Origin of the sequence: Candidatus Symbiopectobacterium sp. 'North America' (genome assembly GCF_015762685.1) — a bacterium.
GTDB lineage: Bacteria > Pseudomonadota > Gammaproteobacteria > Enterobacterales > Enterobacteriaceae > Symbiopectobacterium.
On record NZ_PEHF01000041.1, the window covers coordinates 1 to 57,671 of the forward strand.

Consider the following 57,671-nt stretch of genomic DNA (forward strand, 5'->3'; position numbering starts at 1 on the left):
AGGCACAGGGTATTACTGGCGAAAGTTTGCAGATGGGAGGGCTGAGATTTTTGCCCGTGTTAGTCTCTTAATCGGTGAACGTAAAGATGTTGTTTTCCCTGTTAAGTTAGCAAATATTATTTATTTTTCTCATTCGCTGAGTGGTGATTATCTTGGTGCAAATGCATATGTGTGTAGAGCGGGGGCAATTACCAATGCCGGTTTTTCTATCACTTGGGATGTCTGGCAGGCCAATACGGGGGTGAACAATAAAATGAGTGTCAATTATCATGCCATATTAGTTTAATCTATGGCTCGTAAGGGCCATAGGCTTATCCCATTTCGTGATAACACACATCAATCGATGCTCCTGAGCCACCTCCCCCAAAGTTATTCCAGAAAAGACTAAACCCTGTTTTTGATAGATTCTGCATTCGGATTACAAACGCTGATTCTGTTGAGCCATTCTCTTTTATGACGATGAATGGGGTAGAGGTAAACGCTACAGGGAAGACAATATCAGGTCTGGCCCCGTATGTTATCGCAAAACGGGCAAAGAGTTCTATTTTGCCATCAGCAAATTTACGCCAGTAGTACCCAGTCCCAGACCCCGTCTCTACGATTTCTACTAAACCGAGGTTTTCGGTAGTGCCATGCTGTGGCTCATTTGTAAGAATCACCCTCTTTGTGACGAAGGAGAGCGTGATACAAATGACAAAATTGGGTTATATGAGGGTGTCAACAAATGACCAAAACAGCGATTTGCAGCGGAATGCATTGATTGGCGCAGAATGTGAACAAATTTTTGAAGATAAGATGAGTGGGCGAATCGCTAACCGACCAGGGCTTAGACGCACCTTAAAATGTATGGTAAAGTGAGATACTCTTGTTGTTTGGAAATTGGATCGGCTTGTCAGAAGCGTTAAAAATCTGGTTACGCTGATATCTGAATTGCATGAGCGTGGTGTACATTTTCGTTCTCTAACAGACAGCATTGATACAGGAACTGCAATGGGGCGGTTTTTTTTTCACGTAATGTCTGCCCTTGCAGAAATGGAGCGAGAACTCATTGTTGAGAGGACGTTAGCTGGACTGGCTGCTGCAAGGGAAAAAGGACGAATCAGTGGTAGACCGCAGGTGTTTACATCTGAGGATAAAGAGATGATTAAACGGTTACTGAATGCAGGCCACAGCAGACAGCAGCTAGCGCTAATTTATGATGTCGGCGTTTCTACTATCTATAAGCATTTTTCGGTCTGTGGCACGTAATTTTGTAATTTGTTTTCAGAATTCGTAACAGTATGGGGATTTCATTTATCGCGCAGGATGTGCCGCAATTATCGCGCGGCGCATCACATGGCGCTAAGCGAAGAAGCCAACACCACTAACAGCAATACCACGCCGAAGCCTAAATAGAGCTTGTGCGAAATTTTAATGTTTTTCACTGCGTTATTGAATAACCCCATGGAGATGTCCCTTGCGTGACGGTGTTGATTGACCGGTGTGGCAGGTCTTTTATTGTCATTTGTTAAGTTATCGGTGGCGGCAGGGTGCGAATTTAGCGTGTAGCCTGAGCAGGTGATGAATCTGTGATAAGGATTGATATTTCCAGCGGGTGCCCATATTTTGCTGTGCAAATGCATAAACTAACGCACAGAGAGAGGTTAGCCGCACGTTATCATCGACACTATCCCTGCTGACTGGGGCGATGCGTTCACCATGACTGCGTTAATCGGCCGATGAAAATAATCGCAGCGCGCTGCTGCGGTAGTTAATAAAAAAGCATTGTTCGGTATTTATATCTGCGTTTTTTGAAAGAAAATCATCAGAATTAATATAGTGTTTACCTGTCGCGAAGAGCCAATACGCCAAATGCCATGATCAAAAGGCAGCGTTATTGACTGCAGTGCTACTATTTTTATTTCCCTCTCATCGTGCCCAAGAAGATCAGGAAACCCATAGCGGTGATTGTTTGATCGTCGACAGGTTATTATCCGTCACGTTCCACTGCATTCTACAGGCGATGTCACCGCATTCTATTTTTGTAGATAGCAATAATTCAATGGCGGTGAACATGAAAGATGATATTCATTCTGTCAGGCGGGCTGATAAGGATAATCGACCCGATTTACTGAAAAATAAATGGCAGCTTATCTGGCACGATTATAAAGTTGGTGTGATCCCGCTACCGCTTTTTATTCTGGCTGGTGGATTGGTAGTCCTGAATTGCGTCAACGATACCTTATCAAGTGATATTGTCGTGATGGTTGTGACCTTGGCATTTTTCGGGTTCGCCTGTGGCGAATTTGGTCGTCGTTTACCGCTGGTAGGCTGCTGCCATTTGCGCCACTTTTATTCCCTCTGCTCTTGTTTATTACGGGCTGTTACCACAGGCGGTGGTGGCATCGGTCAGTACCTTTTATCACGACAGCAATATTCTATATCTCTACATATGCTGCATCATTGTGGGCAGTACGCTCAGCATGAACCGCAATACCTTGGTTCAAGGATTCTTACGCATCTTTATTCCCATGTTATGCGGTGAAGTGGTTGGCATGCTAACGGGGATGGCGGTGGGCATCGCTCTGGGGATGGATCCGTTTCATCTGTTTTTCTTTTTAGTGTTACCCATTATGGTGGGGGGGATTGGCGAAGGGGCGATTCAGCTTTCAATTGGCTACGCGCTGCTGCTGAATCAGGATCAGGCCGAAGCACTGGGTCATCTGTTGCCCATCGTGATGCTGGGGAGTCTCACCGCCATTATCCTGGCGGGAATATTGAATCAACTCGGCAAGCGCTTTCCACATCTGACCGGAGAGGGGGCGTTGATGTCTGACAACATGAACCTCAGCAACAGTACGCCCGCCTTGTCTGTGCAGCTCGGTGCGGGCAGCGCGAAGCCCGAGTTAGCGTCTATCGCTGCGGGAGCGCTACTCGCCATGCTGCTCTAGATGGTGGGGGTGGAAATATACCGCGTCTGCGGGTTGCCCGCTCCGGTTGGTATGCTGTTTCTGGCGATCGCGCTGAAACTGATAAACGGGATTTCACCCTCACTGCTGGCAGGCTCGCAGGTGGTGTATAAATTCTTTCAGACGGCGGTGACCTACCCGATTCTGTTTGCGGTAGGGGTTGCGATGACATCCTGGCAAGCGTTGGAAGAGGCCCTGACATTAGCGAATCTGCTGGTGATTGTTTCCACCGTGCTGTCATTGGTGATGACTGGCTTCTGGTGGGCAAAAAGATCGGCATGCATCCTATCGATGTTGCCATTATTTCTTGTTGTCAGAGTGGGCAGGGAGGAACGGGGGATGTCGCCATTTTGAGTGCGGGAGAGCGGATGGCATTAATGCCTTTCGCACAAGTTGCTACCCGCGTTGGCGGTGCTTTGAGTGTGTCATTGGCGCTTGTGTTGCTGAATACCATGTTGGTCTGAGTGCCTGATGCGTATTGGCTTGACGCCAGGCCTCTCCACACCGTAACGTTAAGAGGTTCAGCATCATGTCCCGCACGCTATGCAATGATAGGGTCGCTACGGCTGAGCTAAAGTTTAATAATCCGTTGCCGATACTGATGTGATGTTTTTTTCATGCGATTGGCTGCCGATGTGCATAGACCATTCATCTCATGATGGGGATAGGTGTGGTGGAACAGAATTCCAAAGAACAGTTTGTTAAGCGCAATAAACTGGCTATCTGCGCGACGTTACGCGACTTGCAAAAAAATGATATTACTGTGATGGTCAATCATGCTCGCGGGCAATTTATCAGCAAGATTCTGGATGTATTGCCAGACGATAACCTCTTTGTTTTCGACCTCGGTGGTGTGGAAACTGAAAACAGTCTCGCGTTGTACGCGGGCGATCTTGCTTTCGTGGCTGAGCCGGCGGGCGCAAAAGTAGAATTCAAATCCAGTATTGCCCGCACTGTTAATTTTCAAGGTTTACAGGCGTTCACGGTCCAGGTACCGCCGTAACTCTTCTACATACAGCGCAGAAACTATTTTCGTATTACTACGTCAGTGTGGCCACCGCTGCTGTGTCGCGGTAAGCTGGTGGATAAGACGGAGTTTCAGTTTGAAATCAAAGATATTTCCCTCGGTGGTTTAGGGCTGTTTACCGAACGTGACATGAGCGATGTGATGTCTCCGGGCGACATTCTGGAAAATGTCGAGATGGATCTGGATGAATACGGCTTCTTTTGCGTCGATATGCAACTGGTGGGGCAGGCTGACAGTAAGGTCGTTGACAGCAAAGGCGAAGTGAAAGTAATGAAGCGACTGAACTTTAAATTCCCGGCGCTTTCGGCCTCCCAGGAGCGCGATTTGCAGCAGGTGATTTATGAATTGGAACGCTTGCAAATCCAAAAAAGAAATCGTTTTGAGGATTGATTCCGGACGGTGCTCGGTAGAATAATATTTTTTTACATTTAGGTCGGCGAGAATACCACCTAATGTCATTAAGAATAACACTATAGCTTGTCAGAATACCCCGATTAGGGAATTATACGCGCCCTGTAAATAACCGACGCTTTACTAGCGTCGGTTATTTTTTGCATCAATACATGACGCAACATTTGTATTTTCAACCAAGAGGCCGGACATCGATCCGGATAGATAATCAGTATTCTGTGTGCCAAACGGCCACGATGAGGAAAGGAAAATGGGGCAATTTCTCAATAGGGCACCGGCGTTTGTCGGTCCAGCGTTGTCTGTTGTGGGAATAGGAGAGGCTTATCATGTCTGTTAACAGTGCCGCTCCGGCTTCGCAACGTGCTCAGTTAAGAAAAACCCTGACGCTGTGGCAGGTGGTCATGATGGGGCTGGCGTACATGCAGCCAATGACCATTTATGATACTTTCGGCATCGTGACCAATTTGACGGATGGTCATGTCGCCACCGCCTATGGCTTTGCACTGATTGGTATCCTGTTTACTGCTGTCAGCTACGGCAAACTGGTGCGCCGTTTTCCTTCCGCAGGCTCAGCCTACACTTACGCGCAAAAGGCGATCAGCCCGCACGTCGGCTTTATGGTTGGCTGGTCTTCGTTGCTCGATTATCTGTTTATGCCGATGATCAACATTCTGCTGGCGAGAACCTATCTGGAAGCGATTTTCCCCAGGGTACCGGCCTGGATTTTCGTGGCAGGGTTGGTCGCATTGATGACGATGTTCAACCTGCGCGGTATCAACATTGTTGCCAACCTGAACTCGATTATCGTTGTGGTGCAGGTGGCGATCATGGCGGTGTTCCTGGGCCTGCTGATTCACGGTGTCTCTCAAGGTGAAGGAGCAGGTACGCTGGTGAGCACGCGACCGTTCTGGCCCGAGAATGCGCACGTTGTGCCGATGATTACTGGCGCGACCATACTGTGCTTCTCTTTCCTGGACTTTGACGGTATTAGCTCATTGTCGGAATAGACCCCGGATGCCGGACGCGTGATCCCGAAAGCGATATTTCTGACCGCACTGATTGGCGGTGTGATCTTTATCGTGGTGTCATATTTCCTGCAACTCTATTTCCCAGACGTTGCCCGATTTGATTCGCCAGAGTCTTCGCAGCCAGAAATCATGCTGTATGTGGCAGGGAAATTCTTCCAGTCAATTATCCTGAAGTTCTCCTGTGTTACTGTTCTGGCTTCCGGTATGGCCGCGCATGCGGGAGTGTCTCGCCTGATGTATGTCATGGGACGTGATGGCGTGTTCCCAGAACGTTTCTTCGGCTATATCCACCCGCAATGGCGCACGCCGTCGCTGAACGTATTGCTGGTCGGTGTGGTGGCGCTCTCTGCGGTCTCATTCGATCTGGAAGTGGCAACGGCGTTGATTAACTTTGGTGCGCTGGTGGCATTTACCTTTGTTAACCTGCCGGTGATTTCGCAGTTCTATCTGCGTGAAGGCTGTAACCGCACGCTGAAAGACACCTTTCACTATCTGGTGTTGCCGCTGTTAGGCGCATTGGCGGTGGGTGCGCTGTGGCTCAATCTGGAGAAAAGCTCCATGACGTTGGGGCTGATCTGAGCATCTATTAGCCTGATCTACCTGGCGTTTGTGACTCGTACTTTCCGTGAGCCGGTACCGCAGTGCAGCGAAGAACTGCTGTGAGGATATAGCGGGTAACAGCACTGTTCGACCTTGAGCCGGTTCACGATGTGAACCGGCTTTTTTGTCTTTAACACCGTAAAAAAATCAGCCGACCAAGGTCTGTGTATAGACAAACAGGGCTTTTAGTAACTCGGCTTTACGCTTGTCGTCTTCGTGCTGAGCATAAAGCTCTTGCAAATGTGAGACATAGTCTTGAATTCGCTCGGGCGTGAATACCGCTTTGCGGTGCTGTAACCAACGCTGTTGCTCACTGTCATCCAATGTGCCGGGAAAGTTTCTGGCGCGATAACGGAATAATAAGTGCGCGATGCGATTGTCATTAAATGACAGATCCAATGCAGGCAGGTTCTTTGCTGCCGTTTGCTGAATAATGTTCATGGCAGCCAGGTCGGCATCGCCAAAAAAGCCATCATATAACCGCATATCCACGTCACTGTCCGGCGTGAAGGGCGGCGCATCGGCATAGAGCGCAACCACTTTTTCGCGAAGATCGCTGCGTTGACGTAACACCGACAGGTTATCGAGACAACGTTGGCGATCGATCCCCAATCGAGCAGCATCTTCTGGGCGCAGCGTGTTGGCGGGAGCCAGCACCGGGCATTTATTGATATGCACCAGTTTGACGGGGGCCGGGCTTTGCTCAGGTGCCAGACGCTCACGCGGGGTATAGAGCCGTTCACGGAGCGCATCAGCATCCAACTCAAGCAGCGGGGTGATATCTCCGGCCAGATCGCACAGGATGACCGCATTGCGATTTTCCGGGTGCCAGGCCAGCGGTACCACCCAACTGGTATTGCCGCGCGCCGCGCCAAACATCCCGCTGACATGCACTAGCGGCTTCATTTGAGGAATATCGATAAGCTGGCTGACCTTGTTTTTATTGCGCAGCGCAAACAGATACTGAAACAGTTTCGGCTGAGTTTGCTTAAACAACTTCGCCATGGCAATGGTGGCATACACATCCGACATGGCATCGTGGGCGTGTTCATGTGCTACGCTATTGGCCTGTGTCAGGTGCTCCAGACGAAAACTGGGCAAACCATCATCATTCAACGGCCACTCGATACCGTCCGGGCGCAAGGCGTAGCAGGCGCGCAGCGCATCCAGCAAATCCCAGCGAGAATTTCCGTGCTGCCAACTGTACGCATAGGGATCGTAGAAATTGCGGTAGAAAATGTTGCGGCTCACCTCATCGTCGAAGCGAATATTGTTGTAACCCATGATGCAGGTGTTCGGCACGCTGAAAGCAGCATGAATCTGGCGCGCAAATTCCGCTTCGCAAACCCCTTTGGCTTGCGCGATTTGCGGCGTAATGCCAGTGATGAGCACCGCTTCCGGTTCAGGCAGGTAGTCATCCGTAGGCTGGCAGTAGATCACCAGAGGCTCACCAATGATATTGAAGTCCATATCGGTACGCACACCAGCAAACTGCGCAGGGCGATCGCGGGCAGGGTGTTTACCGAAGGTCTCATAATCATGGATGAAAAACGTGGGTTGTGTGGTATCGACCATATTCACTGTCGCTCGACTGTCCTTGGGTGTGCCGTTCGTCCGGATAAGGCTCAAGAATACCATTGAAATGAGATTCTGTGCGAGTTTCCTGATGTGCATCAATTCCTAAGGGGCAGGAATCCCTATGCATTCACACCATCATTCGTTACAATTTCGCACTTTAATGCGAATGATAATTAAATTCCTTCTGACACGCAGTGCAGTGTAGGAAGGCAATTAACAAGGAGACGATGATGCGGTTTTCCAGTGCGATTAAAACGACGCTGTTAGCTTCTCTGTTGGTAGTAGCAGGGTGCGATCAGTCAGAGACGTCCTCTACCGCCAGTTCAACCATTAGCGTTGAACATGCCCAAGGGGTAACAACGGCGCCGCTGCATCCGAAAAAAGTTGTCGTGTTTGATCCCGCCATTCTGGATACGCTGGATGCATTGCAGATCTCGGTAGCTGGTGTACCGCAAAGCAGCGCGCATCTTCCTCCTTTTCTGGCCATGTACTCCGGTAGTGAATACTTGAATGCAGGCACCCTGTTTGAACCTAATTATGAAGCGCTGAGCAGCGCCAAACCAGACTTGATTATTGCCGGCGGTCGCGCCCGTGATGCCTATGACAAACTGAGCGGCATTGCGCCGACCATTTCTCTGGATGTTGATGAGCAGCAATTTATGCCGAGCTTTATCCATCGCATTGAGCAACTGGGCGAGATTTTCGGCAAGCAGGAAGAAGTCAAAGCCAAGATCGACGATTTCAAACAACGCGTCGCGCAAAGCTGTGAAAAAGCGGGGCAGGCAGGTACGGCCATGGTGCTGATGGTCAATGGCGGCAAGATTTCTGCCTATGGTCGGAAATCACGCTTTGGTTTTGTGTTTGACGAACTGGGGTTCGCCACGGCCACTGAATTTCCCGATCCGGGTCGCCATGGCAACGTGGTTACTGCTGAATTGTTGCTGAGCATCAATCCTGAATGGCTGTTTGTGTTAGACCGTGACAGTGCTATCGGCACCACCGGTGGTTTGCCTGCTCAGCAAGTGTTGGATAACCCGCTGGTGACGAAAACCAAAGCGTGGCAGAACCAGCATGTGATGTATCTTGATTCCGCGTCACTCTACATCGCGGGTGGCTTGCAGAGCTATTCGCGTCTGATTGATGACGTCAATAAAGCGTTAGACAAGAAGTGATTTGACAGCACGATGTTTGCCACGAAACCTGTCTATTTGTCGGCTGTATTTATCCTGTTGGCGGGGATGATCGTTGCCAGTCTGTTCGTCGGTGCCGGTCAGGTGACTCTGGATGCCGTGTGGCGCGATCCGATTATGCGCGATATCTTCTTGATCAGCCGTGTTCCGCGCACGCTGGCGCTGCTGCTGGCGGGCAGTGCCATGAGCGTGGCGGGTTTGATCATGCAGTTGTTGACGCAGAATCGCTTTGTCGAGCCATCGCTGGCGGGGACCACACAGTCCGTCAGCCTGGGGTTGTTGGTGGTGATGGTGTTAATGCCCTCCGCCTCGCTGCTGGTGAAAATGACTGTTGCCAGTCTGTTTGCCATGGCTGGCACTGTGCTGTTTATGCTGCTGTTGCGGCGCATCGTGCTGAAATCGGCGCTGGTGGTGCCGCTGGTAGGTATTATGCTGGGCGCGGTGATCGGCGCGATAACCACCTTCGCTGCGATGCATTTTGACCTGTTGCAGTCGCTGAGCGGCTGGGAGTCAGGCGATTTCTCCGGCGTGCTGCGCGGACGTTACGAACTGCTGTGGCTGGTGGGTATTCTTACGCTGATTGCATGCTGGACGGCAGATCGCTTCACTGTTGCGGGCATGGGGCGCTAGTTTTCCGTCAACGTCGCTCTCAACTATCGACAAGTGATGCTGCTCGGGCTGGCAATTATTGCCATCATCAGCGGGGTGGTGATGGTGGTGGTCGGTACGCTGCCTTTTCTCGGTCTGATCGTGCCTAACCTGATCAGTATGCTGCTTGGTGACAATGTGCGTAAAACCATTCCCTGGGTGTGCCTGCTCGGCGGGGGATTGGTGTTGCTGTGCGACGTGATTGGGCGGGTGATTCGTTATCCGTTTGAGATCCCAGTGAGTGTCATTCTGGGCGTCATTGGTGCGGCGGTGTTCCTTATCCTGTTGTTGAGTCAAAAACGCCATGTCAGTTAACGAGGTAAAACTATCCCGCAGCGATAGCGGATTGATGGCCTTTATCGCTACGCCCGCGAAACGCTTGTGGTTACTCGGCGCGTTGGCGCTGACGACGATCGTTATTTTTAGACCATCAAGCTCGGCAGCAATTTGCAGTACATTCTGGTGCATCGTGGCCTGACGTTAGCCACCATGCTGCTGGTGGCATTTTCCGCCAGCAGCTCCACGCTGCTGTTTCAAACGGTGACTAACAACCGCATCTTCACGCCCTCCATTATGGGTTTCGAAAACCTGTTTGTGCTGATTCAAACGCTGATCATCTTTTTGTTTGGGGCAAAGGGCATTCCCTGAGTGTGTGTCAGCGGCAAATTTTTGTGTGAAGCGCTACTGCTGGTGATGTTTTCTGCGGTGCTTTATCGCTGGCTGTTTCTGGGGCGGCGCGACAACCTGCATCTGGTGCTGCTGGTCGGCATTATCTGCGGCACGCTGTTTCGTAGCGTTTCGAGCCTGATGCAGCGTCTACTGACGCCCACGGAGTTTGCCGTATTGCAAGGACGCATGTTTGCCACCTTTACCCGTGCAGTGCCGGAGCTGATCGCGTTGACCGCGCTGATCGTAGTGATGGTTGCCATCGTTATCTGGCAGCGGCGTTTCGAGCTGGATGTGCTGGCGTTGGGACGTAACAGCGCGGTGAATCTGGGCATCAACTTCAACCGCAGCGTCACCCTGATTCTGCAGCTGGTGTCGGTACTGGTGGCGGTTTCTACTGCGCTGGTCGGCCCGCTCACTTTTCTGGGCTTTATGCTGGCCAATCTGGCTTATCTGGTGGCTGGCTCCAGCCAGCATCGCATTTTGTTTCCCACGGTATTTCTGCTTGGGGTGATATCCCTGGTCGGCGGGCAACTGATCCTGGAGCACCTGCTGAACATGGCGGGAGCGTTGTCCGTGGTGATTGAATTCATCGGTGGGACACTGTTTATCTTGTTGCTATTGAAAAAGGTTGCCGTGTGATTGAGATCGAGCATCTAACCAAGGCCTATTACGATCAAGTGGTGCTGAATGACATTACCGCCACCATATCTCGGGGTGGCGTAACGTCAATCATTGGGCCTAACGGGGCAGGGAAATCTACCCTATTATCGGTCATAAGCCGCTTACTGGTGGCGGACAGCGGTCGCGTTACCGTCAATGGGATGGATATTGCCACCACGCCCGGTGAGCAGATGGCGACCTGCCTCTCGGTGTTGCGTCAGGAAAACCGTTTTACCAGTCGCCTCACCGTTGAAGAATTGGTTGGTTTTGGGCGCTATCCCTATACCAAAGGGAGGTTAAATGCGGACGATCGCATTTGCATTGCCGATGCACTGGCTTTCCTCAATCTCACCGAGTTTAAAGATCGTTTCCTGGACGAACTGTCCGGCGGTCAGCGCCAGCGCGCTTATGTGGCGATGGTATTGTGCCAGGATACCGAATACGTGCTGCTGGATGAGCCGTTGAACAATCTTGATATGAAACACGCGGTAGCGATGATGAAACAGATTCGTCGCGCAGCGGATGAGCTGGGAAAAACCATCGTATTGGTCATTCATGATATCAATTTTGCGTCTGCCTACTCGGATTACATTATTGCGATGCGCAAAGGGCAAATTGTTTACAACGGCAATCCGGAAGAAGTGATGGTTTCCTCGGTGCTGGAATCCATTTTTGATACCCGGGTGGAGATTGAACAGGTACGCAATCAACGTATTGCCGTCTATTATCGTTGATATTGTCACCGATTTACCTCTTTGAAGGGGCGGCAGGCGGCGTAACTGAAAAACCGACTTGTCGAGCATAGTCACTCCCCTGTATCGTGAGCGGAGTGACGGTCAACACACCGTTGATCTCAAAGTTAACTGATCCACGTGGGGGATAACAATGGATAAGGCGACCAAGCCCTGTTTCCAGGATGTGCTCGAGTTTGTGCGAATTTTCCGTCGCAAGAACAAATTGCAACGTGAAATTGTCGATAACGAGAAGAAAATCCGTGATAACCAGAAGCGCGTGCTGCTGCTGGATAACCTGAGCGAATACCTGAAACCGGGCATGAGTATTGAAGATGTACAGGGCATTATTGCCACCATGCGCGGTGACTATGAAGATCGCGTGGATGAATACATCATCAAGAATGCCGATCTGTCGAAAGAGCGTCGCAATCTCTCGAAAAAACTGAAAGAGATGGGCGAAATGAAGTGCGCGGTGCCGGGCAAAGAGGCGTAAGCGTACACCCTTTTTCATCAGGCCGCCTGTACGGCCTTTTTTATTGCTGCGTTTTGGGTTCCCGCATGATGCTTCGCGCATTACCATTGGCCCGCTGACAATTGCGATCGCGCTTCACACCTTCCACTTCGCTATGAAACGTTACGTCATCCTGTGCGAATCCCGCTGCAACGCTGTGGTATAGGGCTGTTCCCTTTCACCGTAACCGGTCACTCTGCGGGCTGCTGAATACTAAAGGGGGCATCGATGGCGAGAATGTCGTTTAGCCTGGCGTCATGTGCTGTTATTGCGGGAACACTGCCTCTGCTGTGGTTGTCGCAGATACCACCGCGCTGGGCCTCAGTCACTGTGCTGATGATATCGACGCTACTGCTGGCAACCAGCCTCCCCAAAATAGTACGTGTGTTGAGTCTCTTCTTTCTCTGTTTGGCGCTCGCGCTGCTTGATGCCCGTTCCATGCTAATGACAATGGCCGACATTGATGGCAAAACACTGAGCGCTGAGGTGAAGATTGTTGAGATGCGCATCTCCGGTCATCAGGATCAACAGATTCTGGTTCAGGTTGAAAAGCTGCAAGGCCGATGGATTTTCCCGGCGTTTTACGCCACGCTCACGTTGCCTAATGCGATGGAGGCATGGTGCGGTGGGCAGCGTTGGTCGATTCGCGCCCGCTTTCGTCCGTTGCATAGTCGGTTAAATCAGGGGGGATTTGACCGGCAACGCTGGGGGATTGCCAAGCGATAGTTGGCGTCGGCGCGCGTGCTGCGCGCAACGCCGATTACGCTAGCATGCGGTGCGCGTCAGCGTCTGTTAACACAGGTTGAACAGCACGCCAGTTCGCTACGTTGGCATGCCATTTTGCTGGCGTTGGTGTTTGGCGTAATGAAAACGTTAACGCCTGAAGCCAGTGCGGTATTACAGCAGACGGGCACCATGCATCTGATGGTGATTTCTGGATTGCATATCGTTTTGGCTGCCCTGTTCGGTTGGGGACTGATGCGCGCGGTGCAACGCTTGTTACCGTTGCGTTGGATCGTACCGTCGTTACCGCTGTTGGTCGGAGTGCTTCTGGCTTGGAGCTATGCATGGTTAGCGGGCGAGAACCCTCCGGCGATCCGGGCCGCACTGGCTTTTAGCGTCTGGACGCTGATTCGCTGGTGGGGTGTCACCTGCACATCCTGGCAAGTGTGGTTGTGGTGTGTCGCCTTAGTGTTTCTTAGTGAGCCAATGATGGTACTGTCCAACAGCTTTTGGCTCTCTTGTGTCGCCGTTGCCGGACTGATTTTTTGGTTTCAATGGGCTCCGTTGCCTTATGGTTTACGACAAGGGGGGCAATGGGCTCTACTGCGTGTGGTACATTTGCAATGTGGCATAACCTTACTGCTGCTGTCGTTGCAATGGGGCATATTTAAGGGCATCAGCCTGACATCATTACCGGCTAATATCTGGGCCGTGCCGCTGGTTTCTTTTGTTACGACACCCTTGGTGTTGTTGGCACTGCCGCTGGCGTCGTTCCCCCCGTTAAGTTACAGAACCTGGTGGCTGGCGGATCGATCGTTGGATGTGGTGTTCATGGTGCTCAAGCCGCTGCAACGCGGTTGGATAACGATTGACGAACATTACCTTGCCTGGAGCCTGCTGGGGTGGTGCGGTGTCATTATCTGGCGCTTTGGCTGGTGGCGCGTTTATCCTGCCAGCGTAGCGGCGTTAGTGCTGTATCTGGTGCTGCAACGGGAGGCAGTTCCGCAACCGAAGTGGCGAGTAGATATGCTGGATGTGGGGCACGGATTAGCCATTGTTATCGAGCAGGAGGGGCATGCTGTCCTGTTTGATACCGGCAGCCAGTGGCTGGGCGGAGACATGGCGCAGTACGATATTTTGCCCTATTTACGCTGGCGCGGCACCACGCCCGAGGCGGTGATTATCAGTCACAGCCATCAGGATCACATTGGTGGACTGGGTTTTTTGTTGCAGACGTACCCGGCGCTCACTGTCTACAGCCCGTTTACCGAGCCGGGTCATCGCGCTTGCATCCAGGGGGAAAACTGGCAGTGGCGAGGGTTGAGGTTTACGGTATTGTGGCCGCCGAAGCTGGTGGCGCATGCAGGCAACGATGATTCCTGCGTGGTGCGTATCGATGATGGTAAATACCGCGTGTTATTGACCGGAGATATTGAAATAAAAGCAGAAAGACGCCTTGAGAGCGCACTGCGAGACGAACTGGCTGCTGATTTGTTACAAATTCCCCACCACGGCAGTAAGACCTCATCCAGTGCGCCGTTTTTACGCGCGGTGAATCCCCGGTATGCGCTTGCCTCTACCGGACGCTATAATCCGTGGCGTCTGCCGTCTGCTGCGGTAATCGCACGTTATCGCCAAGTGGGGCATCATTGGGTCGATACGGCGCAGTCAGGACAAATCAGTGTACGTTTTTTCAACGAACGCTGGCAGGTTTTACCCTATCGTGAGCGGCTATTGCCGTTTTGGTATCATCAGTGGTTTGGCGTAAAGCGCGATAGTGAGTAGAATAAGCGGCTATTTATAAATAATTCAGGTTTATTGCATGCTGAATGATAAAGACCTCTCCACCTGGCAGACCTTCCGTCGCTTGTGGCCGATGATTTCTCCCTTTAAGGCGGGCTTAGCCGCGGCGGCAATTGCGCTTATCATCAATGCGGCGGGTGACACGCTGATGCTCTCGCTGTTGAAGCCTTTGCTGGATGAAGGGTTTGGGAAAACCGATCGCAGCATTCTGCTGTGGATGCCACTGGTGGTGATGGGCCTGATGCTGGTACGCGGGGTAACCGGTTATGTGTCCGCCTACTGCGTCTCTTGGGTATCGGGCAAGGTGGTCATGAATATGCGCCGTCGCTTGTTCAGCCACATTATGGGCATGCCCGTAGGCTTCTTCGATCAGCAATCAACGGGAACGCTGCTCTCTCGCATTACCTATGATTCTGAACAGGTGGCTTCGTCATCATCCGGCGCGTTGATTACGTTGGTGCGTGAAGGTGCATCGATTATCGGTCTGTTTGTGCTGATGTTTTACTACAGTTGGCAACTGTCTATTATCCTGATTGTTATCTCTCCCATCGTGGCTATTGCGATCCGCGTGGTATCTAAACGCTTTCGTAATATCAGCAAAAATATTCAGAACACCATGGGGCAGGTGACGGCCAGCGCCGAGCAGATGCTGAAAGGCCATAAAGAAGTGCTGATTTTCGGCGGTCAGGACGTTGAAGTGGCGCGTTTCGATAAAGTCAGTAACCGAATCCGTACCCAAGGCATGAAAATGGTGTCGGCGTCAGCGATTTCTGATCCGATTATCCAGTTGATTGCGTCTGTGGCGCTGGCATTTGTGCTTTATGCTGCCAGCTTCCCGAGTGTGATGGATACGCTAACGGCTGGCACCATTACCGTGGTGTTCTCCTCAATGATCGCCCTGATGCGTCCGCTTAAATCGTTAACTAACGTCAATGTCCAGTTTCAACGCGGCATGGCAGCCTGCCAAACGCTGTTTGCCATTCTGGATATGGAGCAGGAGAAAGACGAAGGTACACGAGTGCTGGAAAGGGCCGAAGGTGATTTGGAATTCCGCAACGTCAGTTTTGCCTATCCGACCAAAGAGACATTGGCACTGGGGAATGTCAGCCTGCACATTCCTCCGGGTAAAACGGTGGCGTTGGTTGGGCGTTCGGGTTCCGGCAAGTCCACCATCGCCAACCTGATCACGCGTTTTTACGACATTCAATCCGGCGAGATTCTGTTGGATGGGCATGACCTGCGCGACTATACACTCTCATCACTGCGTCGTCAGGTCGCGTTAGTGTCGCAACACGTGCACCTGTTTAACGACACCATTGCTAATAATATCTCGTATGCCTGCGGCGATCGCTACTCGCGAGAAGGCATCGAGCGCGCAGCCAAAATGGCCCATGCGATGGACTTTATTAGCAAAATGGATAACGGACTGGATACGATTATCGGTGAAAATGGCGCATTGCTCTCTGGCGGGCAACGTCAGCGTATCGCCATTGCACGCGCATTACTGCGTGATTGTCCGATTCTGGTGCTGGATGAAGCCACGTCAGCACTGGATACCGAATCAGAACGAGCGATTCAGGCTGCGCTGGATGAGCTGCAAAAAGATCGTACTGCGTTGGTGATTGCGCACCGTTTGTCTACCATCGAGAGTGCTGATGAGATTCTGGTCGTTGAGGATGGGCAGATTATTGAACGTGGGCCGCACGCGGAGCTGCTGGCGAAAAATGGCGCTTACGCACAGTTGCATAAAATGCAGTTTGGCGAATGATAGCGCTCATCTGGTCTGGTACATCGCGGCTCTACTGGCTGCTAATCCCTTTGGCGATGTTGTACGGACTGATAACGGTAGTTATCCGCTATAGCTACCGTGCTGGCTGGCGTCGTGTCTGGCGCGCACCTATCCCGGTAGCGGTTGTGGGTAACCTGACCGCCGGTGGAAATGGTAAAACGCCGCTGGTGGTCTGGCTGGTGGAACAACTGCAACGTCAAGGGTGTCGCGTTGGCGTGGTATCGCGTGGCTACGGTGGCAAGGCGGAGCGCTATCCGCTGGTGGTGGATGCCTCGGTGTCTACGGTGCAAGCGGGAGATGAGCCAGTACTGATTTACCAGCGCACGGGCGCTGCGGTGGCGGTATCCCCTGTGCGGCGCGATGCCATTGAAGTGCTACTGGCGCGTCAGCCGCTTGATGTGATTGTCACCGATGACGGTTTGCAGCACTATGCGCTGGCGCGGGATATCGAGATTGTGGTGGTGGACGGTGAGCATCGTTTTGGTAACGGCTGGTGGCTGCCCGCCGGGCCAATGCGCGAACGGGCTGATCGTTTGCGTAGCGTGGATGCCATTGTGGTTAACGGTGGCGCATCCCAGTCCGGCGAAATTGCTATGCATTTGCAACCGGGTGACGCGATTAATGTACTCACAGGTGAAACCTGCCCGGTGGCGACCTTGACAGGAAGTGTCGCCATGGCAGGCATTGGTCATCCACCCCGATTTTTTGCCACGCTACGGGCTCAAGGCGTGAACGTTGTGCGCGAAGTCACGTTTGCCGATCACCAAACATATTTGCAAGAAGCCATTCAAGCGCTGACCGAGGATAATCAGCAGCCATTGCTGATGACGGAAAAAGATGCGGTGAAATGCCGCGCCTTCGCCCAGGCTAACTGGTGGTACCTGCCGGTAGATGCGCAACTTGCCGAGCCTGGAGCATCGCTATTGCTGGATAAGATAACGTCACTGTTGCCTTCACCGCGCGCGTAACGTGGCTACCCATTTTGTTTGTAAGCACCTTTAATGGAGGATGCATGGATCAACGTTTACTCGAGATCGTTGCCTGTCCGGTATGCAACGGACGGTTGTACTACAATAAAGAGAAGCTGGAACTGATTTGTAAAGCGGATGCTTTGGCCTATCCGGTGCGTGATGGTATTCCGGTCCTGCTGGAAAACGAAGCGCGCAAAATTCCCGCCGATGAGATAACACAATGAGTTTTACTGCGATCATACCTGCGCGCTATGCCTCAACGCGCTTACCGGGAAAGCCTCTGGCGGATATCAACGGTAAGCCGATGGTGGTGCATGTGATGGAACGCGCCCTGGAATCCGGTGCCAGCCGTGTTATTGTCGCGACGGATCATCCTGACGTTCAACGTGCGGTGGAACTGGCTGGCGGGGAAGTGTGTCTGACCAGCCCCGATCACCATTCTGGTACGGAACGTTTGGCAGTGGTTATCGAACGTTACCAATTCCCGGATGATGAAATCATCGTTAACGTCCAAGGGGATGAACCTTTGATTCCTTCGGTGATTATTCGTCAGGTGGCGGATAATCTGGCCGTGTGTCAGGCCGGGATGGCGACTTTAGCCGTACCTATCACCACTGCAGAAGAGGCGTTTAACCCCAATGCGGTAAAAGTGGTGATGGATGCGCAGGGCTATTCGCTCTATTTTTCCCGCGCCACCATTCCCTGGGATCGCGAGCGTTTTGCTCAAAACAAGGAGACGATTGGCGACCATTTCTTACGCCATATTGGCATCTACGCTTATCGCGCAGGTTTTATCCGTCGTTATGTGACCTGGCAGCCCAGTAGCCTGGAGCAGATCGAACTGCTCGAACAGTTGCGCGTGCTGTGGTACGGCGAGAAAATCCATGTCGCGGTAGCGCAGGCTGTGCCCAGCGTCGGCGTAGATACGCCAGAAGATTTACAGCGCGTGCGTGCGGCGATGCTGTAACGTTCGCTACTACGCTCCCACCGTCATTCCCGCCTACACTCCGTCATTCCCGCGTAAGCGGGAATCTCCTACAGGCTAGACGCGTATCTTCTGTCAGAGATCCCAGGCTTTCGCCGAGGATGACGAGGGGTAAAGTGACTTTTTTATCTCATCTCCCACTTGCTTGTTACATCACCTCTCGCCTTGCGCCAAAACTGGTATACCGCCTGCCGATGGCACTTTATTTGATCTATATTGAAAAAATTGACGGCGGTCCACCGCATGATGACACGCGGGATCCTGAAGCAGGAGCGAGGTTTAGCAACGTATGGAACATTTGAAGGCTGAATTAAGCACGGTGTTGGGGGAAAAATTAAGCCGGCTCGAACGCATCAGTGAGCAACCCTACGCACACTTATACGCCCTGTATGACAATAACGGCAACGCCATGCCGCTGTTGGCGAAAAGCTATGTTTGTCAGGGCATTGCGCAGCAAGAAGCGTACAAGCTTTCCATGCTGGCGCGCGAGGGGGATGTACGCTTGCCGACGGTATACGGTGTGGTGATCACTCAGGAAGCCCCCTACAAAGAACTGCTGTTGATTGAGCGCCTGTGCGGTGTATCAGTCGAAGCGCCAACGCGCACCCCCGAGCGTTGGACATCGCTGATGGATCATGTGGTTGAAAGCGTGCTGCTCTGGCACCGCATCGACAGGCAAGGCTGTGTGGGTAGCGTGGATAGCACGCAGGATAACGATTGGCTCAGTTGGTATGAACAGCGGCTGGAGGTGCTTTGGTCAACGTTATTGAATGTAGGTGCACCGTTACTTACGCAGGAAGATCGCAGCGTGTTGTACCGCTCGCGCCAGTGTTTTGATGCCTTGTTTGATGATTTTGATGACGATTGTGTATTGGTGCACGGTAATTTATCGCTGCGTAGTATGCTCAAAGACCCGCGCAGCGATCAATTGCTGGCGATGATCAACCTCGGCATGATGTTGTGGGCTCCCAGAGAATATGACATGTTTCGCCTGTGCGAGCCGGGCATGTCGGAAGCGTTACTCTATCGCTACCTGCAAAAAGCACCGTTGGCGGAAAATTTTGTCTATCGTCGCTGGCTTTACGTCATTTGGGAAGCGGTTTCCCGCTACCTTCACACCGGACAATTGGATCGCGCGCTGTTCGAACGTGCCACGCGCGAATTGGGAATAGACCTCTCAGTGCGATGCCGCTTCTGGCGGCGTTTCGCTGCCTTTTAACCTTTGCCACAGTAAGCCCAGGGTCTCATACCAGGCGCGTTCACTATGAGACAGATAAAACGCTGAAGGGAATATTTTTTCCCACGGATTGAGCGCGCTGGTTATGGCCAACTGATTGGCGGGGGCCGGTATAGGATGCAGCCCTTGCGCCTGGAAGAACACCATGGCTCGCGGCAGATGACTGGCTGACGTCACTAACAGAAAAGGCTGTTGCCCGATAAGGGCTGCCGTGCCCGCGGCTTCTTCTTCTGTGTCGCGCGGCGTATCCAGCGTGATGATATCCTCGCGCGGAATCCCCAGACTCTCCGCGACCAACTCAGCGGTTTGTGCGCTGGTCATCGGATTTCCCTGCGCGGCTGCGCCAGTGAAAATCAGTTTTGCGCCGGAATTGGCATGATAAAGACGCACGCCTTCGGTCACCCGTGACAGGCTGTTGCCGATTAAATTGGCGCTCGGTGCCCACGCCGGATTGTAGGTATAGCCGCCGCCCAGCACCACGATATACGGAACTGGTGCTGCACTTGCCTGCCAGGTCGCGTAGTGGTTTTCCAACGGCAGCAGCAGCTTATCGGCGATGGGTTGCACACTCAGCAGCAATAACGCCAGCCAGGCGCAGGAAATAACGGCTTTTCCCCCTCGTTGCCAGCGCGAGAACCACAGCAGCGTCAGACCAACGCCCATCAACACCAGCAGTAACGGGAGCGGTTGCAGCAATCCGCCAACGACTTTTTTTAGGGTAAACAGCATGAAATCAGGTTCCCTTTGGGTGAAAAAACGGCATCCGGCAAAATATCGTGCGGTCAGGCGGTTTATTCTCGTGCCGCCTGTGCCAGAATAACAGGTTGAAGGAAATATGGCGTTATACCCGAATACCGGGTATATGAGGGCACTCCGTGCCTCACGATCGCCCTAACGATGACGTGGAACGCAGCGCAATGCAAGATCGCAATTTTAACAATATCGCCGAAAAATTTGCCCGTAATATCTATGGCACCACCAAAGGCCAGGTGCGTCAGGCGATGCTGTGGCAGGATCTGGATGCGTTGCTGAAAACATTGCCTGACCGGCTTTTGCGGATTCTTGATGCGGGCGGTGGTGAAGGGCACATGGCCTGCCGGTTGGCGGCTTTAGGACATCAGGTCTTGTTGTGCGATGTTTCAGATGAGATGATTCACCGCGCCAGCAGCATCGCTCAGGAACAGGGCGTAGCCGATAATATGCGTTTCGTTCACTGTGCCGCGCAGGATATTGCGGATCATGTGGCGCATCCGGCCGATTTAATCTTGTTCCATGCGGTGCTGGAATGGGTAGCCGATCCGCAGGCGATATTGCGGACGTTAACGGATTGTCTGGCACCTGACGGTGCTTTTTCGCTGATGTTTTATAATCATCATGCACTTTTGCTGCGTAATGTGGTGCTGGGTAATTTTGCCTATGTGCAAGCCGGTATGCCAAAGCGCAAACGACGTTCGCTGTCGCCGGATCATCCCCTCGATCCCCAGCAGGTTTATGGCTGGCTCGATGCGTTGGGGATGACGATTGAAGAAAAGACCGGTGTACGGGTGTTTCATGACTACTTGCAGAACAAGCAGCAACAAATCGATAATTTCGAGGAATTGTTAGCGTTGGAACAGCGCTATTGTCGCCAGGAGCCTTTTGTTAGCCTGGGACGCTATATTCATGTCATGGCGCGTAAACGCCCTATAAAGGATGCACTATGAGTGATTTTTCCCAGACAGTGCCGGAACTGGTTGCCTGGGCGCGAAAAAATGATTTTTCCCTGTCACTCCCCACCGAACGCTTGGCGTTTCTGCTGGCGATCGCCACGCTGAACGGCGAGCGGATGGATGGCGAAATGAGCGAAGGGGAACTGGTGGATGCCTTTCGTCACGTCAGCAAGGGATTTGAACAAACCCATGAAACCGTGGCAATGCGTGCCAATAACGCCATCAACGATTTGGTGCGCCAGCGTTTGGTGAATCGCTTTGTCAGTGAAATGGCGGATGGCAATGCCATCTACCGGCTGACGCCGCTTGGTATTGGCATCACCGACTATTACATCCGCCAGCGCGAATTTTCGACGCTGCGCCTGTCTATGCAACTCTCTATTGTGGCGCAGGAACTGTTGCGCGCAGCTGAGGCCGCAGAAGAGGGAGGCGATGAGTTCCACTGGCACCGTAATGTATTCGCGCCGCTTAAATATTCGGTGGCGGAAATTTTTGACAGTATCGATCTTTCTCAGAGCGTGATGGACGAGCAGCAGCAGGGGGTGAAAGATGATATCGCCGCGCTGCTGACGCAAGATTGGCGCGCCGCCATCTCCAGCTGTGAGCATTTGCTGACAGAAACGTCCGGCATCCTGCGTGAATTGCAGGACACGTTGGAAGCGGCGGGCGATAAGTTGCAAACCAGCTTGTTGCAGATCCAGGAAGCGACGATGCAGCATCCTGAGCTCGAGTTTGTCGATAAACTGGTGTTCGATTTGCAAGCCAAGCTTGACCGCATCATCAGTTGGGGACAGCAAACTATCGATCTGTGGATTGGCTATGACAGGCACGTCCACAAGTTTATCCGTACCGCCATTGATATGGATAAAAACCGGGTATTCGCTCAGCGCCTGCGCCAGTCGGTGCAAAATTATTTTGACCAGCCCTGGGCGTTGACCTTTGCCAATGCCGATCGTCTGCTGGACATGCGCGATGAAGAGCTGGCGCTGCGCAGTGATGAAGTGACGGGCGAATTACCGCCGGAGCTGGAGTATGAAGAATTCAGCGAAATGCGCGAACAGATCGCCGCGCTGATAGAAGCGGCGCTGCAAAAATATAAAACCAAGCGCATCCCACTCAACCTGGCGGATGTGGTACGCGATTACCTAAGTCACTATCCCCGGGCGCAGCATTTTGATGTGGCACGAATCGTGGTCGACCAGGCGGTGCGTCTGGGTGTGGCCGAAGCGGATTTCATCGGATTGCCTGCGCTATGGCAGTCAATCAATGATTACGGAGCCAAGGTACAGGCCCATGTCATCGACAACTATTGATAAAATCATGCCAGCTAAACTGGCAACGGCGTTAGCCAATACCCTGTTTCCCGCGCTCGACAGCCAACTGCGTGCGGGGCGACATATCGGCGTGGAAGAGCTGGAGAACCATGCTTACCTGATGGATTTTCAGGACGTGTTGGAGGAGTTCTACGCACGCTATAACGTGGAACTGATCCGCGCGCCGGAAGGTTTCTTCTATCTGCGACCGCGATCGACCACCCTGATCCCGCGTTCGGTGCTGTCCGAGTTGGACATGATGGTGGGAAAAATTCTCTGCTATCTCTACCTCAGTCCCGAACGACTGGCGCAAGAGGGCATTTTCACTCAGCAGGAACTTTATGAAGAGCTGTTGAGTCTGGCCGATGAAAACAAGTTGCTGAAGTTGGTCAACCAGCGTTCAACCGGCTCGGATCTGGATCGGCAGAAATTGCAGGAAAAGGTCAGAACCTCGTTGAATCGCCTGCGGCGCTTGGGGATGGTCTACTTCATGGGCAACGACAGCAGCAAATTCCGTATCACCGAAGCGGCGTTCCGTTTCGGTGCCGACGTGCGCAGCGGCGATGATGCGCGTGAAGCACAGTTGCGCATTATCCGTGATGGCGAAGCACTGCCGTTAGACAGCGGCCTGTCGTTGAACGATGAGGTCGAAGAGGGTGACAGCGTGCAAGACAATGCGGCAGAGAGTGGAGAGGAAGAATAACAATGATTGAACGCGGTAAATTTCGCTCACTGACGCTGGTCAACTGGAACGGTTTTTTTGCCCGGACGTTCGATTTGGACGAACTGGTTACCACTCTGTCCGGCGGTAACGGCGCGGGGAAATCGACGACGATGGCGGCCTTTATCACCGCGCTGATCCCCGATTTGACGCTGCTGCATTTTCGTAACACTACCGAGGCAGGGGCCACCAGCGGCTCGCGCGATAAAGGGCTGCACGGCAAGCTGCGCGCCGGCGTGTGTTATGCTACGTTGGATGTCGTCAATTCCCGCCATCAGCGCGTGTTGGTCGGGGTGCGCCTGCAACAGGTCGCCGGGCGCGATAAAAAGGTCGATATCAAACCCTTTGCCATTCAAGGATTGCCCACCACGTTGCAGCCGACGCAGGTGCTGACCCAGTCATTGGGCGAACGCCAGGTTCGGGTGTTGACGTTGCAAGAACTGAAAGATCGTGTGGAAGAGATGGAGGGCGTGCTGTTCAAACAGTTCAACTCCATTACCGATTACCATGCGCTGATGTTTGATTTGGGCGTGGTGCCTCGTCGGTTACGCTCTGCTTCCGATCGCAGTAAATTCTATCGTCTAATCGAAGCCTCTCTGTACGGCGGGATCTCCAGTGCCATCACCCGATCGCTGCGTGATTACTTGCTGCCGGAAAATAGCGGGGTGCGCAAGGCGTTCCAGGACATGGAAGCGGCACTGCGTGAAAACCGTATGACATTGGAAGCCATCCGGGTGACGCAATCGGATCGCGATCTATTCAAACACCTGATTTCAGAAGCCACTTCCTACGTGGCTGCTGACTATATGCGCCATGCCAATGAGCGACGGGTGCATTTGGATGGTGCGCTGGCGCTGCGTCATGACCTGTTTGGTTGCCGCAAGCAGTTGGTGCATGAGCAGTACCGCCATGTGAAAATGGCGCGTGAGTTGGCGGAACAAACGGACGCCGAAAGCGATTTGGAAACCGATCACCAGGCTGCCAGCGACCACCTTAATCTGGTGCAAACGGCGTTGCGTCAGCAGGAAAAGATTGAGCGTTACGACGCCGATCTGGAAGAACTGCGTTCACGTTTGGAAGAGCAGGACATCGTGGTAGAAGAAGAGCGCGAGCAGCTCGAAGAGAACGACGCGCGCGCCCAGGCTGCCGAGCAGGAAGTGGATGAACTGAAAAGCCAGCTCGCCGACTACCAGCAGGCGCTGGACGTGCAGCAGACCCGTGCGATCCAGTACCAGCAGGCGCAACAGGCATTGGAGCGGGCTCGCTCGCTCTGCCAGTTGCCGGACTTAACGGCGGATAACGCCGATGAGTGGCTGAAAACCTTCCACGCGCGGGAGCAGGAGGCGACCGAGCTGTTGCTGCAACTGGAACAAACCCTGAGCGTTTCCGATGCGGCACATAACCAGTTTGAACAAGCCTATCAGCTAGTCTGCAAGATTGTGGGTAACGTTTCGCGCAGCGAAGCCTGGCAAGCGGCGCGTGATGTACTGCGCGACATCACCTCGCAGCGCTATCAGGCAGAACGTGTGCATCCTTTGCGTGGTCGTCTGACCGAACTGGAACAGCGCCTGCGCGAGCAGCAAGAAGCGGAACGTCTGCTGCAAGAGTTTGGCAAACGCTATGGTCAGCCCTGTGAGCCGGAAGAGTTGGACAGCTTGCAGCAGGAACTGGAGCTGAAGATTGAAACCCTCTCTGCGCTGGTCGCGGAAGCCGGGGAGCGTCGTTTGGCGCTGCGTCAGGAGCTGGAGCAGACCCAGCAACAAATCCAGACATTAACCGCGCGTGCACCGGTGTGGCTGGCTGCGCAGGAAGCCTTGACGCAATTAAGTGAACAGAGCGGGGCAACCTTTGCTGATGGTCAGGAAGTGACCGAGCATTTGCAGCAACTGCTGGAGCGCGAGCGTGAAATCACGGTCGAGCGTGATGAGGTAGCGGCGCGCAAACGTCACATCGACGATCAAATCGAGCGGTTAAGTCAGCCAGGTGGTGCGGAAGATACGCGTATGGCGGCGCTGGTAGAACGCTTTGGCGGCGTGTTGCTGTCCGAAATTTATGATGACGTGACGCTCGACGATGCGCCGTACTACTCCGCGCTCTACGGGCCATCACGCCATGGTATCGTTGTGGCCGATCTGTCGCTGGTGCGTGAGCAGCTTGAAGGGTTGGAGGACTGTCCGGAAGATCTCTATCTGATCGAAGGGGATCCGCAATCGTTCGATGACAGCGTCTTTGCAGTAGAAGAGTTACAAAAAGCGGTGGTGGTTAAAATCGCCGATCGCCAGTGGCGCTATTCACGTTTCCCTGAAGTGCCGTTGTTTGGTCGCGCGGCGCGCGAAAACCGGCTGGAGAGTCTGCGCGACGAACGTGAAGCGCTGGCAGAGCAGTACGCCACGCTGTCGTTTGACGTGCAGAAGACGCAGCGTTTGCATCAAGCCTTCAGCCGTTTTATCGGTTCTCATCTGGCTATTGCGTTCGATGACGATCCTGAGGCGGCGCTGCGTCCCTTGAGCTCGCGTCGCGGCGAGTTGGACCGTGCCATCAACAATTTTGACGCTGAAAACCAGCAGCAACGTCAGCAATACGACCAGGTTAAAGAGTGTGTTTCATTGCTGAATCGCCTGATCCCACGCGTCAGCCTGCTGTGTGATGATACCTTACACGACCGGATCGAGGAGATTCGCGACGAACTGGATGCCGCAGAAGAGTCCGCGCATTTTATTACGCAGCACGGTGCGTTGTTGGTGAAACTGGAGCCGCTGGTGGCGGTGCTGCAAAGCGATCCACAGCAGCATGAACAGCTACGAGCACAGTACACCCAGGCGCAAAGTGCACAGCGTCAGGCGAAACAGCAGGCGTTTGCCTTAACGGAAGTGGTGCAACGGCGTCCTCATTTCAGCTATAGCGACTCAGCGGACATGCTGGGGGAAAATGCCGATTTGAATGACAAATTGCGCCAACGGTTGGATCAGGCAGAAACCGAGCGTACCCGTTCGCGTGAACAATTGCGTCAGCAGCAGGCGCAGTTAACGCAGTACAGCCAGGTGCAGGCTTCGTTGCGCAGTGCGCATGACGCCAAAAATGAAATGCACAAAGAGCTTATTCAGGAGTTGCAGGAGATCGGCGTGCGCGCGGATGCGGATGCAGAGGCTAGCGCCCGCACTCGCCGTGATGAATTGCATGCCGCCTTGAATGCCAACCGTACGCGCCGTAATCAGTTGGAGAAGCAGATTACCTTCTGTGAAGCGGAAATGGATGGCTTGCAGAAAAAATTGCGCAAAGTGGAACGTGATTATCACCAGATGCGCGAACAGGTGGTGACCGCGAAAGCGGGCTGGTGTGCCGTCATGCGTCTGGTGAAAGACAATGGCATGGAGCGCCGTTTACACCGTCGTGAACTGGCCTACATGGACGCTGACGAATTGCGTTCCATGTCGGATAAAGCGCTGGGGGCATTGCGACTGGCGGTTGCGGATAATGAACATCTGCGTGACGTGCTGCGCGCATCGGAAGATCCAAAGCGGCCTGAGCGCAAAGTGCAGTTCTATATCGCGGTTTATCAGCATCTGTGTGAGCGTATTCGTCAGGACATTATTCGTACTGATGATCCGGTTGAAGCCATTGAGCAGATGGAAATTGAACTCAACCGTCTGACGGAAGAACTGACCGCGCGTGAGAAAACGCTGGCGATCAGTTCCAAGAGCGTGGCAAACATTATTCGCAAAACCATCCAGCGTGAGCAAAACCGTATACGCATGCTGAACCAGGGCTTGCAGGCGGTTGCGTTTGGGCAGGTGAAAAGTGTGCGCTTGAACGTCAACGTGCGTGAAACACACACCACGCTGCTCAACGTGCTCTCGGAACAGCAAGAGATGCATCAGGATCTGTTCAGCAGCAACCGGTTGACCTTCTCGGAAGCGCTGGCAAAACTTTACCAGCGCCTCAACCCTGAAGTGGATATGGGGCAACGCACGCCGCAAACCATCGGTGAGGAGTTGCTCGATTACCGCAACTACCTTGAGATGGAGGTGGAGGTTAATCGCGGTGCCGATGGCTGGTTGCGTGCAGAGAGTGGCGCGCTTTCCACCGGTGAAGCGATCGGGACCGGGATGTCGATTCTGGTGATGGTGGTACAGAGCTGGGAAGATGAATCCAAACGCTTGCGCAGCAAAGATATTATCCCGTGTCGTTTGCTGTTCCTCGATGAAGCTGCGCGTCTGGATGCGAAATCCATCGCTACGTTATTCGAACTGTGCGAGCGGTTGGAAATGCAACTGGTGATTGCTGCACCGGAAAACATCAGTCCGGAAAAAGGCACCACCTATAAGCTGGTGCGTAAAGTGTTCCAGAATCAGGAGCATGTGCACGTGGTCGGACTGCGAGGTTTTGGCAGTGAGAATGAAGCGCCGCAGGTACAGGCATCGTAGCGGAACGCTTACGGTATGACGTGCAGAAATTGTGCCAGACCTGCTTGAAACCGTCATTCCCGCGAAAGCGGGAATCTCGTGCAGAAGAAACGCGTTTATTCTTTCAGAGATCTCCGGCTTTCGCCGAGGTTGACAAGAGGGACGTCGAGGATGACAAGTTGTTGACGTGACGTAGTCATCAGTCTGAGAGGCCGTGTTAAACGGCCTCTTTTTTTGTCTCTTAATTTCCCTAATTTGCGCTGTGCACATGACGGACCAGTGAAATAAACCTGAGGGAAGTGGCGAAAAAAACATTGTCTCTTTATATACTAATGATAATGATGAGCGAATAATTAAAGTGGCAGGTCATCTCAACGTTTTGCGCTATTTGATGACAATCAGTTTCTTCATAACGTGAATTAGGGAGTCATATCCATTGGACCTCGTGGCTTTCATTGCCGATAAAAATATCGTGGCTGATATCGCGTTTAGTGAATACAGGGGATGAATGGATGTTGTTATGTGAGCAAAAAGCGCAGAGCACACTGTGCCGTGTTGGTGCGCTGTGGGCCTTGAGCCTGTTTTCTTTCTGTGCGTTGTCGGCTAGCGGGCTGGCGGCGGTAATTCCCCATGCAGCGACGGGTGTCTCTTCGCACACCGCAGGCTCTGCGTCTCATGAAACCAGCGCGGCGGCGTTACAGGGGTTGGCGGCGAAAGGCGTTAAACCGCATTATCTTTCAGAAATCACCGCACTCTACGCATTGCATCCGGCATAACGACTGTGGGCGGATGAGCACGCCGTGGTGCAGCTTCAGCAACAGTTGGCGGAAGTCGCGCTGTCAGGGATTCAGCCGCAGTTCACGCAATGGGTGACCTGGTTGACCGATGCCAGTATCAACGGGATGGCGCGCGACGTTCTGTTGTCGGATGCCATGCTGGGCTATCTGCAATTTGTTGACGGCGTGGAGCGTAACGGAACCGACTGGCTCTACAGCAGCGTCCCCTACCGTTTGCAATCGCCTGCGCGCGTGGAGCAATGGCGGCAGGCACTGGTCGCGGGCAACAGAGCTGGTTTTGTTTCATCGCTTGCACCGCGCCATTCACAATATGCCAAGATGCATCAGGCGTTAAAAACGCTGTTGTTGGATACGCGTCCCTGGCCGGTGTTGACGATGTCGGGTACCTTGCGTCCCGAACAGCAAAACAATGATCTGGCCGTGCTGCGTGAAATACTGCAACGCACCGGTATGCTTGACACGTCAGGGACCATCACCTTGTTCAATGAGCAACCTGCTGCTACCGATGCGGCTGCTCCGTCATCGGATACCTATACGGGCGATCTGGTCGAGGGGGTCAAGCGCTTCCAGCAGTGGCAAGGGTTAGACGCCGACGGCGTCATTGGCAAGCGGACGCGGGATTGGCTGAATGTTTCTCCGCAAACCCGTGCAGCGCTGCTGGCGCTTAATATTCAACGCCTGCGTCTGGTGCCGGATAATGTGAGCACCGGCATCATGGTGAACATCCCAGATTATTCGCTGAACTATTATCAAAATGGTACGCAGCGGCTCTCTTCGCGTGTGATTGTTGGACAACCGAAACGCAAAACGCCGTTGCTGAGCAGTTCATTGTATAACGTGGTGGTCAACCCTCCGTGGAACGTGGCCACTACGCTGATTCGTCAGGATATCGTCCCCAAAGTTATCAAGGATCCCAGCTATTTGCAGCGCAATAATTATACACTGCTCTCTGGCTGGCATTCCGAAGCGGAGACCATCGATCCGACGATGATTGACTGGTCCATGGTGTCGGCCGATCGTTTCCCGTATCGCATTCGCCAGGCTCCCGGTGCCAATAACTCGTTGGGGCGGTATAAATTCAATATGCCCAATTGCGAAGCGATTTACTTGCACGACACGCCGAATCATGGGCTGTTCCAGCGCGACATTCGCGCGCTCAGTTCGGGCTGCGTGCGCGTGAACAAAGCTTCCGAACTGGCTGGGCTGCTGTTGCAGGATGCTGGTTGGAACGATGCGCGTATTTCCTCCACGCTGGCGCAGGGAAATACCACCTATGTGCCGGTCAAACAGCGTATTCCGGTCAATCTGTACTATTTGACGGCCTGGGTAGCCGACGACGGCAAACCCCAGTTTCGTACAGATATTTACAATTATGATGATACGGTAAAATGCGGGGCGAGCATCCTGGGCAAGGCAGGGCAACTGCTCCAGTAACCGCTGATATTCTGGGGCGTTAGCGCTGTCACAGGGTTTAAATCGTAGCGGGGGATCAACGCGATCCTCCGCATACCCTGTAGTAAAACGGGTTGACTCCAATGCACTGCACGGTTATAGTGAAAAATCGAGCATTTTTTTCGTCGTTATGCCTTTTAAGCAGGGGCACACTTCATGGAATTCATCGATCATCATCGCCGCAGATGGCTGGCGCTGGGTGGGGCCGCGTTGGGCGCAGCCATGCTACCGGGGCAGGCGTTTGCCACGCTATCAACCCCACGTCCACGTATTCTCACGCTAGCAAACCTCAATACCGGCGAGTACCTTAAAACTGAATTCTTCGATGGCCGCCGTTACAACAAAGATGAATTGTTCCGTCTGAACCACTTCTTCCGTGATTATCGCGCCAATAAAATCAAAACCATCGATCCTGCGCTGTTTGACCAACTCTATCGCTTGCAGGTGATGTTAGGCACCAACAAACCGGTGCAGTTGATTTCGGGGTACCGCTCGGTGGACACCAACAATGAAATGCGCAGCCATTCGCGCGGCGTGGCCAAACAGAGCTATCACACCAAAGGGCAGGAGATGGATTTTCACATCGAGGGTGTGCAACTGGCCAATATTCGCAAAGCGGCGCTGAAACTGAAGGCGGGTGGCGTAGGCTACTATCCGAAAAGTAATTTCGTGCACATTGATACCGGGCCGACGCGGAGCTGGTAACCCTTAACGCTAATAGGCCCTGCGGCCTGACCGTGTCATGATGATGGTCACATAAGGGTGCTTTTTCGTGAAGTGGAGTGCTATGAAATACCAGATTGTTCTCGTGACGACGTTCAGCCAAAACTGTACGTTGTTATGGTGTGAGGAAACCCGCGACGCGGCGATTGTTGACCCCGGTGGCGAAGCGGAAAAAATCAAACGTGCCGTCGCGCAGTGCGACATCAAGGTATCGCAAATCCTGTTGACGCATGGACATCTCGATCACGTCGGTGCGGCTCAGCAACTGGCCGATCACTATCAGGTGCCGATTATCGGCCCACATCCCGCTGATGCCTTCTGGCTTGATGGTTTGCCCGCACAGAGCCGCATGTTTGGCCTGACAGAGTGTGCGCCGTTAACACCGACGCGCTGGTTGCAAGAAGGGGATTCGGTGACGATAGGTAACACTGAGCTGTCCGTGTTGCACTGTCCGGGACATACGCCGGGCCACGTGGTGTTTATTGACAAAGTATCGCGTTTGGCGCAGGTGGGCGATGTGATCTTTAATGGCGGTGTAGGGCGCAGTGATTTCCCGCAGGGCGATCATCAGGCATTGATTACGTCTATCCGCACCAAGCTCTTCCCACTCGGGGATGATATCACCTTTATTCCTGGACACGGCCCGATGTCGACGCTGGGGCCGGAGCGTAAGACCAATCCTTTTGTGCATGATTAATGCACAGGCATCCCCCGACTAGCAGGGGATGCCTTACAGCATATTACAGCACGGCCACAATGGCTTCGCACAGCGGAGCCATATTTTCCGGCGTCATACCTGCCACGTTAACTCGTCCAGAGTTCACCGCATAGACCGCAAACTCATCGCGTAGACGCAATACTTGCTCTTTGGTCAGACCGCTGAATGAGAACATGCCGTTCTGCTGAATGATAAATGAGAAATCCTGCGTCGCGCCTTTTTCCTGCAAGGTATTGACGAACAGATGACGCATGCGTTGGATGCGCTCGCGCATTGCCGTCAGTTCCTGTTCCCACAGGGTACGCAACGCTTCGTTGCCGAGGATGGTCGCTACCACCGCCGCACCGTGGGCCGGTGGGTTGGAGTAGTTAGCGCGGATGATGGATTTCATCTGGCTAAACGCTTTGTCTGCCACATCGGCATTGGCCGCGACCAGCGTGCAGGCACCGACACGTTCGTTATACAGGCCAAAGTTCTTAGAATAGGAGCTGGAGACCAGTAGCTCAGAATGGGAAGCAGCGAAAATACGCAGCCCCTCAGCATCCTCTTCCAGCCCGCGAGCAAAGCCCTGATAGGCAAAATCAAACAGCGGCAGCCAACCTTTCTGTGCGGACAAGTCAGCCAGTGCTTGCCACTGCTGCGCCGTTGGATCGATACCCGTCGGGTTGTGGCAACAGCCGTGGAATAACACCACGTCGCCCGCCTGAACCGCTTCAAGGCTTTTTACCATGCCATCAAAGTCCAGCGCGTGGTTAGCGGCATCGTAGTAGTGATAATCACACACTTCCAGCCCGGCAGCCTGGAACACGTTTTTATGGTTGGGCCAGCTCGGGTTACTAACCCAAATACGCTTAGCGGAGGTCTGGCTGGCGATAAATTCTGCGGCAATACGCAGGCCACCGGTACCACCCGGCGTTTGTGCGCTACGCGCACGCTTTTCACTGATAATCGCGCTTTGTTTGCCGAACAGCAGCTCTTGCGTACGCAGGGCGAACTCGGGCAGGCCATCGATCCCGAGATAGTTTTTGGTAGCTTCATTTTCAAGCAAAAATTGTTCTGCTTTTTTTACGCTGGCCAGCACCGGTGTCTTTCCGGTTTCATCTTTGTATACGCCGATACCCAGATTGATTTTTTGTGGACGGGAGTCGGCGCGAAACAGATCTGCCAGGCCAAGAATCGGATCAGCGGCAGCGGCAGTAATATGTTCAAACATTGATGGCTATTCCATGACAGAGGTTAGGCAAAAACTTTAATTCTACCGCTAGCCATAAGCTTTGCCAACCGTTTGCGATCAAAATGCGGGTGAAATAACAGGAAAAATTGTGGCAGGAGCGATAGCCATAAATGGCGCTAATAGTCAGGCTGTAGAAAACAAAAAGACAGGGCACGAAGCCCTGTCTTTTTCGTTATCAGACTGCGTAATGCAGTGGTGATAAAACGAAATTAGAACTGATAAGTTACACCAACAGCAACTTTGTCATCATCATTGATGCTGTAGAGGTTGTCAGATTTGATCAGGTTAATTTCGTATTCAGAGTATACGGAGAAGTTTTTGTTGAATGCGTAGGTTGCACCCAAGCTCACGTATTTGGTGATGTAGTCGTTGCCAGAAATACCAGTAGAGGTATCTGTGCCTTTGGCTTTAGCTTGAACGTAACCCAGAGAAGGCGTCAGGCCGAAGTCGAAGTTATACCGAGCAACAGCTTCGAAAACTTCAGTTTTGTCTGCAAATGCGTCAAAAGTAGTACCCGGAGCAACGGTGCTCGGAATGCCTTCAACGAAGGATACATTACGCAGTTCAGAGTAGATGGCAGCAACATAGATGTTGTTGGCATCATACTTCAGACCTGTACCCCAAGCTTCGGCTTTCTTGCCTTGACCAGAAACAGACTGAGAGTTTTGCTCATTGGTGCGGTTTACTGCTGCGTAGTTAGCAACAATGCCTACGCCTACAGGAGATACGTACTCAACAGAAGTACCCCAACCGTCGCCATTCTGACGAGACAGTTTGCGGTCCTTACCTTCGTTCAGCGTAGTGGAGTTGTTAGAACCTTGGTATTGCAGACCGAAATTCAGACCATCAACCAGACCATCAACCATACCAAAGAAATCTTTGTTACGGTAGGTCAGAACGCCAGTAGAACGGCCAGTCAGGAAGTTGTCAGAGTTGGATTGATCGCCGCCCCACTCAGGCAGAACGTCGGTGTATGCCAGAGAATCGTAAGCGATACCCATGTTACGACCGTAGTCGATGGTACCGAAATCAGTGATTTTCAGACCAGCGAAGGCATAACGAGTAGCAACGTCAGAACCTTCTTCTTTGTTGCCAGCGAATTCAGCTTCGTAACGACCGTAGCCCGTTACATCGCTATTGATCTGAGTTTCACCTTTGAAACCCAGACGAGCATAAGATTTGTCACCGTTTTCGCCATTGTAATCAGAGAAACGGTGTTTAGCGGTAACTTTACCGTACAGGTCCAGTTTGTTGCCGTCTTTGTTGTACACTTCTGCTGCGTTTACTGCACCCGCAGCCAACAAAGCCGGGATTACTACTGCAAGAATATTGCGTTTCATCATTATTACCCTCATTGGTGTTTTAAGACACCCGCCGCTGCCATTAACAATTCTCGAAAAAAGTAATAAAACTCTTACGGAACTATCACTGGAAGTTTGGTGTCCTCCTGTGTCTGAACGCCGTGTTCCATTCACTCGCCCGTTAATCTACCCCAAAAATGATACTAAGCTCGTAATAAGGTAACAAAAAGAAATAATATGTTTCAAAATGTAATATTTAGGGAGCTTTGTGAGCCTTATCTGAAAGAAAAAAAGACCGCGAAAAATTCGCGGCCTTTTTTCTAGTTATTTGTTTTACTTATGTTTAATGCGCATTTAGAAACTGGCGTTACGTGGAGTGCGTGGGAAAGGGATCACATCGCGCACATTTTGTACACCGGTAACATAGGCAATCAGACGTTCAAATCCGAGCCCAAAACCAGAGTGCGGAATGGTGCCGTAGCGACGCAGATCGCGATACCACCAGTAATCTTCTTTATTAAGTCCCATCTCTTCCAGACGGCTGTCCAACTGTGCCAGACGCTCTTCACGCTGAGAACCACCGATGATTTCGCCGATGCCCGGTGCCAATACGTCCATGGCCGCGACGGTTTTACCGTCTTCATTCATACGCATATAGAACGCTTTGATGTCTTTCGGGTAGTTTTTCACCACCACCGGTGCTTTAAAGTGCTGCTCTGCCAGATAGCGCTCATGCTCGGAGGCAAGATCAACGCCCCAGAACACCGGATTTTCGAAGGTGTGTCCGCAATTCAGTAGGATCTCGATAGCGTCGGTATAATCCACCTGGGCAAAATCTGCACTGACAAAGTTTTCCAGACGGATGATGGCTTCTTTATCGACACGCTCAGCAAAAAACGCCATGTCATCAGCGCGCTCTTCGAGCACGGCTTTGAATACGTATTTCAACAGGCTTTCTGCCAGCGCTGCGGCATCGTCCAGAGTAGCAAAGGCCACTTCCGGCTCGATCATCCAGAATTCTGCCAGATGGCGGCTGGTGTTGGAGTTTTCGGCTCGGAACGTGGGGCCAAAGGTGTACACATTGGAGAGCGCACAGGAGTAGGTTTCACCGTTCAATTGGCCTGAAACGGTCAAGAAAGCCTCTTTGCCAAAGAAATCTTCACTGAAATCCACTTTGCCCGCCTCGGTACGCGGCAGGTTTTCCAGATCCAGCGTGGAAACGCGAAACATTTCACCGGCACCTTCGGTATCCGACGCTGTGATAAGCGGCGTAGAGACCCAGAAATAAACGTTTTCATGGAAGAAGCGGTGAATGGCCTGGGCCAGCGTATGACGCACGCGTGCTACGGCACCGATCAGGTTAGTGCGCGGGCGCAGGTGCGCGACTTCACGCAGGTACTCAATACTGTGACGTTTTGCTGCCATCGGATAGGTATCCGGATCGTCCACCCAGCCCACCACTTCAACGGCGGTGGCTTGAATTTCGAACGACTGACCTTCACCCGGCGACGCAACCACGGTACCAGTGACGATCACAGAGCAGCCAGTGGTCAATTTCAGAACGTCATTCTGGTAATTGGGAAGATTATTATTTACGACCGCCTGTAACGGATTAAAGCAGGAACCGTCATAGACGGCGATAAAGGAGATACCGGCTTTAGAATCTCTCCGGGTACGTACCCAGCCGCGCACGGTGACTTCACTGTCAACGGCGACACGGCCTTGCAGTACGTCGACTACAGGCACTACGCTCATAAAATTCTCTCTTCTCAATGAATGATATTTAACGGGTCAACCCCTAAGGGTGATTTGCTATGTTACTTGCCGTCTGGCAGGACACAAGCAGAAATCACCGGAATGCGTCAAGTTTTGCGCATTCCGGTAATGTTGGGTTAAATACTGAGCAATCGAGCAAACTAACTGGCTTTTCTGATACGCGGCAGATCGAAGGCTTTGCGTAGTGCGGAAATAAATGCGGCGTCATGGCAGATGGTTTTGCCGGGGCTGTCGGAGAGTTTCGCCACCGGGCGACCGTTGCACTCCACCAGCTTGATGACGATATTCAGCGGTGTAACGCCTGGAATATCGCAGGTCAACCGCGTGCCGATGCCAAACACCAGATTGATGCGCTGAGAAAAATGGCGATAGAGTGTAAGCGCTTTTTCCAGATGCAAGTTATCGGAGAACACCAGCGTCTTACTCTTACTCATGGGGTCAATGTCTAAGCGTTGATAATGTGCGATGGCCTTTTCGCCCCAATCGATCGGATCCCCGGAATCATGACGCAGACCCTGATAGGCATTAGCGAAATCGAGATCGAAATCGCGCAGGAACGCATCCATGGTAATGCAATCCGTCAGCGCGATACCGAGCTGATCGGGGTATTCCACCAACCAGGCGTGCAGGGCGGCACGTTGGCTGTTAGCCAATGTTGCGCCGAGTTGCTGGTGCGCCTGGAACCATTCATGCGCCTGCGTTCCCACCGGTGTCAGCCCCAAGCGGCGCGCCAGATCGTAGTTGCTGGTGCCAATCAAATAAGGGAACTCTTGCTGTAATACGCTCACGATCTCGTGTTGCACGTCGCGGGAGAAACGGCGCCGAGTGCCGAAATCCATCAGTTTGAAATGGCTCAGGTCGATACCCTGACTACGTTCACGAAACTGCGTCAGCGTGCGGCGCCACGGCGTGCACGGCGCTAACGTCCGGTGTGCACGAACGGTGTACCGCTTCACTGATCACCGCCAGCAAGGGGACTTCCCATAAAATCACTTCGCGCCATGGGCCACGAATGCGAATATCCCGCTTACCGTGATGATTGCTTACGGTAACCTGCTGCGGGTTAAAGCGGAAATGGCGTAGCCACTGTAAATAATCTGCGGTAAAAAAAGCAGCGTAGAGAGGTAAGCGAACTCGTCGTCGCTGAGTAACAGTTGGCTCATCAGCGCAATCTGCGCGGTGATAGCCTCTGCATAACTCCCTAACAGCTCATCGCCACGGCAGCGGAATTCCGCTGTAACGTCCACATCATAATAATGATGAAACACCGCTTGCTGCATATGAAGCTTGTACGCATCCGTATCCAGCAATGAGTTCAAAATCGGGGAAGGGTGTAAAGTCATAATGCGTTACAGCATCCTCGTCAGACGCGTTTTCACTATCAAAATCATCAGCAACGTTCGGTGAGTATACCTTGATTCACGCTGCGTTGTCGCTATCACCAGATAACATCATAATTCGGCCAGAAAGAGAGGACCATTCGTGCTCTGACATGGTTATTATTCTCATTACTTAGTCATGGCAACATCGTTGTAACAGGCATAAACTGAACTGTCAAAGCAAAGAGTGAGGTGTAAACATCCTATGAATCAACAGTCGCAAGTAAAATACCGTCATGATTACCGAGCGCCGGACTATACCATCAGCGATATCGCGCTTGATTTTGTTCTGGATGCACAGAAAACGCACGTCACGGCAGTGAGCCAGGTAGTTCGGCAGGGAGAGGCGGGGGCGCCGTTAAAACTGGACGGTGAAGGGCTGACGCTGTTAAGCCTGACAGTGGATGGTCAAGCCTGGCCGCACTATCAGGTTGAGGATGATGGCTTGGTGTTGACGCATCTGCCCGCCGCTTTCACGCTCAGCATCGTCACAGAGATCAATCCTGCCGCCAACAGCGCGCTGGAGGGGTTATACCAATCTGGTGCTGCGCTTTGTACCCAGTGTGAGGCGGAAGGATTCCGCCACATCACCTATTATCTAGATCGCCCCGATGTGCTGGCGCGCTTTACCACGCGCATCACCGCCGATCCGGTTCGCTATCCTTATTTACTCTCCAACGGAAATCGCATCGCACAGGGTACCCTGGATGATGGCCGACACTGGGTTGAGTGGCAGGATCCGTTCCCGAAACCTTGCTATCTGTTCGCGCTGGTGGCGGGGGATTTCGATGTGCTCAGCGACAGCTTTACCACCCGTTCCGGGCGCGAAGTGGCCTTGGAGTTGTATGTCGATCGCGGCAATCTCGATCGTGCGGGCTGGGCGATGACCTCACTGCAAAACGCCATGAAGTGGGATGAAACCCGTTTCGGTCTGGAGTATGACCTCGACATCTATATGATTGTCGCGGTGGACTTCTTTAATATGGGCGCGATGGAAAATAAAGGGCTCAACGTCTTTAACTCCAAATACGTGCTTGCCAAGGCAGAAACCGCTACCGATAAAGATTATCTGAATATTGAAGCGGTGATCGGCCATGAATATTTTCACAACTGGACGGGTAACCGCATTACCTGCCGTGATTGGTTCCAGCTCAGCTTAAAAGAAGGGCTGACGGTGTTCCGCGATCAAGAGTTCAGTTCCGATCTGGGATCGCGCCCAGTAAACCGCATCGATAACGTGCGCGTGATGCGCGGTGCGCAGTTTGCCGAAGATGCCAGCCCGATGTCGCACCCGATCCGCCCGGATCAAGTCATCGAAATGAATAACTTCTACACCCTGACTGTATACGAGAAGGGTTCGGAAGTGATCCGTATGCTGCATACGCTGCTGGGTGAGGATAAATTTCAGGCGGGCATGCGGCTTTATGTGGAGCGTCATGACGGCAGTGCGGCCACCTGTGATGATTTTGTGCAGGCGATGGAAGATGCCTCGGGAGTGGATCTGACGCAGTTCCGCCGTTGGTACAGCCAGTCGGGTACGCCGGTGGTGACGGTGCGCGATGATTATAATGCTGCAACGCAGCAATATCTGCTGTCGGTCAGCCAAAAAACGCCTGTGGGCGCGGATGGTCAGGAAAAATGCCCGTTGCATATTCCGCTGGATATTGAACTGTACGATCAGCAGGGTAACGTGATTCCGTTGCAATATGCGGGTCAAACGATCGATTCGGTACTAAACCTGACCAAAGCAGAGCAGACGTTTGTGTTTGATAATGTGCCGAGTCAGCCGATCCCCTCTTTATTAAGGGAGTTCTCTGCGCCGGTTAAACTCAACTATGCCTGGAGCGATGCGCAACTAACCTTCCTGATGCGTCACGCACGCAATGATTTTTCGCGCTGGGATGCGGCGCAAAGCCTGCTGGCGAACCATATTCGTCTCAACGTGGTGAGCTATCAGCAACATCAACCGCTCTCGCTGCCACTGCATCTGGCCGATGCGTTTCGTGGGGTATTGTTGGATCCTGCGCTGGATCCCATGTTGGCGGCACAAATTCTGACGCTGCCCAGTGAAAACGAAATCGCGGAGCTGTTTGAGATTATCGACCCGCTAGCCATTGCGGCAGTGCGCGAAGCGATGGTTCGCACATTGGCGACAGAGCTGGCCGATGAGTGGCTCGCGGTGTATCGCGTTAACACCACCGCAGAGTACCGTATTGAACATGCTGATATTGGTAAACGCGCGCTGCGCAACACCTGCCTCTATTATCTGGCGTTTGGTGAAGAGGTGCAGGCTGATGCGCTGGTAAGCGCGCAGTATCAGCAGGCGGATAACATGACGTATGCGTTGGCGGCGCTCTCCAGTGCAGCCAGTGCGCAACTGCCGGTGCGAGATACGTTGATGGCGCAGTTTGACGATCGCTGGCACACCGATGGTCTGGTGATGGATAAGTGGTTCACCTTGCAAGCTACCAGTCCGGCCAGTGACGTGTTGTTTCGGGTGCGAGCGTTGCTGAACCATCGTTCATTCAGTCTGAATAACCCCAATCGACTGCGTGCGCTGGTCGGGGCGTTTGCCAGTGCCAATCCGGCCGCGTTCCATGCCGCGGATGGAGAGGGCTACTGCTTCCTGACCGAGATCCTCAGCGATCTCAATACCCGCAATCCGCAGGTCGCTGCTCGGTTGATTGAGCCGCTTATTCGGTTGAAGCGCTATGATGAATCGCGTCAGGCGTTAATGCGTCAGTCACTGGAGCAATTGAAAACGCTGGATAACCTCTCAGGCGATCTGTTTGAGAAAATCAGTAAAGCGCTGCAAGGCTAATCCCCCTTAAGGTTCCCGCGTCAGGCGGGAACCTGTTTTCTGTGATAAGTGTTTTACTTTCCCCTGCGATATCATTACCATTTCCCGCCGTGCTTCAGGAAGTCACCCGCTTTATTGTTATTTTGCATGCATGACTTTTGGGATCTCAGGAGACACTATGTTCTATCCCGTAATCAAGAAGGCACTTTTTCAGCTCGATCCAGAACGGGCTCACGAATTTATCTTCCAGCAGTTACGTCGTCTATCTAATACACCGTTTGAATTTCTTATTCGCCAATCCGTTCCCACCAAACCTGTTACCTGCATGGGCCTTTCTTTTAAAAATCCACTCGGTTTAGCCTCTGGCCTGGATAAAGATGGCGATTGTATTGATGCGCTGGGCGCAGTGGGCTTTGGTCATATTGAAGTCGGTACGGTAACACCGCGTCCGCAGCCCGGTAATGATAAACCGCGTCTGTTTCGCGTCGTAGAAGCGGAAGGGTTAATTAACCGCATGGGATTTAATAACCATGGCGTGGATAACCTGATCGAGAACGTAAAAAAATCCCGTTTTGGCGGTGTGCTGGGAATTAATATCGGCAAGAATAAAGATACGCCAGTAGAGCAGGGTAAAGATGACTATTTGATCTGCATGGACAAGGTCTATGCACACGCCGGATATCTTGCGATCAATATCTCTTCACCGAATACGCCGGGATTACGTTCTCTGCAATACGGCGAAGCGCTGGACGATCTGTTGCAGGCGATTAAAAATAAACAAGAAGCATTGCATCAACAACATCATAAATATATGCCGATCGCGGTGAAGATCGCACCGGATCTTTCTGAGGAAGAATTGATCCAAATCGCTGATAGCTTGGTGCGTCATAACATTGATGGAGTGATTGCCACCAATACCACACTGAATCGTGATTTGATTCAGGGATTAAATCATTGTGGGCAAACCGGTGGGTTAAGCGGACATCCGTTACAGCATTGCAGCACCGAAGTTATTCGTCGTCTGGCGCAAGAATTGAACGGCCGTTTGCCGATTATTGGCGTTGGCGGGGTCGATTCACTGATGGTCGCACGGGAAAAAATGGCCGCGGGTGCATCACTGGTACAGATATATTCCGGCTTTATTTTTCATGGACCGCGCCTGATTAAAGATATCATTACCCATATTTAATCTTTTCATCACATCATTTCTCGTTGGGGGTTTATTTATTCCTCCAGCTAGTCTATATTTTACTCGTTTGTGCAATTAATCTTCTTTTTTACAAAAAACGCGGCTGACATACCCTCACCGAGCGTATGAAGGATATTAACCGTTTTCTTGTCAAGGATGGCAATGGTATGTGGTGTGCAGACGCAATGGCGTCGATGAATAGCCCAGGGGGAAGGTGAATAATATGAAATTAAAACCTGACGACAATTGGCGCTGGTATTTTGATGCGGAACACGATCGTATGATGTTGGATTTAGCCAACGGCATGGTATTTCGTTCTCGTTTTGCGGCCAAAATGCTTACGCCAGATGCATTTGCTCCCGTATCATTTTGTGTTGATGACGCCGCATTGTTTTTCACCTTTCAGGAAAAATGTCAGCCTATTTCGTTGCAGCATGAATTGCAGGCAGAGCTGGTATTAAATGCGCTGGTGGCTCACCGTTATTTAAAACCCCTGATGCCGAAGAGTTGGTATTTTGCGCAGCAACCCCATGAACAGCAGGCCCCGCAAATGGGCGATGCGGTTTGGGTAATGCTGGCTGAAAGCCAGGAAATTGCCTGCTTTATGGTAGTGGATCGCGGTGAAAAAGCCAGCTTGTGCGTGTTGGCTCAAGAGGCGCTGATGCTTAAAGGCAAAACGATGCAGCTAGGCGAAGCGATTAAAATCATGCATGACCGCCTGTTGCCCCAACAGAGCGCGCTGGCAGGGGCGATGCCATCGGCATCCTTCCCCTATGCCAAGGTGGTGTAGGGGAAGAATTCTTGTCAGGAGAGCACCAGGTCTCTCTGCGGCACGCAACTGCATGCCAGAATAGTGCCATCCTCGCGCACGGCACCCCGCTTTAAGGGCGAAACCTCACCGCTGACCAGCGTCATTTTGCAACAACCGCACACGCCCGCCCGGCAAGAATAGGACACGCGCACGCCGTGCTGCTCCAGTTGCTCTAACAAAATCTGCTGATTATTCCCCGGCAGCGTTTTGCCCTGATAGTGCAGGGAAAGGCCTTGTTCCGCCTGAATGGGGGCTTCTAGCGTTGCGGCAGGAGCTCCTGCACCATAGAGACGCGGTGGCTTGGTTGCCAGCACCTCGACGCTATCGCCCACGCGAATGATACCGCTTTGACGCGCCACCATATTCTGACCAAAATCCACGTCACCGTTTTCCGCCGTGCGGAAGGCTTGTAGCGTGGCGAGCGGCTCTCTCGAGGGATGCTTGCGTCCACGCTCGGTGCTCACGGTGGTCAATACACAGCGGCTGCACGGTTTGACAACGTCGAAGGTCACCTCACCGATACGCAGCGTTTGCCAACTGTCTTCCGCGAAGGTATCAGCACCGGTCACCACGATATTAGGGCGGAACTGAGTCAGCTTGATCCCAGCGCTACAACGCTGGCGCAGTGCCTGAAAAGAGGCTTCATTGACCAACAGATAAGGGTAACCGTCGGCGAAACCCAACGGAATGCCGGGAAAACGCTTTACGCGACGAGAGGGCATGCCGCCAACCCAGCACAACTGTACCGGACGTTTAAAATAACCGCTCAACCACTGGTTGATGTTATCGGGTGCGATACAGGCGGAAAAATGCGTGCCCCAGACTTCAGTAGGCTGTGGCGTGTGGGCGAAATCCGCATAGCGTACTAACGCCTGAGCGCCGTCAGGTGCGGTGAGAAACAGGCCGTCAGGCAGCAACGCCGGTGTAAACAGCACCATTTCGGGAAACTGGCGCGCAGTGATAAAGGTCCCATCGGGTTCCGTCACCATAAATGAACGGTCATACGCCAGACCGCTGGGCGTTGCCAACGCATGGGAAAGTTGCAAGCCGCGCAAGGATTTGACCGGATGAACGTATAGTTGGGAAACACCAATCATCAAGAGTGCCTATCTGTTCAAAGGTTTTTAACGCCGCAACTTTATGACAAGTCGCTGGGATTAGCTATAATGCGCCTCAATTTTATGTGTTACACCCATGATACTTCAAATTGCACGTGCGCTGACTGTGTGGGGGCACCCGAACCACTTATCGCTTTCCTGCAACTCGAAGTCGTCTGGGTCTACCCTTTTACCTTGGTGGTCGTCGTATTATGAATTCTCTGTTTGCCAGCACGGCGCGTGGTCTGGAAGAACTGCTTAAAAGTGAACTTGAAGCGTTAGGTGCGCAGGAATGCAGCCTGGTTCAAGGCGGCGTGCATTTTCAGGGTGACGACCGTTTGATGTATCACAGCTTGCTGTGGAGCCGTCTGGCATCACGTATTTTATTGCCGCTCGGTGAATGCAAGGTCTACAGCGATCTCGATCTCTACCTCGGCGTTCAGGCCATTGACTGGACCTCCGTATTCTCGGTTGATAGCGCTTTTGTGGTTCATTTTACCGGCACTAACGACGAAATTCGTAATTCCCAGTACGGCGCACAGAAAGTGAAAGACGCCATTGTCGATAGCTTTGTGCGTAAAACCGGTCAGCGCCCTAACGTGGCCAAGCAGCAACCGGATATTCGCATCAATGTATTTCTGAAACGCGAGACGGCCAGCATTGCGCTGGATCTCAGCGGCGAAGGCTTGCATCAGCGCGGTTATCGTGAAGGCACTGGAGCTGCACCGTTGAAAGAAAACCTGGCGGCGGCCGTTGTGCTGCGCTCGGGTTGGCAGCCGGGTACGCCAATGATCGATCCGTTGTGCGGTTCCGGTACGTTGTTGATTGAGGCCGCCATGATGGCCGCCGATCGCGCACCGGGCTTGCGCCGCGATCATTGGGGATTCAGCGCCTGGCTGAACCATAACGCCGATTTGTGGCGTGACGTGGTGGCTGAGGTGCAGGTGAGGGCCAAACAAGGCCTGCAAACCACCACCTCCCGTTTTTACGGTTCAGACAACGATAGCCGGGTGATTGAGCTGGCGCGCGCCAATGCGCGCCGTGCTGGTGTCAGCGAATTGATAACTCTCTCGGTACAGGATGCGGTGCAACTGCGCAATCCGCTGCGGCAAGGTCCGACAGGAACAGTACTAAGTAACCCGCCTTACGGTGAGCGTCTGGAGAGTGAGCCTGCTCTGATCGCCTTGCACAATATGTTGGGCCGCAAGCTGAAAAGTGAGTTCGGTGGCTGGACGCTGTCGCTGTTCAATGCGTCACCGGAGCTGTTAACCAGCCTGCCGTTGCGTGCTGAACGTCAGTTTAAGGCCAAAAACGGGCCGCTGGATTGCGTACAGAAAAACTACCGGATCAGCGCTGCGCCTGACGCCTTGGCGGGTGAAGCCACTCCGCCGCTTGTCAGCGCTGAAGTGGCACCGGATTTTGCCAACCGTCTGCGCAAAAACTGCCGTAAACTGGAAAAATGGGCTAAGCAGCAAGGTATAGAATGCTACCGGCTGTATGACGCCGATCTGCCGGAATACAATGTGGCTATCGATCGCTATGGCAGTTGGGTGGTGGTGCAGGAATATGCGCCGCCGAAAACCGTCGATCCACAAAAAGCGCGCCAGCGCGTGTTTGATATTATCAACGCTACGTTGCACGTGTTGGAACTGCCTGCCAATCGCTTGGTGTTAAAAACCCGCGAACGGCAAAAGGGCAAAAGCCAGTATGAAAAACTGGCGCAGAAGGGCGATTTCCTGCTGATGCAGGAGTATAACGCCAAGCTGTTGGTAAATCTGACCGATTATCTTGATACCGGACTGTTTCTCGATCACCGTATCGCGCGCAAGATGCTGGGCGAAATGAGTAAAGGAAAAGACTTCCTGAACTTGTTCGCCTATACCGGCACGGCCAGCGTCCACGCAGGGTTGGGTGGTGCGCGCACCACCACCACGGTGGATATGTCGCGTACCTACCTAGAATGGGCGAAGAAAAACCTGAGCAGCAATGGTCTGGCAGGTCGTCAGCATCTTCTTATTCAGGGGGATTGCCTGACCTGGATGCAGGAAACGCGCGAACAGTTTGACCTGATTTTTATTGATCCGCCCACGTTCTCAAATTCGAAACGCATGGCCGATGCTTTTGACGTTCAACGCGACCATCTGGCGTTGATGAAAGATTTGCAGCGTATGCTGCGTCGAGGCGGTACCATTCTGTTTTCAAACAACAAACGCGGTTTCCAGATGGATCAGCCGGGCATTGCAGCCCTTGGGCTTCGCGCCACGGAAATCAGCGAGAAAACCCTTTCATTAGATTTTGCCCGCAATCGCCAGATCCATAACTGCTGGCTGCTGCGACACGCGGGCGAGGAAAAGTAAGTCATGTCATTAATTAGCGTCTCGGATGCCTGGCTGTCGTTCAGCGATGCGCCTTTACTTGATAACACCGAACTGCACATTGAAGAAAATGAACGAGTCTGCCTGGTAGGGCGTAACGGTGCGGGGAAATCGACCCTGCTGAAAATTCTGGCGCGCGAAGTGCGGCTGGACGATGGGCGTATTGTTTATGAGCAAGATCTGATCGTCTCCCGTTTGCAGCAAGATCCGCCGCGTGACGTAACGGGCAGCGTATTTGATTTTGTGGCAGAAGGGGTGGCCGAGCAGGCCGACTACCTGAAACGCTACCATGGAGCTTTGCGTCTGGTTGAACAGGATCCCAGCGATAAGAACCTCAACCAGCTGGCAGTACTTCAGGAAACGTTGGAAACCCAAGGGCTGTGGCAATTGGAAAATCGCATCCACGATGTGTTGGCCCAATTGGGACTGACAGCAGATGCGCCCTTGTCCTCGCTTTCTGGCGGCTGGCTGCGCAAGGCCGCACTGGGCCGTGCGTTGGTCAGTGGGCCGAAAGTCTTGCTGCTTGATGAACCGACCAACCACCTGGATATTGAAACCATCGACTGGCTGGAAGGTTTCCTCAAAACCTTCCAGGGCAGCATCGTTTTTATCTCCCATGACCGTTCCTTTATTCGCAACATGGCGACACGTATTGTCGATCTCGATCGTGGCAAACTGGTCTCCTTGCCCGGCAATTACGACAAGTATCTGCTGGGTAAAGAAGAAGCGTTGCGCGTGGAGGAGCTGCAAAATGCCGAGTTCGATTGCAAGCTGGCGCAGGAGGAAGTGTGGATCCGTCAGGGCATCAAGGCGTGTTGCACGCGTAACGAAGGTCGAGTGCGTGCGCTGAAAGCGATGCGTCAGGAGCGTTCACAGCGTCGCGAAGTGTGGGCTCTGCCAAAATGCAGGTTGAAGAAGCGGCTCGTTCCGGCAAAATCGTGTTCGAACTGGAAAACGTCGATTATCGCATCGGTGATAAAAATCTGGTGCGGGGATTCTCTGCCCAGGTGTTGCGCGGTGACAAGATAGCGCTGGTCGGGCCAAACGGCTGCGGCAAGACCACGCTGTTGAAACTACTGTTGGGCGATCTGCAAGCGACGCACGGTCGCGTTCACTGCGGCACCAAGTTGGAAGTAGCCTATTTTGATCAGCACCGCGCGGAGCTCGATCCTGAGCGCACCGTGATGGATAACCTGGCCGAAGGCAAACAGGAACTGATGGTTAACGGCCGTTCTCGCCATGTGTTGGGCTACCTGCAAGATTTCCTGTTCCATCCCAAACGGGCAATGACGCCGGTAAAAGCCCTGTCAGGCGGTGAACGTAACCGACTGCTGCTGGCGCGTTTGTTCCTCAAACCCAGCAACTTGTTGATTCTTGACGAACCGACTAACGACCTTGATGTGGAAACGCTGGAACTGTTGGAAGAGTTGATCGACAGCTATCAAGGCACTGTGCTGCTGGTGAGCCACGACCGTCAATTTGTGGATAACTCGGTCACCGAGTGCTGGATTTTCGAAGGGGATGGACGTATTAACCGCTATGTTGGTGGTTATTATGATGCACAGCAGCAGCGCGCTGAAACGGTGCCATTGCGTAAATCCGTGCCTGCGGCGGCGGAAAAGTCAGCAGAGAGTAAAGAGACCGTTCAGAGCGCACCCAGCGCTAAACGTCAAACCGGTAAACTCAGTTATAACCAGCAGCGCGAACTGGAGCAGTTACCCCAGAAACTCGAACAATTGGAACAGTCCATTGCGGCGTTACAAGCGCAAATGAACGATGCTGATTTCTTTACCCGTCCGCGTGATGAAACGCAAAAGGTATTGAATGCATTGGCAGAAGCGGAGCAGGAGCTGGAAGTGTCCTTTGAGCGCAGGGAAGCGTTGGAAACGCAGAAAAACGGCTAACGTTGGGTATACTACCAACAGGTAGATGCCTTCTGATGGTAACCACGCGTACGATATACCGTGCCGTGGGAACACGAGCCTTCTGCAGGTAACGGCGGCGGCGCGCCTGACCGGGGTGCCGCGCGGCGAAAGATAAAGGAGGCGGAGCGTGTGCAATCATAATGCAAGGCATGACGACTACATGTTGTGCCCCCAGTGCGACATGCTGGTGGAGTTACCCATCCCTGATGCATGGGCAAAAGGCGGTGTGTCCGCGCTGTAAATCAACCTTGGCCAACCGCCAGAATCAGGCGCGCCAGCGCTCCATCGGTTTTGCCTTCAGCGCCTTGCTGATGCTGGCGTTGGCGAATGCCTTTCCTTTTGTTTATATGCGCGTGGCGGGCATTACTAGTGAGATCTCGCTGTTTGAGATCCCGCAGGTGATGGTGTCCGATAATTACGCCAGCGTCGCCTTTCTGTTTATGCTGTTTGTTCAAGTGATCCCGGCGATTTCCATGGTGATGGTTATCCTGTTGTCGCTGCGCAGCTCCATGTCAGCACGGATAAAACGGTTGATGGCAACCTGGCTCTTCTGGCTAAAAAGCTGGGGAATGGCCGAAATTTTTCTCTCTGGCGTGCTGGTGAGCTTTGTGAAGCTGATGTCTTATGGTGAAATTGGCGTCGGCACTGGCTTTGTGCCTTATGTACTGTTTTGTTTGCTGCAACTATTGGCCTATCAAAGTCTGGATCGGCGCAGCGTGTGGAATGATGTAGCGCCTGCGCCACCGTTACCCTTTGTACTGCAGACCGGACGATCGGGTTTGGCACAAGGGCTGCTCTCCTGCACCTGCTGTACAGCGATATTGCCTGCCGATCAGTGGGAATGTCCGCGTTGTCATCGCCACGGCCATGCGCGACGTAAAAATAGCCTGCAATGGACGCTGGCGCTGCTGTTAACCTCAGTGCTGCTTTATGTTCCCTCGAACCTGCTGCCGATCATGATTACCGAAGCGTTGGGGAGTAGTGAAACCTCCACCATTATGTCGGGGGTGATTCTGCTGTGGGGGATGGGGTCTTATCCGGTGGCGCTGGTGATCTTCATTGCCAGTATTATGGTGCCATCGCTTAAAATGCTGGCGCTGGCGTGGTTGTGTTGGAGTTCGGCGGGTAATGGACGTCAGGACAATGAACGTCTGCACGTGGTATATGAAATGGTGGAATTTGTCGGTCGCTGGTCGATGATCGACGTGTTTGTCATTGCTGTACTGTCTGCCATGGTGCGCATCGGCCAGTTAATGAGTGTATACCCGGCAATCGGCGCGGTGTTGTTCGCGCTGGTGGTCATTTTCACCATGTTTGCCGCCATGACGTTTGATCCCCGTTTGTTGTGGGATCGCCAGCGTGATAATGATCAAGAGGGATCAGCCATTGGCGAAAAATAATTATTCTGTCGCAAACGTAGAAGCGATTAAACGCTGGTCGCCCGTATGGATTGTGCCCATTGTGACGGTGCTGATCGGAGCCTGGATTTTATTTTACCATTTCAGTCACCTGGGGCCTCAGATCACGCTAACGACGCAGAGTGCCGAAGGGATTGTGGTCGGTAAAACCACCATCAAAAGCCGCAGTGTGGACGTCGGCGTGGTGGAAAGCGTGGTGTTGAGTGAAGACCTGCGCCAGGTGGAGATTGTGGCTCGCTTGCATTCCGGTATGGGCAAGTTACTGCGCCATGATTCTGTGTTCTGGGTGGTGAAACCGCAGATTGGCCGAGAAGGGGTTTCCGGGCTAGGAACCCTGCTGTCCGGCGCGTTTATTGAACTTCAGCCGGGGGTTAGCGGTGAAGCACGTAGTGAATTTGCGTTGCTGGATTCGCCGCCGCTGGCACCACCGCATGCCAAAGGGATTCGCATTTTGCTCGACAGCGAACGTTCGGGCCAACTGAACGCAGGCGATCCGGTATTGTTTCGCGGCTACCGTGTCGGTTCGGTTGAAACCAGCGAGTTCGATACCAAGGCGCGCCAAATGCGCTATCAGCTGTTTATTACCGCACCTTACGACAGTCTGGTGACCAGCAATGTCCGTTTCTGGAAAGACAGCGGCATTACGCTGGATATGTCAGCGCAGGGGATGCGGGTGGAAATGGGATCGTTGACCACCTTGTTCAGTGGCGGCGTTAGCTTTGACGTGCCAGCCGGTTGGGATCTGGGTGAACGAGTGCAGGATCGTGCGCAATATCAGCTGTTTGATAACGAACGTAGTATTCAGGATTCGCTCTACACGGAGTACAAAGAATATGTGATGTTCTTTGATGAATCCATCCGTGGATTGCAGGTGGGGGCACCGATGGAATTCCGTGGCATTCGTCTGGGAACTGTCGCCCAAGCGCCGTTGGTGACGACCAACTTCAAGCAGGATATTAACATGGAGTATCGCATTCCGGTGCTGATCCGCGTTGAACCTGCACGTTTTGAAAAGATCATCGGTAAGCAGTTTGATTACCAGAAACAACTCGCCGACGCACAGGCTATGGGGCTGCGTGCCTCATTGAAAACGGCTAACCTGCTGACCGGTGCCTTGTTTATCGATCTCGACTTTTATCCGAAAGCACGTGGTAACAGTACAGGACCGCTGCGAGTGGTTGATGGGTATCCGGTGTTGCCAACCATGGGCGGCGGTTTGTCGCAAATCCAGCAAAAACTGATGGCGGTGTTGGATAAGATCAACGACCTGCCGTTAACGCCAATGGTGAGCGAAGCGACCAAAACGCTGACAGAGAGCCAGTCAACACTACGTGAGTTGAAAAAGACGCTCGCTTCGTTAAACCAGATAACCTCCAGCAAGGCGATGCAATCGCTGCCGCAGGACATGCAGCAAACGCTACAGGAGCTGAACCGCAGTATGCAAGGGTTACAGCCTGGCTCGCCGGCCTATAACCGATTGGTGGCGAATATGCAGCGTCTGGATCAGGTGTTAAGGGAGTTGCAACCGGTATTGCGCACGCTGAATGATAAAAGCAATGCACTGATCTTTCAGGCGCCTGAGAGCGAAGATCCCCAACCGAAGAGGGCGAAACCATGAGTAAAGGATGGCTGGTGGCAATGGCGTTGTTGTTGAGTGCATGCAGCAGTACAACGCCAAAAACCTATTACCAACTGCCGCAGCCGTCTGTGGCGACTGCGGGTAAAACGGATCTTACCGCGGCCCGCACGCTGTGGCTTTCCCACGTTGCGTTGGCGGATTATCTCAGTACGTCGGGTCTGGTTTACCAGACCAATGATGTGCGTTATGTCATTGCCAGCAATAACTTGTGGGCCAGCCCGTTGGAGCAGCAGTTGCAACAGACGCTGCAAAGCAGCCTGAATGCCGGGCTGCCGGGCTGGACGGTAAGTTCGCAACCCTTAGGTGCTGCACCCTCAGAACTGGCTGTTACCGTGAAAGCCTTCCACGGCCGCTACGATGGAAAAGCGGTGGTGCAAGGGGAGTGGACATTGCAACGCGGCGATCGACTGTTGCGCCAGCCGTTTAAGCTGGTGCTGCCAGTCAACGACGATGGTTATGATGCGTTGGTGACAACGCTGGCACAAGGTTGGCAGCAGTTTGCTCAATCCATTGCCGCGCAGATTCAACGCAGCGAGTAGCTGGCAGCGATAGGAAAATCTTATCTAACGTTATGTAATTTAAAAATTTATCGCTTATTTCCTGGCACTGTTTTTATGCATTTGCTTGCACGCAGTGCGCCATGATGGCGCACTGCGCCTTTATAAATAATCCCCCGGAAATGTCTTCTTCATAAATATCAATCTGTTATTTTTTGGCACAGATACTGCAATGTTAATCGCATAACATTATGACTGCGAATGACAGGGCACTAACATGCAGCAAGATGACGCTAATTCCGCTAACCCTGACGCCAATGTGCGCATTGATCTTATCGCACGCATCGAAGCGTCATTCAGTCAGCAGACCCCCAGCGGTAAGCGTGTTGCCGGTTGGTTGCTGAATAATCTGGCACAGATACCGTTTGAATCGGCGGATAGCATCGCCGGTTATACCGGTACGACGGGAATTACCGTGGGGCGCTATCTGCGCAAGCTGGGCTATCGCAATCTGGAGGATTTCAAAGCGAGTCTGCGCGCCGATGCGCTGGCCCCTTACCGCCCCTGGGGCGTCACCGACCGGTTGGATGCCTGGCAGCAGCAGCGTACCCTCTCGAATCGTCTCAGCCCCTCTCTGCGTCTGGAGGTTGATGCCATTCAGGACGTCTATCGCCTAGCGCAAACGGAGACTTTCGCTCGCATTAGTCAGCAATTGGCCGAGGCAGAAGCGGTGTTTATTCTCGGCATCCAATCTACGCGCGGCATTGCCAACGCGTTTTTTAGTCATCTTGAGTATTTGCTCCCCCGTGTGAGCTATGTCTATGGACTGTCTGGTACCTGGGTGGAGTCGCTCAATTCAGAACACCAACGCCCTTATGTGGTGGTGACCGACACTCGCGCCTATTCCACCGTGGCCCGACAGTATTGCCGCGCCGCCAGCGACCGGAAGATCCCGCTGGCGCTGGTTACCGATCTCTGGTGCCCCTGGGCGCGTGATTACCCGATGGATTTGCTGCAAGTCAAAACCGATACCGGCCATTTCTGGGATTCGCTGGCACCGATTACCTGCTTGTTCAACCTTCTGCTCTCTGCGGTGGTGGAGCAGCTAGGTGACAAGTTGTCGGCGAGGCTGGCGCTCAACCGCGCTTTGCAAACAGAATTTGGCCAATTTGAACAGTAAACAGGACAACACATGACGGGTGTTATCGACCTGGTGGATCTGGCGCAGACGCTACCCCAACTGATTATCGATATGAAATATGCCACGGCGGATAACCTGACTGGTCATCCCATTTATGCCGAAGCGCTTTGCCTGTTGCACCCGGATGCGGCACGGGGGACTGGCACGCAGTGTCGCTGTTGCCGAACAGAGCGGCTATCGGCTGCAACTTTACGATGCCTATCGTCCCCATGCGGCACAAATACGCCTATGGGATGCCTGTCCCGATCCGCGCTTTGTCGCCTCATTGGCGGTTGGTTCGTACCACAGTCGCGGCGTGGCGGTGGATGTCACTCTGCTGGATGAACAGGGCAAGGCGCTGGATATGGGCACCAGCTTCGATGAGATGAATGAAAAATCCTATGCGTGGTGTGCGGCGTTGCCCGTCGCCGTGCAACGTAACCGACTGCAACTCTATGCCGTGATGGCAGCGGGTGGCTTCGTCGGGATTGAAACGGAATGGTGGTATTTTGAATTGCCGAATGCTGACCGTTACCCGCTGTTGCCCGATCGGTTTGGTTGCACCTTGCCCAACCGTAGGACGGCTGTTTGATTGATGCGCGCTGCGCGAACCGTTTGACTATCACCAGGAGCTGAATCATGAAGACGCACCACACTGCATTGTTACGACCTCTGCTGTTAGCTACCGCAATGGCTGCCGTATTGCCTGCCTGGGCTGCGGTGCCGAAAGATATGCTGGTGATCGGCAAAGCCGCCGATCCACAAACGTTAGATCCTGCGGTCACTATCGATAATAACGACTGGACCATCACCTATCCCTGTTATAAACGGCTGGTGCAGTACAAAACGGCAAAGGCGCTACCGATGTGACCGGGGATTTGGACCTGAGTTGGGAAGCGTCTCCAGACCAAAAAACCTGGACCTTCAAACTCGATCCCAAGGCAAAATTTGCCGATGGCAGCGCTGCCAGCGCCGAGGCAGTCAAAATATCGTTTGAACGTCTGCTCAAGATCGGTCAGGGGCCCGCCGAAGCCTATCCCAGCGATTTGAAGGTTGAAGCAGTCGATGCGCATACCGTGCGCTTTACGCTGAGCGCACCCTTTGCGCCGTTCCTGTATACGTTTGCCAATGACGGTGCCTCTATTATTAACCCTGCGGTATTGAGCAAACACAGCGCCGATGACGGTAAGGGCTGGTTAGCGGAAAATACTGCCGGTTCCGGGCCTTATCAGGTCCAGCGTTGGCAGAAAGGCCAGCAGGTGGTGCTGGTGCCAAATCCCCACTACACCGGCAGCGCGCCCGCGTTTAAACGCGTTTCGGTCAAAATCATTGGTGAGAGTGCCACGCGCCGCCTGCAACTGGAGCGTGGGGATATTGATATTGCCGAGTTGCTACCGGTCGATCAGCTTGCCACGCTGAAGGCAAAAAACAGCGTGTCAGTACAGGAACACCCGTTGCTGCGCGTGACCTATCTCTATCTAAATAATGGCAAAGGACCATTGAGCCAGGTTGATCTGCGTCGTGCTGTCTCCTGGGCCACGGACTATCAGGGCATGGTGAAGGGGATACTTGGCGGAAACGGCAAGCAGATGCGTGGCCCGATCCCAGAAGGCATGTGGGGCTATGACAAAGATGCCATGCAGTACAGCTTGGACAACGAAAAAGCACAGGCGGCAATGAGCAAGGTAGCTCAAAAGCCACAGCAATTAACCTTCCTCTATTCGGATAACGATCCCTCCTGGGAACCCATTGCTATCTCAACCCAGGCAACGCTGAAATCGCTGGGGGTGAATGTCAGTCTGGAAAAACTGGCAAACGCCACCCTGCGCGAACGGGTTGGCAAGGGTGACTTTGATATTGCCATCGGTAACTGGAGCCCTGATTTCGCCGATCCGTACATGTTCATGAATTACTGGTTTGAATCCAACAAGAAAGGGTTACCGGGCAATCGTTCCTACTATGAAAACCCGGCGGTTGATGCGTTGCTGAAAAAGGCGATGGCCACCACCGACCAGACTGTGCGCACAGCGGACTACCAGCAGGCGCAGCGCATTGTGATTGATGAAGCCGCCTACGTTTATCTGTTCCAGAAAAACTATCAGGTGGCGATGAACGATGCGGTAAAAGGCTTTGTGTTCAACCCGATGCTGGAAAAGGTATTCAACATAGGCACGATGTCGAAATAAGTTCACTAGCGCAGCAGGCGGCGAGGCTCTGAGGATCGCCGCACGAAAATCAGCCCGATGCGACAACCGGTTTGGTGCCGCATTGCGTGGAGTAACACTATGACGTTCTGGAGTATTTTGCGGCAACGCTGCTGGGGATTGGTGCTGGTGGTGATGGGGGTTTGCGTCATCACCTTCATCATTTCGCATCTGATCCCCGGCGATCCTGCGCGTTTGCTGGCAGGCGATCGCGCCAATGATGACATTGTACGCCATATTCGCCAGCAGCTTGGGTTGGATCAACCGGTCTATGTGCAATTCTGGCGCTATGTTACAGCTCTTTTTTTCGGTGATTTGGGCACCTCGATTCGTACCGGGCGTCCGGTACTGGATGATATTCAGACCTTTTTCCCGGCCACGCTCGAACTGGCGTTTTGCTCTCTGTTGCTGGCGCTGGCAGCCAGTATTCCCCTTGGCGTGCTCTCCGCCGTCTATCGCGATCGCGGTTGGATCATGGCGTGCGGTTACTGGCGATCGGTGGGATATCCACGCCCGCGTTTTGGCTTGGGAGTTATCGTGCTGTTTTACGGGCATCTCGATCTGCTGCCCGGTGGTGGGCGGTTGGATGACTGGCTGGAGCCGCCCGCACATGTCACTGGATTCTACCTGATCGATAGCCTGTTGGCGGGTGACCATGAGGCTTTCTGGAATGCCTTGCAACATCTGATATTGCCGTCGTTCACGCTCTCGTTTGTCCATCTGGGTATCGTGGCGCGTCAGATTCGATCCGCCATGCTCGAGCAATTGAGTGAGGATTACATCCGTACCGCGCGGGCGAGTGGCTTAACCCCGTGGCGCATTGCCGTGTGTCACACGCTGCCCAACGCCTTGATCCCATCGGTGACTGTGTTAGGGCTGGCGTTGGGCGATCTGCTCTATGGCGCAGTGTTAACGGAAACCGTGTTCTCCTGGCCGGGCATGGGCGCTTACGTTGTGGCATCGATTCAGGCGCTGGACTTCCCGGCTGTGATGGGCTTTGCCGTAGTGGTGTCCATGGCTTATGTCGGGGTTAACCTGGTGGTGAATCTGCTCTATCTGTGGCTGGATCCACGAATTGGACGAGGAGAAGCGTGATGCATGTAACGCAACAACAAACTGCCCCGCTGCGCACACCGTCCCCGCGTATTGCCTATTGGCAAAAGCAGTGGTGGCTGGTCAAGCGTAGCCCGTTAACGCTATTGGGGGCCGCGATTATCGCGGTGATTGTACTGATGATGGTGTTTGCCCCTTGGCTGGCGCCTTACGATCCTAACGCTATCGATTTTTCTGCGCGATTGCAGCCGCCATCGTCAATACATTGGTTTGGCACCGATGAAGTGGGGCGCGATCTGTTTAGCCGCGTGGTGATGGGAAGTCAGCAATCCGTCGCTGGCGGGCTTGCCGTGGTGGCAATTGCTGCGGTTATCGGCTCGCTGCTTGGCTGTTTTTCAGGGGTATTAGGCGGCTTTGGTGATGCGGTGATCATGCGGGTTATGGACATTATGCTGTCGATCCCCTCATTGGTGCTTACCATGGCGCTGGTGGCGGCTTTGGGCCCCAGCTTGTTCAACGCCATGCTGGCGATTGCCATTGTGCGTATCCCGTTTTATGTCCGGTTGGCGCGCGTGCAAACGCTGGTGGTACAAGCATCGCTGGACATTGGCGCCGCGATTTTAATGCGGCCACGCTGGGTTTTATCGGATTGGGTGCGCAGCAACCGACGGCGGAGTGGGGCGCGATGGTCGCCAATGGACGCAGCTACGTGCTCGATCAGTGGTGGTACTGTGCGTTTCCCTGTATGGCGATTTTAATTACGGCGGTCGGCTTCAATCTGTTCGGTGACGGCGTGCGCGACCTGCTGGATCCGAAAACCTCAGGAGGGCACTGATGGACGATACCCTGTTGACGATTGATAATCTGGCGCTCAGTTTTCCGATTTATTGCGGTGAAGTTCACGCGCTTAATCAGGTCTCGTTGAGTGTAAAGCGTGGTGAAATTGTTGGCGTGGTCGGGGAATCTGGTTCCGGCAAGTCAGTAACTTCGATGCTGGTGATGCGGCTGCTCAGACCCGGGAGCTATAGCATCAATAGCGGCAGCATTACCCTGTTGGGGCAGGATATGCTCAATGCGTCGGAGCGCACTCTGCGCCATATGCGTGGTGCCAAGGTCGCCATGATCTTTCAGGAACCGATGACGGCACTGAACCCAACGCGCCGTGTCGGTGATTTGATGCGCGAAGTTATCCAACAGCATCAACCGCTGAATAAACGCGATGCACACGCCCATGCGTTGGTATTGCTCTCAGAAATGCAAATTTCTGATGCAGAGCAGGTGATGAAGCGTTATCCGTTTGAACTCTCAGGCGGAATGCGCCAGCGCGTAATGATTGCGCTGGCCTTTTCCTGCAATCCTGAATTGATCATTGCCGATGAGCCCACCACCGCGCTGGATGTGACGATGCAGCGTCAGGTGCTGCGCCTGTTAAAACAAAAGGCGCAGGAGCGCAGCACGGCAGTGTTGTTTATCAGTCACGATATGGCTGTTGTATCACAACTGTGCGATCGGCTGTATGTGATGTATGCCGGTACCGTTATTGAGAGCGGAGCCACACAGGCGGTGATCCAAGGTCCCTCCCATCCCTATTCTCAGGGGTTGTTACGCTGCGCACCGGATGATGCCATACCGCGTGCTGTGCTGCCGGCTATCCCTGGCACTGTGCCTAATTTATCGCAGTTGCCCGAAGGCTGCGCGTTTCGTCCGCGCTGTACGGCAGCGACAGAACGCTGCTATCAACGCCCTGAATTGCATACGCTGGCAGCATCTTCCCAGCAGGTTGCCTGCTGGAATCCTCAGAGGGAGGTGGAAAATGAATGACGCCTTATTGACGCTGCGTGATGTACACGTTTGTTTCCCGGCAAAGCGTAACTGGCGTGGCAAGGTGGTTGAGCAAGTCCATGCGCTTAACGGCCTCGATCTGACGATTAACGATGGTGAAACCTTGGGCGTGGTCGGCGAGTCCGGCTGCGGGAAAAGCACCTTGTCACAGGTATTGATGGGGATGTTATCGCCCTCACAGAGTGAGTGCGAGCGAGCGCGCTCACCGGGCTCGTGGCTGGCAAACGGAATGCAAATGGTGTTTCAGGACCCACTGTCATCGCTCGATCCGCGACTGCCCGTGTGGCGCACTATCACAGAGCCGGTTTGGTTGCAGGGGCACGGCAGTGAAACGGAACTCAGAGCGCTGGCCTGCGAGTTGGCGACGTTGGTGGGCATTCGTCATGAATATCTTGACCGTTTGCCCCATGCGTTTTCCGGCGGTCAGCGCCAGCGTATCGCCATTGCGCGTGCGCTTTCGGCACAGCCGGATATCATTTTATTGGACGAACCCACGTCAGCGTTGGATATTTCTGTTCAGGCACAAATTCTGAATTTACTGGTGATGCTACAGCGACAGCGTAAGCTTACCTACGTGCTGATATCGCATAATATTTCGGTTAT

General features: G+C 53.1%; 34 protein-coding genes and 13 pseudogenes (1 of these 47 running past the window's edge). 40 read left to right on the forward strand and 7 right to left on the reverse strand.

Annotated elements, in window-relative coordinates; all coding sequences use genetic code 11:
- From CS369_RS09415 to CS369_RS09435, 6 genes and pseudogenes are all read left to right on the forward strand, one after another.
- Positions 1–286: hypothetical protein (locus tag CS369_RS09415; RefSeq protein WP_196906876.1), on the forward strand; the 286-nt coding region annotated here is incomplete at its 5' end.
- A 404-nt stretch (positions 287–690) separates the two neighbouring features.
- Positions 691–1,248: pseudogene (locus CS369_RS09420) on the forward strand (recombinase family protein).
- A 799-nt stretch (positions 1,249–2,047) separates the two neighbouring features.
- Positions 2,048–3,412 (forward strand): annotated as a pseudogene (locus tag CS369_RS09425) (2-hydroxycarboxylate transporter family protein).
- Positions 3,413–3,618: 206 nt separating this feature from the next.
- The gene (locus CS369_RS23460) at positions 3,619–3,951 is read left to right on the forward strand and encodes a flagellar brake protein (RefSeq protein WP_244664916.1); all 333 of its coding nucleotides are present in this window, start codon (positions 3,619–3,621) and stop codon (positions 3,949–3,951) included.
- A 9-nt stretch (positions 3,952–3,960) separates the two neighbouring features.
- Positions 3,961–4,365, forward strand: coding sequence for a flagellar brake protein (locus tag CS369_RS23465; RefSeq protein ID WP_280514761.1), 405 nt, complete (start codon positions 3,961–3,963; stop codon positions 4,363–4,365).
- Between the two features lie 347 nt (positions 4,366–4,712).
- Positions 4,713–6,077 (forward strand): annotated as a pseudogene (locus CS369_RS09435) (APC family permease).
- Between the two features lie 84 nt (positions 6,078–6,161).
- Here CS369_RS09435 and sbcB read toward each other — a convergent pair.
- Positions 6,162–7,589, reverse strand: a complete 1,428-nt coding sequence (sbcB, locus tag CS369_RS09440; protein ID WP_196906913.1) for an exodeoxyribonuclease I — start codon at positions 7,587–7,589, stop codon at positions 6,162–6,164.
- A gap of 233 nt (positions 7,590–7,822) precedes the next feature.
- Between sbcB and CS369_RS09445 the strand changes: the two genes are divergently transcribed.
- The 12 genes and pseudogenes from CS369_RS09445 to CS369_RS09495 all read left to right on the forward strand — a co-directional run bounded on the left by CS369_RS09445 (position 7,823) and on the right by CS369_RS09495 (position 19,494).
- Positions 7,823–8,764 carry a siderophore ABC transporter substrate-binding protein gene (locus CS369_RS09445; protein WP_196906914.1) on the forward strand — a complete coding sequence of 314 codons (942 nt, stop codon included), beginning with the start codon at positions 7,823–7,825 and terminating at the stop codon, positions 8,762–8,764.
- A 12-nt stretch (positions 8,765–8,776) separates the two neighbouring features.
- Positions 8,777–9,745 (forward strand): annotated as a pseudogene (locus CS369_RS09450) (ABC transporter permease).
- Positions 9,735–10,738 (forward strand): annotated as a pseudogene (locus CS369_RS09455) (iron chelate uptake ABC transporter family permease subunit). The pseudogenes CS369_RS09450 and CS369_RS09455 overlap by 11 nt, the downstream one beginning before the upstream one ends.
- Entirely contained in the window at positions 10,735–11,493 is a 759-nt protein-coding gene (locus CS369_RS09460; protein WP_196906877.1) for an ABC transporter ATP-binding protein, read from the forward strand. Before CS369_RS09455 ends, CS369_RS09460 begins: the two are co-directional and overlap by 4 nt.
- Positions 11,494–11,644: 151 nt before the next feature.
- Positions 11,645–11,986, forward strand: a complete 342-nt coding sequence (gene tmaR, locus CS369_RS09465) for a PTS system regulator TmaR (RefSeq protein WP_196906878.1) — start codon at positions 11,645–11,647, stop codon at positions 11,984–11,986.
- Positions 11,987–12,232: 246 nt separating this feature from the next.
- Positions 12,233–12,730 carry a DUF4131 domain-containing protein gene (locus CS369_RS23470; protein ID WP_244664918.1) on the forward strand — a complete coding sequence of 166 codons (498 nt, stop codon included), beginning with the start codon at positions 12,233–12,235 and terminating at the stop codon, positions 12,728–12,730.
- On the forward strand, positions 12,731–14,512 hold the full coding sequence (locus CS369_RS09470) for a DNA internalization-related competence protein ComEC/Rec2 (protein WP_244664919.1): 1,782 nt from the start codon (positions 12,731–12,733) through the stop codon (positions 14,510–14,512). It begins immediately after the preceding gene.
- A gap of 37 nt (positions 14,513–14,549) precedes the next feature.
- Positions 14,550–16,298, forward strand: a complete 1,749-nt coding sequence (msbA, locus tag CS369_RS09475; RefSeq protein WP_196906879.1) for a lipid A ABC transporter ATP-binding protein/permease MsbA — start codon at positions 14,550–14,552, stop codon at positions 16,296–16,298.
- On the forward strand, positions 16,295–17,287 hold the full coding sequence (lpxK, locus tag CS369_RS09480) for a tetraacyldisaccharide 4'-kinase (RefSeq protein WP_196906880.1): 993 nt from the start codon (positions 16,295–16,297) through the stop codon (positions 17,285–17,287). The genes msbA and lpxK overlap by 4 nt, the downstream gene beginning before the upstream one ends.
- A gap of 44 nt (positions 17,288–17,331) precedes the next feature.
- On the forward strand, positions 17,332–17,514 hold the full coding sequence (locus CS369_RS09485) for a Trm112 family protein (RefSeq protein WP_196906881.1): 183 nt from the start codon (positions 17,332–17,334) through the stop codon (positions 17,512–17,514).
- Positions 17,511–18,257: a 3-deoxy-manno-octulosonate cytidylyltransferase gene (gene kdsB, locus CS369_RS09490; protein ID WP_196906882.1), complete on the forward strand. Its 747-nt coding sequence runs from the start codon at positions 17,511–17,513 to the stop codon at positions 18,255–18,257. The genes CS369_RS09485 and kdsB overlap by 4 nt, the downstream gene beginning before the upstream one ends.
- A 307-nt stretch (positions 18,258–18,564) precedes the next feature.
- Entirely contained in the window at positions 18,565–19,494 is a 930-nt protein-coding gene (locus CS369_RS09495) for a YcbJ family phosphotransferase (protein ID WP_196906883.1), read from the forward strand.
- Here the strand turns inward: CS369_RS09495 and elyC are convergent.
- On the reverse strand, positions 19,453–20,241 hold the full coding sequence (gene elyC / locus CS369_RS09500) for an envelope biogenesis factor ElyC (RefSeq protein WP_196906884.1): 789 nt from the start codon (positions 20,239–20,241) through the stop codon (positions 19,453–19,455). The genes CS369_RS09495 and elyC overlap by 42 nt on opposite strands.
- A 188-nt stretch (positions 20,242–20,429) precedes the next feature.
- On the opposite strand from elyC, the gene cmoM reads away from it, so the two are divergent.
- The 7 genes and pseudogenes from cmoM (at position 20,430) to CS369_RS09535 (ending at position 31,327) form a co-directional block, all read left to right on the forward strand.
- Entirely contained in the window at positions 20,430–21,215 is a 786-nt protein-coding gene (gene cmoM / locus CS369_RS09505; RefSeq protein WP_196906915.1) for a tRNA uridine 5-oxyacetic acid(34) methyltransferase CmoM, read from the forward strand.
- The gene (mukF, locus tag CS369_RS09510) at positions 21,212–22,534 is read left to right on the forward strand and encodes a chromosome partition protein MukF (RefSeq protein WP_196906885.1); all 1,323 of its coding nucleotides are present in this window, start codon (positions 21,212–21,214) and stop codon (positions 22,532–22,534) included. The genes cmoM and mukF overlap by 4 nt, the downstream gene beginning before the upstream one ends.
- Positions 22,515–23,237: a chromosome partition protein MukE gene (gene mukE / locus CS369_RS09515; RefSeq protein ID WP_196906886.1), complete on the forward strand. Its 723-nt coding sequence runs from the start codon at positions 22,515–22,517 to the stop codon at positions 23,235–23,237. The genes mukF and mukE overlap by 20 nt, the downstream gene beginning before the upstream one ends.
- Positions 23,238–23,239: 2 nt before the next feature.
- Complete coding sequence (mukB, locus tag CS369_RS09520) at positions 23,240–27,679, forward strand: chromosome partition protein MukB (protein ID WP_196906887.1); 4,440 nt, start codon at positions 23,240–23,242, stop codon at positions 27,677–27,679.
- Between the two features lie 491 nt (positions 27,680–28,170).
- Positions 28,171–29,889 (forward strand): annotated as a pseudogene (gene ldtD, locus CS369_RS09525) (L,D-transpeptidase).
- A 174-nt stretch (positions 29,890–30,063) separates the two neighbouring features.
- Positions 30,064–30,612, forward strand: a complete 549-nt coding sequence (locus CS369_RS09530; protein WP_196906888.1) for a YcbK family protein — start codon at positions 30,064–30,066, stop codon at positions 30,610–30,612.
- Positions 30,613–30,694: 82 nt separating this feature from the next.
- The gene (locus CS369_RS09535) at positions 30,695–31,327 is read left to right on the forward strand and encodes an MBL fold metallo-hydrolase (RefSeq protein ID WP_196906889.1); all 633 of its coding nucleotides are present in this window, start codon (positions 30,695–30,697) and stop codon (positions 31,325–31,327) included.
- Positions 31,328–31,370: 43 nt separating this feature from the next.
- Here CS369_RS09535 and CS369_RS09540 read toward each other — a convergent pair whose 3' ends face one another.
- The 4 genes and pseudogenes from CS369_RS09540 to pncB form a co-directional block, all read right to left on the reverse strand.
- Complete coding sequence (locus CS369_RS09540; RefSeq protein WP_196906890.1) at positions 31,371–32,561, reverse strand: amino acid aminotransferase; 1,191 nt, start codon at positions 32,559–32,561, stop codon at positions 31,371–31,373.
- A 230-nt stretch (positions 32,562–32,791) separates the two neighbouring features.
- A complete protein-coding gene (locus CS369_RS09545; RefSeq protein ID WP_280514758.1) occupies positions 32,792–33,925 on the reverse strand; it encodes a porin in 1,134 nt (377 codons plus the stop codon).
- Between the two features lie 312 nt (positions 33,926–34,237).
- Entirely contained in the window at positions 34,238–35,638 is a 1,401-nt protein-coding gene (gene asnS, locus CS369_RS09550; protein WP_196906891.1) for an asparagine--tRNA ligase, read from the reverse strand.
- 161 nt (positions 35,639–35,799) lie between these two features.
- Positions 35,800–37,002: pseudogene (gene pncB / locus CS369_RS09555) on the reverse strand (nicotinate phosphoribosyltransferase).
- A 241-nt stretch (positions 37,003–37,243) separates the two neighbouring features.
- Between pncB and pepN the strand changes: the two are divergent.
- The 3 genes from pepN to CS369_RS09570 all read left to right on the forward strand — a co-directional run bounded on the left by pepN (position 37,244) and on the right by CS369_RS09570 (position 41,817).
- Complete coding sequence (gene pepN / locus CS369_RS09560; RefSeq protein ID WP_196906892.1) at positions 37,244–39,859, forward strand: aminopeptidase N; 2,616 nt, start codon at positions 37,244–37,246, stop codon at positions 39,857–39,859.
- Positions 39,860–40,016: 157 nt separating this feature from the next.
- The gene (gene pyrD, locus CS369_RS09565) at positions 40,017–41,027 is read left to right on the forward strand and encodes a quinone-dependent dihydroorotate dehydrogenase (RefSeq protein ID WP_196906893.1); all 1,011 of its coding nucleotides are present in this window, start codon (positions 40,017–40,019) and stop codon (positions 41,025–41,027) included.
- Between the two features lie 223 nt (positions 41,028–41,250).
- Positions 41,251–41,817 carry a cell division protein ZapC gene (locus CS369_RS09570; protein ID WP_196906894.1) on the forward strand — a complete coding sequence of 189 codons (567 nt, stop codon included), beginning with the start codon at positions 41,251–41,253 and terminating at the stop codon, positions 41,815–41,817.
- 14 nt (positions 41,818–41,831) lie between these two features.
- Here CS369_RS09570 and CS369_RS09575 read toward each other — a convergent pair whose 3' ends face one another.
- On the reverse strand, positions 41,832–42,935 hold the full coding sequence (locus tag CS369_RS09575; protein WP_196906895.1) for a YcbX family protein: 1,104 nt from the start codon (positions 42,933–42,935) through the stop codon (positions 41,832–41,834).
- Between the two features lie 212 nt (positions 42,936–43,147).
- Here CS369_RS09575 and rlmKL point away from each other — a divergent pair, with 212 nt between their 5' ends.
- The 12 genes and pseudogenes from rlmKL to CS369_RS09635 all read left to right on the forward strand — a co-directional run.
- The gene (rlmKL, locus tag CS369_RS09580) at positions 43,148–45,292 is read left to right on the forward strand and encodes a bifunctional 23S rRNA (guanine(2069)-N(7))-methyltransferase RlmK/23S rRNA (guanine(2445)-N(2))-methyltransferase RlmL (RefSeq protein WP_196906896.1); all 2,145 of its coding nucleotides are present in this window, start codon (positions 43,148–43,150) and stop codon (positions 45,290–45,292) included.
- A 3-nt stretch (positions 45,293–45,295) separates the two neighbouring features.
- Positions 45,296–47,214, forward strand: a pseudogene (locus CS369_RS09585) (ABC transporter ATP-binding protein).
- A gap of 181 nt (positions 47,215–47,395) precedes the next feature.
- Positions 47,396–48,635: pseudogene (gene pqiA / locus CS369_RS09590) on the forward strand (membrane integrity-associated transporter subunit PqiA).
- On the forward strand, positions 48,622–50,271 hold the full coding sequence (gene pqiB / locus CS369_RS09595) for an intermembrane transport protein PqiB (RefSeq protein ID WP_196906898.1): 1,650 nt from the start codon (positions 48,622–48,624) through the stop codon (positions 50,269–50,271). Before pqiA ends, pqiB begins: the two are co-directional and overlap by 14 nt.
- Positions 50,268–50,831 (forward strand): membrane integrity-associated transporter subunit PqiC, encoded by a 564-nt coding sequence (gene pqiC / locus CS369_RS09600; protein ID WP_196906899.1) that lies wholly within the window; start codon positions 50,268–50,270, stop codon positions 50,829–50,831. The genes pqiB and pqiC overlap by 4 nt, the downstream gene beginning before the upstream one ends.
- A 235-nt stretch (positions 50,832–51,066) precedes the next feature.
- Positions 51,067–51,969: a MurR/RpiR family transcriptional regulator gene (locus CS369_RS09605; RefSeq protein WP_196906900.1), complete on the forward strand. Its 903-nt coding sequence runs from the start codon at positions 51,067–51,069 to the stop codon at positions 51,967–51,969.
- A 12-nt stretch (positions 51,970–51,981) separates the two neighbouring features.
- Positions 51,982–52,561 (forward strand): annotated as a pseudogene (ddpX, locus tag CS369_RS09610) (D-alanyl-D-alanine dipeptidase).
- Positions 52,562–52,608: 47 nt separating this feature from the next.
- Positions 52,609–54,155: pseudogene (locus tag CS369_RS09615) on the forward strand (ABC transporter substrate-binding protein).
- A 99-nt stretch (positions 54,156–54,254) separates the two neighbouring features.
- Positions 54,255–55,268: pseudogene (locus CS369_RS09620) on the forward strand (ABC transporter permease).
- A pseudogene (locus tag CS369_RS09625) lies at positions 55,268–56,061 on the forward strand (ABC transporter permease subunit). The pseudogenes CS369_RS09620 and CS369_RS09625 overlap by 1 nt, the downstream one beginning before the upstream one ends.
- Positions 56,061–57,047 (forward strand): ABC transporter ATP-binding protein, encoded by a 987-nt coding sequence (locus CS369_RS09630; RefSeq protein WP_196906901.1) that lies wholly within the window; start codon positions 56,061–56,063, stop codon positions 57,045–57,047. The pseudogene CS369_RS09625 and the gene CS369_RS09630 overlap by 1 nt, the downstream one beginning before the upstream one ends.
- On the forward strand, positions 57,040–57,671 hold the 5' portion of the coding sequence (locus CS369_RS09635; protein WP_196906902.1) for an ABC transporter ATP-binding protein. It continues 325 nt past the right edge of the window; the window shows 632 of its 957 coding nt (coding positions 1–632); it begins with the start codon at positions 57,040–57,042; the stop codon falls past the right edge of the window. The genes CS369_RS09630 and CS369_RS09635 overlap by 8 nt, the downstream gene beginning before the upstream one ends.

Excerpts from the sequence above, each read along its gene's own strand:
- sbcB (WP_196906913.1), bottom strand. The coding sequence starts at position 7,589 with ATGGTCGATACCACACAACCCACGTTTTTCATCCATGATTATGAGACC.
- CS369_RS09445 (WP_196906914.1), top strand. The coding sequence starts at position 7,823 with ATGCGGTTTTCCAGTGCGATTAAAACGACGCTGTTAGCTTCTCTGTTG.
- tmaR (WP_196906878.1), top strand. The coding sequence starts at position 11,645 with ATGGATAAGGCGACCAAGCCCTGTTTCCAGGATGTGCTCGAGTTTGTG.
- CS369_RS23470 (WP_244664918.1), top strand. The coding sequence starts at position 12,233 with ATGGCGAGAATGTCGTTTAGCCTGGCGTCATGTGCTGTTATTGCGGGA.
- msbA (WP_196906879.1), top strand. The coding sequence starts at position 14,550 with ATGCTGAATGATAAAGACCTCTCCACCTGGCAGACCTTCCGTCGCTTG.
- lpxK (WP_196906880.1), top strand. The coding sequence starts at position 16,295 with ATGATAGCGCTCATCTGGTCTGGTACATCGCGGCTCTACTGGCTGCTA.
- CS369_RS09485 (WP_196906881.1), top strand. The coding sequence starts at position 17,332 with ATGGATCAACGTTTACTCGAGATCGTTGCCTGTCCGGTATGCAACGGA.
- kdsB (WP_196906882.1), top strand. The coding sequence starts at position 17,511 with ATGAGTTTTACTGCGATCATACCTGCGCGCTATGCCTCAACGCGCTTA.
- CS369_RS09495 (WP_196906883.1), top strand. The coding sequence starts at position 18,565 with ATGGAACATTTGAAGGCTGAATTAAGCACGGTGTTGGGGGAAAAATTA.
- elyC (WP_196906884.1), bottom strand. The coding sequence starts at position 20,241 with ATGCTGTTTACCCTAAAAAAAGTCGTTGGCGGATTGCTGCAACCGCTC.
- cmoM (WP_196906915.1), top strand. The coding sequence starts at position 20,430 with ATGCAAGATCGCAATTTTAACAATATCGCCGAAAAATTTGCCCGTAAT.
- mukF (WP_196906885.1), top strand. The coding sequence starts at position 21,212 with ATGAGTGATTTTTCCCAGACAGTGCCGGAACTGGTTGCCTGGGCGCGA.
- mukE (WP_196906886.1), top strand. The coding sequence starts at position 22,515 with ATGTCATCGACAACTATTGATAAAATCATGCCAGCTAAACTGGCAACG.
- mukB (WP_196906887.1), top strand. The coding sequence starts at position 23,240 with ATGATTGAACGCGGTAAATTTCGCTCACTGACGCTGGTCAACTGGAAC.
- CS369_RS09530 (WP_196906888.1), top strand. The coding sequence starts at position 30,064 with ATGGAATTCATCGATCATCATCGCCGCAGATGGCTGGCGCTGGGTGGG.
- CS369_RS09535 (WP_196906889.1), top strand. The coding sequence starts at position 30,695 with ATGAAATACCAGATTGTTCTCGTGACGACGTTCAGCCAAAACTGTACG.
- CS369_RS09540 (WP_196906890.1), bottom strand. The coding sequence starts at position 32,561 with ATGTTTGAACATATTACTGCCGCTGCCGCTGATCCGATTCTTGGCCTG.
- CS369_RS09545 (WP_280514758.1), bottom strand. The coding sequence starts at position 33,925 with ATGATGAAACGCAATATTCTTGCAGTAGTAATCCCGGCTTTGTTGGCT.
- asnS (WP_196906891.1), bottom strand. The coding sequence starts at position 35,638 with ATGAGCGTAGTGCCTGTAGTCGACGTACTGCAAGGCCGTGTCGCCGTT.
- pepN (WP_196906892.1), top strand. The coding sequence starts at position 37,244 with ATGAATCAACAGTCGCAAGTAAAATACCGTCATGATTACCGAGCGCCG.
- pyrD (WP_196906893.1), top strand. The coding sequence starts at position 40,017 with ATGTTCTATCCCGTAATCAAGAAGGCACTTTTTCAGCTCGATCCAGAA.
- CS369_RS09570 (WP_196906894.1), top strand. The coding sequence starts at position 41,251 with ATGAAATTAAAACCTGACGACAATTGGCGCTGGTATTTTGATGCGGAA.
- CS369_RS09575 (WP_196906895.1), bottom strand. The coding sequence starts at position 42,935 with ATGATTGGTGTTTCCCAACTATACGTTCATCCGGTCAAATCCTTGCGC.
- rlmKL (WP_196906896.1), top strand. The coding sequence starts at position 43,148 with ATGAATTCTCTGTTTGCCAGCACGGCGCGTGGTCTGGAAGAACTGCTT.
- pqiC (WP_196906899.1), top strand. The coding sequence starts at position 50,268 with ATGAGTAAAGGATGGCTGGTGGCAATGGCGTTGTTGTTGAGTGCATGC.
- CS369_RS09605 (WP_196906900.1), top strand. The coding sequence starts at position 51,067 with ATGCAGCAAGATGACGCTAATTCCGCTAACCCTGACGCCAATGTGCGC.
- CS369_RS09630 (WP_196906901.1), top strand. The coding sequence starts at position 56,061 with ATGGACGATACCCTGTTGACGATTGATAATCTGGCGCTCAGTTTTCCG.